This window comes from Streptomyces sp. NPDC054883 (assembly GCF_053610645.1).
In genome coordinates this window covers 1-50,385 of record NZ_JBSGYT010000058.1, presented here as the reverse complement: position 1 = coordinate 50,385, position 50,385 = coordinate 1, and the positions used below count along the sequence as shown (strand labels likewise).

At 72.5% G+C, this 50,385-nt stretch carries 46 protein-coding genes, 1 tRNA gene and 3 pseudogenes; 24 read left to right on the top strand and 26 right to left on the bottom strand.

Annotation, left to right across the window (positions count from 1 at the left end):
- Positions 1 to 54: 54 nt before the first annotated feature.
- Positions 55 to 744, bottom strand: coding sequence for a DUF5324 family protein (locus ACWGH1_RS30925; RefSeq protein ID WP_453409203.1), 690 nt, complete (start codon positions 742 to 744; stop codon positions 55 to 57).
- A gap of 175 nt (positions 745 to 919) precedes the next feature.
- Between ACWGH1_RS30925 and ACWGH1_RS30920 the strand changes: the two genes are divergently transcribed.
- A complete protein-coding gene (locus ACWGH1_RS30920) occupies positions 920 to 1,447 on the top strand; it encodes a peptidylprolyl isomerase (protein WP_453355890.1) in 528 nt (175 codons plus the stop codon).
- A 118-nt stretch (positions 1,448 to 1,565) separates the two neighbouring features.
- A complete protein-coding gene (locus ACWGH1_RS30915; protein ID WP_453355891.1) occupies positions 1,566 to 2,447 on the top strand; it encodes a rhomboid family intramembrane serine protease in 882 nt (293 codons plus the stop codon).
- Between the two features lie 129 nt (positions 2,448 to 2,576).
- On the opposite strand, the gene crgA is transcribed toward ACWGH1_RS30915, so the two are convergent.
- Entirely contained in the window at positions 2,577 to 2,831 is a 255-nt protein-coding gene (gene crgA / locus ACWGH1_RS30910; RefSeq protein ID WP_190185596.1) for a cell division protein CrgA, read from the bottom strand.
- A 91-nt stretch (positions 2,832 to 2,922) separates the two neighbouring features.
- Between crgA and ACWGH1_RS30905 the strand changes: the two genes are divergently transcribed.
- From ACWGH1_RS30905 to ACWGH1_RS30880, 6 genes and pseudogenes are all read left to right on the top strand, one after another.
- On the top strand, positions 2,923 to 3,711 hold the full coding sequence (locus tag ACWGH1_RS30905) for a DUF881 domain-containing protein (RefSeq protein WP_453355892.1): 789 nt from the start codon (positions 2,923 to 2,925) through the stop codon (positions 3,709 to 3,711).
- Positions 3,668 to 4,420 carry a class E sortase gene (locus ACWGH1_RS30900; protein ID WP_453355893.1) on the top strand — a complete coding sequence of 251 codons (753 nt, stop codon included), beginning with the start codon at positions 3,668 to 3,670 and terminating at the stop codon, positions 4,418 to 4,420. Before ACWGH1_RS30905 ends, ACWGH1_RS30900 begins: the two co-directional genes overlap by 44 nt.
- A 90-nt stretch (positions 4,421 to 4,510) precedes the next feature.
- A complete protein-coding gene (locus ACWGH1_RS30895; protein WP_453355894.1) occupies positions 4,511 to 4,687 on the top strand; it encodes a hypothetical protein in 177 nt (58 codons plus the stop codon).
- A complete protein-coding gene (locus tag ACWGH1_RS30890) occupies positions 4,684 to 5,322 on the top strand; it encodes an aminodeoxychorismate/anthranilate synthase component II (RefSeq protein WP_453409200.1) in 639 nt (212 codons plus the stop codon). The genes ACWGH1_RS30895 and ACWGH1_RS30890 overlap by 4 nt, the downstream gene beginning before the upstream one ends.
- A 143-nt stretch (positions 5,323 to 5,465) precedes the next feature.
- Positions 5,466 to 6,143 (top strand): annotated as a pseudogene (locus ACWGH1_RS30885) (class E sortase); the annotation flags it as partial.
- 36 nt (positions 6,144 to 6,179) lie between these two features.
- Positions 6,180 to 6,908 (top strand): class E sortase, encoded by a 729-nt coding sequence (locus tag ACWGH1_RS30880; protein WP_453355117.1) that lies wholly within the window; start codon positions 6,180 to 6,182, stop codon positions 6,906 to 6,908.
- Positions 6,909 to 6,968: 60 nt separating this feature from the next.
- Here ACWGH1_RS30880 and pknB read toward each other — a convergent pair whose 3' ends face one another.
- The 6 genes from pknB to ACWGH1_RS30850 form a co-directional block, all read right to left on the bottom strand.
- Positions 6,969 to 9,002, bottom strand: coding sequence for a Stk1 family PASTA domain-containing Ser/Thr kinase (gene pknB, locus ACWGH1_RS30875; RefSeq protein WP_453353036.1), 2,034 nt, complete (start codon positions 9,000 to 9,002; stop codon positions 6,969 to 6,971).
- A gap of 155 nt (positions 9,003 to 9,157) precedes the next feature.
- Positions 9,158 to 10,618 (bottom strand): peptidoglycan D,D-transpeptidase FtsI family protein, encoded by a 1,461-nt coding sequence (locus tag ACWGH1_RS30870; RefSeq protein ID WP_453353037.1) that lies wholly within the window; start codon positions 10,616 to 10,618, stop codon positions 9,158 to 9,160.
- Positions 10,615 to 12,039: an FtsW/RodA/SpoVE family cell cycle protein gene (locus ACWGH1_RS30865; RefSeq protein ID WP_453353038.1), complete on the bottom strand. Its 1,425-nt coding sequence runs from the start codon at positions 12,037 to 12,039 to the stop codon at positions 10,615 to 10,617. Before ACWGH1_RS30865 ends, ACWGH1_RS30870 begins: the two co-directional genes overlap by 4 nt.
- Before the next feature lie 31 nt (positions 12,040 to 12,070).
- Positions 12,071 to 13,537, bottom strand: coding sequence for a PP2C family protein-serine/threonine phosphatase (locus ACWGH1_RS30860; RefSeq protein WP_453353039.1), 1,467 nt, complete (start codon positions 13,535 to 13,537; stop codon positions 12,071 to 12,073).
- Between the two features lie 144 nt (positions 13,538 to 13,681).
- Positions 13,682 to 14,182 carry an FHA domain-containing protein FhaB/FipA gene (locus ACWGH1_RS30855; RefSeq protein WP_453353040.1) on the bottom strand — a complete coding sequence of 167 codons (501 nt, stop codon included), beginning with the start codon at positions 14,180 to 14,182 and terminating at the stop codon, positions 13,682 to 13,684.
- 10 nt (positions 14,183 to 14,192) lie between these two features.
- Positions 14,193 to 15,020, bottom strand: coding sequence for an FhaA domain-containing protein (locus tag ACWGH1_RS30850; protein WP_453353041.1), 828 nt, complete (start codon positions 15,018 to 15,020; stop codon positions 14,193 to 14,195).
- 292 nt (positions 15,021 to 15,312) lie between these two features.
- Here ACWGH1_RS30850 and ACWGH1_RS30845 point away from each other — a divergent pair.
- From ACWGH1_RS30845 to ACWGH1_RS30820, 6 genes are all read left to right on the top strand, one after another.
- A tRNA-Leu gene (locus tag ACWGH1_RS30845) sits at positions 15,313 to 15,395 on the top strand.
- Between the two features lie 854 nt (positions 15,396 to 16,249).
- Positions 16,250 to 17,914 (top strand): sensor histidine kinase, encoded by a 1,665-nt coding sequence (locus ACWGH1_RS30840; protein WP_453353044.1) that lies wholly within the window; start codon positions 16,250 to 16,252, stop codon positions 17,912 to 17,914.
- Between the two features lie 8 nt (positions 17,915 to 17,922).
- Positions 17,923 to 18,582, top strand: coding sequence for a response regulator transcription factor (locus tag ACWGH1_RS30835; protein WP_453353042.1), 660 nt, complete (start codon positions 17,923 to 17,925; stop codon positions 18,580 to 18,582).
- A 67-nt stretch (positions 18,583 to 18,649) separates the two neighbouring features.
- Positions 18,650 to 20,086, top strand: a complete 1,437-nt coding sequence (locus ACWGH1_RS30830) for a DUF2252 domain-containing protein (protein WP_453353043.1) — start codon at positions 18,650 to 18,652, stop codon at positions 20,084 to 20,086.
- A gap of 158 nt (positions 20,087 to 20,244) precedes the next feature.
- Complete coding sequence (locus tag ACWGH1_RS30825) at positions 20,245 to 21,078, top strand: J domain-containing protein (RefSeq protein ID WP_453409199.1); 834 nt, start codon at positions 20,245 to 20,247, stop codon at positions 21,076 to 21,078.
- 111 nt (positions 21,079 to 21,189) lie between these two features.
- Positions 21,190 to 21,534 (top strand): rhodanese-like domain-containing protein, encoded by a 345-nt coding sequence (locus tag ACWGH1_RS30820; RefSeq protein WP_136210263.1) that lies wholly within the window; start codon positions 21,190 to 21,192, stop codon positions 21,532 to 21,534.
- 50 nt (positions 21,535 to 21,584) lie between these two features.
- On the opposite strand, the gene ACWGH1_RS30815 is transcribed toward ACWGH1_RS30820, so the two are convergent.
- From ACWGH1_RS30815 to paaA, 6 genes are all read right to left on the bottom strand, one after another.
- A complete protein-coding gene (locus ACWGH1_RS30815) occupies positions 21,585 to 22,727 on the bottom strand; it encodes an acyl-CoA dehydrogenase family protein (protein ID WP_453352184.1) in 1,143 nt (380 codons plus the stop codon).
- 161 nt (positions 22,728 to 22,888) lie between these two features.
- The gene (locus ACWGH1_RS30810) at positions 22,889 to 24,022 is read right to left on the bottom strand and encodes a 2Fe-2S iron-sulfur cluster-binding protein (protein ID WP_453352183.1); all 1,134 of its coding nucleotides are present in this window, start codon (positions 24,020 to 24,022) and stop codon (positions 22,889 to 22,891) included.
- The gene (gene paaD, locus ACWGH1_RS30805; RefSeq protein WP_453352182.1) at positions 24,023 to 24,553 is read right to left on the bottom strand and encodes a 1,2-phenylacetyl-CoA epoxidase subunit PaaD; all 531 of its coding nucleotides are present in this window, start codon (positions 24,551 to 24,553) and stop codon (positions 24,023 to 24,025) included.
- The gene (gene paaC / locus ACWGH1_RS30800) at positions 24,547 to 25,272 is read right to left on the bottom strand and encodes a 1,2-phenylacetyl-CoA epoxidase subunit PaaC (RefSeq protein ID WP_453352188.1); all 726 of its coding nucleotides are present in this window, start codon (positions 25,270 to 25,272) and stop codon (positions 24,547 to 24,549) included. Before paaC ends, paaD begins: the two co-directional genes overlap by 7 nt.
- 44 nt (positions 25,273 to 25,316) lie before the next feature.
- Complete coding sequence (paaB, locus tag ACWGH1_RS30795) at positions 25,317 to 25,601, bottom strand: 1,2-phenylacetyl-CoA epoxidase subunit PaaB (RefSeq protein ID WP_136210255.1); 285 nt, start codon at positions 25,599 to 25,601, stop codon at positions 25,317 to 25,319.
- A complete protein-coding gene (paaA, locus tag ACWGH1_RS30790; RefSeq protein WP_453352181.1) occupies positions 25,598 to 26,695 on the bottom strand; it encodes a 1,2-phenylacetyl-CoA epoxidase subunit PaaA in 1,098 nt (365 codons plus the stop codon). The genes paaB and paaA overlap by 4 nt, the downstream gene beginning before the upstream one ends.
- A 135-nt stretch (positions 26,696 to 26,830) precedes the next feature.
- Here paaA and ACWGH1_RS30785 point away from each other — a divergent pair, with 135 nt between their 5' ends.
- The 3 genes from ACWGH1_RS30785 (at position 26,831) to ACWGH1_RS30775 (ending at position 29,555) form a co-directional block, all read left to right on the top strand.
- Positions 26,831 to 27,505, top strand: a complete 675-nt coding sequence (locus tag ACWGH1_RS30785) for a DUF5819 family protein (RefSeq protein ID WP_453352180.1) — start codon at positions 26,831 to 26,833, stop codon at positions 27,503 to 27,505.
- Entirely contained in the window at positions 27,502 to 28,653 is a 1,152-nt protein-coding gene (locus tag ACWGH1_RS30780) for an HTTM domain-containing protein (protein WP_453409202.1), read from the top strand. Before ACWGH1_RS30785 ends, ACWGH1_RS30780 begins: the two co-directional genes overlap by 4 nt.
- 140 nt (positions 28,654 to 28,793) lie before the next feature.
- Positions 28,794 to 29,555 (top strand): TrmH family RNA methyltransferase, encoded by a 762-nt coding sequence (locus ACWGH1_RS30775; RefSeq protein WP_453352178.1) that lies wholly within the window; start codon positions 28,794 to 28,796, stop codon positions 29,553 to 29,555.
- Positions 29,556 to 29,565: 10 nt separating this feature from the next.
- Here the strand turns inward: ACWGH1_RS30775 and paaN are convergent, their stop codons facing one another.
- A complete protein-coding gene (paaN, locus tag ACWGH1_RS30770) occupies positions 29,566 to 31,248 on the bottom strand; it encodes a phenylacetic acid degradation protein PaaN (protein ID WP_453352177.1) in 1,683 nt (560 codons plus the stop codon).
- A 191-nt stretch (positions 31,249 to 31,439) separates the two neighbouring features.
- On the opposite strand from paaN, the gene ACWGH1_RS30765 reads away from it, so the two are divergent.
- The 3 genes from ACWGH1_RS30765 to ACWGH1_RS30755 all read left to right on the top strand — a co-directional run bounded on the left by ACWGH1_RS30765 (position 31,440) and on the right by ACWGH1_RS30755 (position 34,619).
- Positions 31,440 to 32,996: a 3-hydroxyacyl-CoA dehydrogenase gene (locus ACWGH1_RS30765; RefSeq protein ID WP_453352176.1), complete on the top strand. Its 1,557-nt coding sequence runs from the start codon at positions 31,440 to 31,442 to the stop codon at positions 32,994 to 32,996.
- Entirely contained in the window at positions 32,993 to 33,583 is a 591-nt protein-coding gene (locus ACWGH1_RS30760; RefSeq protein ID WP_453352175.1) for a TetR/AcrR family transcriptional regulator, read from the top strand. Before ACWGH1_RS30765 ends, ACWGH1_RS30760 begins: the two co-directional genes overlap by 4 nt.
- Positions 33,584 to 33,662: 79 nt before the next feature.
- A complete protein-coding gene (locus ACWGH1_RS30755) occupies positions 33,663 to 34,619 on the top strand; it encodes an alpha/beta hydrolase (RefSeq protein WP_453352174.1) in 957 nt (318 codons plus the stop codon).
- On the opposite strand, the gene ACWGH1_RS30750 is transcribed toward ACWGH1_RS30755, so the two are convergent.
- Complete coding sequence (locus ACWGH1_RS30750) at positions 34,591 to 35,232, bottom strand: Lrp/AsnC family transcriptional regulator (protein WP_453352173.1); 642 nt, start codon at positions 35,230 to 35,232, stop codon at positions 34,591 to 34,593. The two genes, ACWGH1_RS30755 and ACWGH1_RS30750, sit on opposite strands and share 29 nt — an antisense overlap.
- Positions 35,233 to 35,409: 177 nt before the next feature.
- On the opposite strand from ACWGH1_RS30750, the gene pdhA reads away from it, so the two are divergent.
- Genes pdhA through ACWGH1_RS30735 form a run of 3 tightly spaced genes read left to right on the top strand, consistent with a single transcriptional unit; the run spans position 35,410 to position 38,839 of the window.
- Positions 35,410 to 36,543, top strand: coding sequence for a pyruvate dehydrogenase (acetyl-transferring) E1 component subunit alpha (gene pdhA, locus ACWGH1_RS30745; protein WP_453352187.1), 1,134 nt, complete (start codon positions 35,410 to 35,412; stop codon positions 36,541 to 36,543).
- Positions 36,543 to 37,553 (top strand): alpha-ketoacid dehydrogenase subunit beta, encoded by a 1,011-nt coding sequence (locus tag ACWGH1_RS30740; RefSeq protein WP_453352172.1) that lies wholly within the window; start codon positions 36,543 to 36,545, stop codon positions 37,551 to 37,553. The genes pdhA and ACWGH1_RS30740 overlap by 1 nt, the downstream gene beginning before the upstream one ends.
- Positions 37,553 to 38,839 (top strand): dihydrolipoamide acetyltransferase family protein, encoded by a 1,287-nt coding sequence (locus tag ACWGH1_RS30735; RefSeq protein WP_453352186.1) that lies wholly within the window; start codon positions 37,553 to 37,555, stop codon positions 38,837 to 38,839. Before ACWGH1_RS30740 ends, ACWGH1_RS30735 begins: the two co-directional genes overlap by 1 nt.
- A gap of 333 nt (positions 38,840 to 39,172) precedes the next feature.
- Here the strand turns inward: ACWGH1_RS30735 and ACWGH1_RS30730 are convergent.
- Positions 39,173 to 39,499, bottom strand: a pseudogene (locus ACWGH1_RS30730) (FAD-dependent monooxygenase); the annotation flags it as partial.
- On the opposite strand from ACWGH1_RS30730, the pseudogene ACWGH1_RS30725 reads away from it, so the two are divergent.
- Positions 39,462 to 39,659: pseudogene (locus tag ACWGH1_RS30725) on the top strand (hypothetical protein); the annotation flags it as partial. The pseudogenes ACWGH1_RS30730 and ACWGH1_RS30725 sit on opposite strands and share 38 nt — an antisense overlap.
- A gap of 182 nt (positions 39,660 to 39,841) precedes the next feature.
- Here the strand turns inward: ACWGH1_RS30725 and ACWGH1_RS30720 are convergent.
- The 9 genes from ACWGH1_RS30720 to ACWGH1_RS30680 form a co-directional block, all read right to left on the bottom strand.
- Positions 39,842 to 40,819: an NAD(P)H-quinone oxidoreductase gene (locus ACWGH1_RS30720; protein ID WP_453356018.1), complete on the bottom strand. Its 978-nt coding sequence runs from the start codon at positions 40,817 to 40,819 to the stop codon at positions 39,842 to 39,844.
- Positions 40,820 to 40,911: 92 nt separating this feature from the next.
- Positions 40,912 to 42,000 carry a potassium channel family protein gene (locus tag ACWGH1_RS30715; RefSeq protein WP_453356019.1) on the bottom strand — a complete coding sequence of 363 codons (1,089 nt, stop codon included), beginning with the start codon at positions 41,998 to 42,000 and terminating at the stop codon, positions 40,912 to 40,914.
- Positions 41,988 to 43,334, bottom strand: a complete 1,347-nt coding sequence (locus tag ACWGH1_RS30710; protein WP_453356020.1) for a molybdopterin molybdotransferase MoeA — start codon at positions 43,332 to 43,334, stop codon at positions 41,988 to 41,990. Before ACWGH1_RS30710 ends, ACWGH1_RS30715 begins: the two co-directional genes overlap by 13 nt.
- Positions 43,331 to 44,194: an NTP transferase domain-containing protein gene (locus tag ACWGH1_RS30705; RefSeq protein WP_453356021.1), complete on the bottom strand. Its 864-nt coding sequence runs from the start codon at positions 44,192 to 44,194 to the stop codon at positions 43,331 to 43,333. The genes ACWGH1_RS30710 and ACWGH1_RS30705 overlap by 4 nt, the downstream gene beginning before the upstream one ends.
- A gap of 308 nt (positions 44,195 to 44,502) precedes the next feature.
- Positions 44,503 to 45,042: a bacterial proteasome activator family protein gene (locus ACWGH1_RS30700; RefSeq protein WP_453409198.1), complete on the bottom strand. Its 540-nt coding sequence runs from the start codon at positions 45,040 to 45,042 to the stop codon at positions 44,503 to 44,505.
- A gap of 103 nt (positions 45,043 to 45,145) precedes the next feature.
- Positions 45,146 to 47,884, bottom strand: coding sequence for an FtsX-like permease family protein (locus ACWGH1_RS30695; protein ID WP_453409201.1), 2,739 nt, complete (start codon positions 47,882 to 47,884; stop codon positions 45,146 to 45,148).
- A 131-nt stretch (positions 47,885 to 48,015) separates the two neighbouring features.
- Positions 48,016 to 48,759 (bottom strand): ABC transporter ATP-binding protein, encoded by a 744-nt coding sequence (locus tag ACWGH1_RS30690; RefSeq protein WP_453356073.1) that lies wholly within the window; start codon positions 48,757 to 48,759, stop codon positions 48,016 to 48,018.
- 24 nt (positions 48,760 to 48,783) lie between these two features.
- On the bottom strand, positions 48,784 to 49,443 hold the full coding sequence (locus tag ACWGH1_RS30685; protein ID WP_453356072.1) for a PadR family transcriptional regulator: 660 nt from the start codon (positions 49,441 to 49,443) through the stop codon (positions 48,784 to 48,786).
- A gap of 116 nt (positions 49,444 to 49,559) precedes the next feature.
- The gene (locus tag ACWGH1_RS30680; protein ID WP_453356071.1) at positions 49,560 to 50,117 is read right to left on the bottom strand and encodes a hypothetical protein; all 558 of its coding nucleotides are present in this window, start codon (positions 50,115 to 50,117) and stop codon (positions 49,560 to 49,562) included.
- Between the last annotated feature and the right edge of the window lie 268 nt (positions 50,118 to 50,385).

Below are 50,385 nucleotides of genomic sequence, written 5' to 3'. Positions count from 1 at the left end.
GGCCCGGATCCACCGGATCCGGGCCCCTCCACCGTGCCTTGCGCGTGCCTTCGGTTACGGCTGCGCGTCGCCGTTCGGGTCCGCCTCGTTCTCCTTCGCCGCCAGTTCGTCTTCGAAGCTCGCCGGTTCGGCGCCGCGCCCCGACAGTTCGGTGGCGGCAGGCGGCTCCACCAGCCAGTCCGGGTTGGACTGCTGGTCCCACCACTTCCACACCACGAAGGCGGCGGCCGCCACCGCACCGACCACCGCGACGCCCTTGAGCAGCCGGCCCGCGCGGGCCCGCCGCTCGTGCTTGCGGACCAGCCGCTGCACCTCCTTGGCCGTCACCTGGCCGCGCAGCGCCGCGAAGGCCGCCGTGGACCGCGATGCGGCCTCCTCGGCCATCGGCTGAGCGGCAGCGAGGGCGCTTTCGATCCGGGGCTGCGTGTAGTCGGCTGCCTGACGCGCCGCACGGCGCGTCTGGTGCACGGCGGTCGTGGCGGCGCGGTCGACGGGCGGCGGCACGTGCGCCCGCGCGGCCTTCAGGCGCGGGTGCAGATGGCTGTCGTAGGTCGTACGGGCCTGGCGGGCGGCCTCCGACGCCGCGTACGAGACCTTCGGCGCCAGCCGCTCGTTCGCCTCGTGCGCGTAGTGCACAGCCGCGTCCTTGGCGGTTTCTGCGTACGGCGCCACCACTTCCGCTGCGTGCCGCATGCTCTCCCTGGCACTCTCGGCTGCCAGGCGCACGCTGTCCTTGCGGGTCACGGGATCCTCCTCCTCGGTGGCGGACACAGTTCACCTTTCCACCCTTTGTCGGATCATGCCTGTCCCCGCGCCAACGGGCATGCGAGACAAGGCATACGGGTGGAGGATTTTCCCGGGCCGTGCCGCACCGTGGGAGGATCGGACACCACAGTGAGCACGAGGAAGGCAGATCCCGTTGGCCGAGAAGCTCTACGCCACCTTGAAGACGAACCACGGCGACATCGAGATGGAGCTGCTGGCGAACTTCGCTCCGAAGACCGTACGGAACTTCGTGGAGCTGGCCACCGGCGAACGCGAGTGGACGAGGCCGACGGACGGTCAGAAGACCACCGACCCGCTGTACGACGGCACGGTCTTCCACCGCATCATCAGCGGTTTCATGATCCAGGGCGGCGACCCGCTCGGCAACGGCACCGGCGGCCCGGGATACCAGTTCGCCGACGAGTTCCACCCGGACCTGGCCTTCACCAAGCCGTACCTCGTGGCCATGGCCAACGCCGGCCCCGGCACCAACGGCTCCCAGTTCTTCATCACCGTCGCGCCCACCGCCTGGCTGACCCGCAAGCACACCATCTTCGGCGAGGTCACCGACAAGGCCAGTCAGAAGATCGTGGACGAGATCGCGGCCCTGCCCACCAACCCGCGCACCGAGCGGCCGCAGGACGACGTGATCATCCGGACCGTGGTCGTCGAGAAGCGCTGAGCCCCCGCGGCGCCGTACCGGGAACCTTTCCGCCCCGCCCGTGCGTACTCGGTACGTACCGTGACCGGACCGGTGGGGCGGCGTCCCGCGCCGGTCCCGCCGTAAACCGAGGGGACCGATGGACACCGACCGTCTGCCGGGCTGTTACCGCCACCCGGACCGCGACACGGGGATTCGCTGCGTCCGCTGCGAGCGCCCGATCTGCCCCGAGTGCATGATCAGCGCCTCGGTCGGCTTCCAGTGCCCCGAGTGCGTCCGCGAGGGCTCCGGCGCGGCCCACCGACCCGCCGCGAACGCGCCGCGAACCCTGGCCGGCGGTGTGGTCGCCGCCGATCCGCACCTGGTCACCAAGATCCTCATCGGGCTCAACGTCGCGGTCTTCCTCGTCGCGCAGCTGGTGCCCGGGCTGCCCGTACGGCTGGAGCTGCTCGGCCGCTACGTGGAGTACTACGGAGCCCCCCTGGAGGGGGTGTCCACCGGCGAGTACCACCGTCTGCTGACCTCGGTGTTCCTGCATACCGAGTGGTGGCACCTGATCGGCAACATGATCGGCCTGTGGGTGCTCGGCGGTCCGCTGGAGGCCGCCCTGGGCCGGGTCCGCTACCTCGCCGTGTACCTGCTGTCGGGCCTGGGCGGGAGCGTCCTCGTCTATCTGCTGACCGCCCCGAACACGGCGACCCTCGGTGCTTCGGGCGCCGTCTTCGGCCTGCTCGGCTCCACGGCCGTCATCGCGCGGCGGATGCGGTACGAGATGCGCCCCGTGATCATCATGGTCGCCCTGATGCTGGGGCTGACCTTCGTACAGGTCGGCGGCGTCAGCGTGTCCTGGCAGGCGCACGTGGGCGGCCTGGTCACCGGTGCGCTGGTCACGCTGGGGCTGCTTCTGCCCGTCTCCGGCAGGAAGCGGGCCCTCGTCCAGTGGGGGAGCTGCGCGGCCGTGTTCCTGCTGGCAGTCCTGCTGATCATGGTCAGAACGGCCGGGCTGTCCGCGCTCACCTGATCACACCAGCGTCAACTCTCCACAGAGTTATCCACAGATCTTCTGCCTTTTCCTCAGGTGTGGATGACGCTGTGGATAACTCATGGGGAGAGCTTCCGTCGGCGGTGGAACTGCGCTATGCGGGCCGGGCTACTTCCACTGCGTGGAGACGCCGAACCCCGCCGCGATGAAGCCGAAACCGACCACGATGTTCCAATTGCCCAGTGATTCGATGGGCAGCTGGGTGTCGGTCACATAGAAGACGACGATCCAGGCCAGGCCGATCAGGAAGAACGCCAGCATGACCGGGGCGACCCAGCTGCGGTTCGTCAACCTGATCGCCTGCGGCTGCCGCGTAGGCGGCGGCGTGTAGTCGTCCTTCTTGCGGATACGTGACTTCGGCACGAGGGGCTCTCCTGTCGATGCGCTGGGGACCTTGCCTGCCCCGGGCGTCCGTTAGCGTAGTGGACCTGTGGCGTTGAAGGAGAAGGGTACGTTGAGCGATTCCGACGACTCCTCCGCGGGTCCCCGCCGCCGGCTCCGGCCGGTCCGGCTGCTGACCGCCGCCGTTTTCGCCCTCGCGGGCCTCATCTTCGTCACCAGTTTCAACACGTCCAAGGGTACGAACATCCGCACGGACGCCTCGCTCCTCAAGCTCTCCGACCTGATCCACGAACGCAGCCAGAACAATGCGGAGCTGGAACAGACCACCGCTGCCGTACGCGGTCAGGTGGACGCCCTCGCCGAACGCGACGACGGCAGCAGCAAGGCCGAGGACGCCAAGCTGGCCGCCCTGCGTGCCGCCTCCGGCACGGAGGAGATCTCCGGCAAGGGCCTCACGGTCACGCTCAACGACGCTCCGCCGAACGCCACGCCCCGCATCCCCAACGTGCCCGACCCCCAGCCCAACGACCTGGTCATCCACCAGCAGGACCTCCAGGCCGTGGTGAACGCGCTGTGGCAGGGTGGCGCCACCGGCATCCAGATCATGGACCAGCGCCTGATCTCCACCAGCGCCGTGCGCTGCGTCGGCAACACCCTGATCCTCCAGGGCCGGGTCTATTCGCCCCCCTACAAGGTCTCCGCGGTCGGCGACCCGGGCGCGTTGCGCAAGGCGCTGGCGGCCTCCCCGGCCCTGCAGAACTACCAGCTGTACGTCACCGCCTACGGTCTCGGCTGGAAAGTGGACGAGCACAAGGCGCTGACACTGCCCGGCTACTCCGGCACAGTGGACCTCCACTATGCGAAGCCGGTGGAACCCGCCACGTCCACGCCCACGCCCTGACGTCGTACTGCGCCTGCTGGTACGGACGTTCAGCGAACTGTGTCTGACGGCCGGGACGCTGATCGTGCTGTTCGTGGCGTACTTGCTGCTGTGGACGGGGGTCCGGGCCGACCGTGCCATGGACGGCGAGGTGGCCCGGCTGCACGAGAGCTGGGCGGCCCCCGAGCCGCCCGCGGAGCACGCCGCACCCGCGCCGACCGCCCCCGCCGCACCCGCGCCGACCACCCGGCCGCCGCTGGCCGACGGGCAGGCGTTCGCCGAGATGTACGTCCCCCGCTTCGGTGCGGACTGGAACAAGCCGGTGCTGGAAGGAACCGGCCCGGAGCCGCTGAAGCGGGGCCTCGGCCACTACCCGGGGTCGGCCCGCCCCGGGGAGAGCGGGAACGTCGCGGTGGCCGGGCACCGGCGGACGTACGGGGACCCGTTCAAGGACGTGCCGGAGCTGCGCCCCGGGGACGCCGTGATCATCAAGGACGCCGCGGCCTGGTACACGTACACCGTCCGGGCCGAGCCGCTGCGCATCCTGCCCACCGAGACCGGGGTGGTCGATCCGGTGCCGCGGCGCTCGCCCTTCGCCACCCCGGGCCACTACCTGACCCTGACCACCTGCGAGCCGGAGTGGGGCCACAGCCACCGCCTGGTGGTGTGGGCGGAGCTCACGGAAACCCGCCCGGCCGCCCAGGGGCCGCCGGAGGGATTGCCGAGGTGACCCCCCTCTCACGGCCGCTGGCTTTAGTCTGTTGCGGTACCGCTCCCGCGGTGCGTGGGAGGAACGTGGAACGAGAGGGGAGCCGGCGCGATGTACGGCTGGATCTGGCGGCACCTGCCCGGCACCGCATGGGTACGCGCACTGATCTCGCTCGCACTGGTCCTGGCGGTGGTGTTCGTGCTGTTCCAGTACGTCTTCCCGTGGGCCGAGCCGCTCCTCCCGTTCAACGACGTGACGGTGGACGAGGGATCGGGAGCTGCTCCGTGAGCGCGCGCATTCTGGTTGTCGACAACTACGACAGCTTTGTCTTCAATCTGGTCCAGTACCTCTACCAGCTCGGCGCCGAGTGCGAGGTGCTGCGCAACGACGAGGTGGAGCTCGCCCACGCCCAGGACGGTTTCGACGGCGTACTGCTCTCCCCCGGCCCGGGCACCCCGGAGGAGGCCGGCGTCTGCGTCGACATGGTGCGGCACTGCGCCGGGACGGGCGTCCCGGTCTTCGGCGTCTGCCTCGGGATGCAGTCGATGGCCGTCGCCTACGGGGGCGTCGTGGGCCGGGCGCCGGAGCTGCTGCACGGCAAGACCTCGCCGGTGGTGCACGAAGGGCTCGGCGTGTTCGCCGGGCTGCCGTCGCCGTTCACCGCGACCCGCTACCACTCGCTCGCGGCGGAGCCCGGGACCCTGCCCGACGCGCTGGAGGTCACCGCGCGCACCGAGGACGGGATCATCATGGGGCTCCGGCACCGGGAGCACGACGTCGAGGGCGTGCAGTTCCACCCCGAGTCCGTGCTGACGCAGTGGGGCCACCGGATGCTCGCGAACTGGCTGGTGCGCTGCGGTGACGCCGGAGCCGTCGAGCGGTCGGTGGGCCTGGCCCCGGTGGTGGGCAAGGCCGTCGCGTGACAGCCGTCGCGCCGTCCGCCCCCACGGGGGGCCGGGCCGCGCGGCGCAGGGCGGCACAGGAGGCCGCGAAGCGTACGCACGCGCGGGCGCGCAAGGGGGGCGGCGGCCGTCGCCGCAGGCGTCCGCGCCAGGGCGGCCCGCTGGTGGTGCTGAGCCGGGCCTTCGGGGAGCTGTTCATCACCGTCGGGGTGGTGATGCTGCTGTTCGTCACCTACCAGCTCTGGTACACCAACGTGCTGGCGGAGCGGACGGCGGACGGGGCCGCCGGCTCGCTCCGGCAGAACTGGGAGCGGGCCCCCGGCGGGTCGGCCGCGCCGCCCGTGGCGGCCTTCGAGCCCGGCCAGGGCTTCGCGATCCTGTACATCCCGAAACTGGACGTGAAGGTGCCGGTGGCGGAGGGCGTCAGCAAGACGCAGGTGCTCGACAAGGGGATGGTCGGGCACTACGGCGAGGGGCCGCTGAAGACGGCGATGCCGTCCGACGCGCAGGGCAACTTCGCGCTGGCCGGCCACCGGAACACCCACGGGGAACCGTTCCGCTTCATCAACCGGCTGGTCCCGGGCGACCCGATCGTGGTGGAGACGCGGGACGCGTACTACACCTACGAGATGACCTCCGCGCTGCCGCAGACCCCACCGGCCAACGTGTCGGTGATCAAGCCGGTTCCCCAGGGCTCCGGATTCACCGGCCCCGGCCGGTACATCACGCTGACCACCTGCACGCCCGAGTTCACCAGCACCTACCGGATGATCGTATGGGGCAGGATGACCGGGGAACGCCCCCGCAGCCAGGGCGCCCCGCCCGCGCTGAAGAGCCCGTAAGCCGACCGTACGTACGCCACAGAGGACGAATCCGCAGTGTCTCGTGCCCGCCGCCGTTCCGCACCGCCGCCCCGGAGCCGCAGTGTGCTCGCCGGGTTCCTGAGCCTGCTGGGCGAGCTCCTGATCACCGTTGGCCTGGTCCTGGGCCTGTTCGTCGCGTACTCCCTGTGGTGGACGAACGTGCTCGCGGACCGGCAGGCGTCGGCGCGCGGCGACGAGGTCCGCCGGCAGTGGCAGACCGCCCCGGGGACGAACGCGCCCGAGGCGCCGGGGGCGCTGGACACCCGGGGCGGCATCGGGTTCCTGCACGTACCGGCGATGGACAACGGCGAGGTGCTGGTCAAGCCGGGCACGTCGCCGGAGGTGCTCAACGACGGGGTCGCCGGGTACTACACGGAGCCGGTGAAGGCGGCGCTGCCGTGGGAGGAGAAGGGCAACTTCACGCTGGCGGCGCACCGCGACGGGCACGGGGCGAAGTTCCACGACATCGACAAGGTGAAGACCGGCGACGCGGTCGTCTTCGAGACGCGTGACACCTGGTACGTGTACAAGGTCTTCGCCGAGCTGCGCCAGACCTCGAAGTACGACGTGGACGTGATCAACCCGGTCCCCAAGGAGTCGGGCAAGACGGCCCCGGGCCGCTACATCACGCTGACGACTTGCACGCCCGTGTACACCTCGAAGTACCGGTACGTGGTGTGGGGCGAGCTGGTGCGCACGGAGAAGGTGGACGCCGAGCGCACCCCGCCCGCGGAACTGCGCTGACGGGAACGGCCCGGCCCGCCCCGGAGCGGGGAGGGCCGGGCCGGGTCCGGGGCGCCGGGGTCAGCGGCGCGTGCCGCCGGTGAGGCCGCCGAAGAAGCCGCCGCCGTCCTGACCCTTGACGGTGCGGACGTTGATCACCGTGCCGGCGGGCTGCGGCGTGCCGACCGCCGGGTTCGAGTCGAGGACCACCGCGTTGTCGTCCGTCGGACCGGCGAGGACCGAGCCGAAGACCAGGCCGCTCGCCTGGAGGGTCAGCTTGGCCTGAGCCACGGTCTGACCGGTCAGCGGCGGCACCGCCGTCGGCGTCGCCGCTGCGGCCTTGGCGATGCTGACGTTGACCGCCGTGCCCTTGGCGAGCTCCTGGCCCGGCGCGTACTGCTGCGCCACGATCGTCTTCGGCGCCGGCGTGGTGCCGGCGGGAGGATCGACCTCGGTGACGCTGCCGAGCTTGAGCTTGGCGTCGGAGAGCAGCTTGGCAGCCACGTCCTGGGTCTTGCCGGTGAGGTCCGGGACGGTGCCCTTCGCGATCTCCTTCGAGACGGTCAGGGTGACGACCGAGCCCTTCTCCGCCTCGACGCCGGACTTCGGGTCCTGGTCCAGGACGATGCCGGGCGACTGGTCGGACTCCACGAGCTTCTTCTCGACCTGGAAGTTCTTCGCCTTCAGCGCGGATTCGGCCGCCTCGTACTTCAGCCTGAGCACGTCGATGACCGCGACCTTGGGCGCGCCCGAGGAGATCTTCACCTTGACCGGGGAGTTCTTGTCGGCCTTGGTGTCGGGAGCCGGGCTCTGCTGGCAGACGCGGCCCTTGGGCTGGTCGTCGCAGGGCATCTCGCCGTCCTGGACCACCGAGAGGCCGACGTTCTTGCCCCGGTCCTGGGCCGTGGCCAGGGTCTCGCCGATCAGCTTCGGGACGGAGGGCCGGTTGTCGGCCCCGCCGGTGAAGATGGTGCGGCCGATGAGGATGGCGCCGACCAGGACGAGGACGGCGGCGACGGCCAGCAGGACCGTCGAGGCGCGGCTCTTCTTCTGCGGCCGGCGGCCGTGGCCGCCTTGGTCGTAACCCCCGTGGCCCTGGTCCCCGTACCCGTAGCCGCCGTCGCCGGGGACCGTCGGGGGCATCATCGAGGTCTGGCCGGGATCGGGGCTGCGCAGGGCGGTGGTGGGCGCGTCGTAGCCCTGGTGGCCGTAGCCGTGGCCCTGGTCGCCGTAGCCGTACCCGGCGGCGCCCATGGCGGCGGTCGCGGCGACGGGCTGGCCGTCGAGGCAGGCCTCGATGTCGGCGCGCATCTCGTCGGCGGACTGGTAGCGGTAGTCGGGGTCCTTGACCAGCGCCTTGAGGACGATGGCGTCCATCACCGGCGTGATCTCGGGGTCGAAGTTCGACGGCGGCTGCGGTTCCTCGCGCACGTGCTGGTAGGCGACGGCGACCGGGGAGTCGCCCACGAACGGCGGCCGGACGCAGAGGAGCTCGTAGAGCAGGCAGCCGGCGGAGTAGAGGTCGGAGCGCGCGTCGACCTGTTCGCCCTTGGCCTGCTCCGGGGAGAGGTACTGGGCGGTGCCGATCACGGCGGCGGTCTGCGTCATGGTCATGCCGGAGTCGCCCATGGCGCGGGCGATGCCGAAGTCCATGACCTTGACCTGGCCGGTGCGGGTCAGCATCACGTTGGCGGGCTTGATGTCGCGGTGCACGATGCCGGCGCGGTGCGAGTACTCGAGCGCCTGGAGGATGCCGATGGTCATTTCCAGGGTGCGCTCGGGCAGCAGCTTGCGGCCGGAGTGCAGCAGCTCGCGCAGGGTGGACCCGTCGACGTACTCCATCACGATGTACGGGATGGAGATGTTGTCTACGTAGTCCTCGCCGGTGTCGTAGACGGCGACGATCGCCGGGTGGTTGAGCGACGCGGCCGACTGGGCCTCGCGGCGGAACCGGGCCTGGAAGGACGGGTCGCGGGCGAGGTCGGCGCGCAGGGTCTTGACGGCGACGGTACGGCCGAGCCGGGTGTCGTGACCGAGGTAGACCTCGGCCATGCCACCACGGCCGAGCACGTGGCTCAGCTCGTACCGGCCGCCGAGGCGACGCGGCTCTTCCATAACTTGCAGCCCTCTCCGTCAGTCCCGACCGCACCGGTGTGTGGTCCGGCGGTGTGCTGTTCGCGCAAAGGCTACCGGCCGATCGGAGGTGATCGTCTCGTGACCACAGGCTGATACGAGACCGGTACCGAGCGCTCGGATCCTGTCTCCGCTTCTCATCCCTTGCTCTTCACGACGGCTTCCATGACCGCCTTGGCGACCGGCGCCGCCAGGCCGCCGCCGGTGATGTCCTCGCGGTCGGCGGCGCTGTCCTCGATGACGACGGCGACGGCGACGGGGGAGGAACCGTCCGGGAGCTTGGCGTAGGAGATGAACCAGGCGTAGGGGCGCTTGGCGTTCTTCTCGCCGTGCTGGGCGGTACCGGTCTTGCCGCCGACCGTCACGCCCTTGATCTTGGCCGGGGTGCCGGTGCCGTTCTCGACGACGTTGACCATCATCTGCTGGACCTTCTGCGCGTTGGCGGCGGAGAGGGGCCGGCTCATCTCCTGCGGCTCGTGCTTCTCGATCACGTCCAGGTTGGGCGCGGTCAGCTGGTCGACCATGAAGGGCTTCATCAGCTTGCCGTCGTTGGCAATGGCCGCGGTGACCATGGCCATCTGGAGCGGAGTGGCGGCGGTGTTGAACTGGCCGATGGAGCTCTGCGCGTTGCCGTCCCGGCCCATGGTCTTGTCGTAGACGCTGGCGAAGGCGCGGACGGGGGTGTCGATGGTGCTGTTGAACCCGAACTTCTGGGCCATGTCGACCATCTTGTCGCGGCCGACCTTGTCGCCCATGTTCGCGAAGACCGAGTTGCAGGAGACCCGCAGCGCGTTGTTCAGGCTCGACTTCTCGCAGCCGCTGGCGTGGTTGACCATCGGGGTCTTGGTGCCCGGCAGGATGTACGGCTCGGGGGTGTCCGTCGCCGCGTCGATGTCCGTGACGACGCCGTTCTCCAGCGCCGCGGCAGCCGTGACGACCTTGAAGGTGGAGCCCGGCGGGTAGGTCTCGCGCAGGGCGCGGTTGACGAGGTTCTTGTCCTCGCTGTCGTTGAGCTCGCGCCAGGCCTTGCCGTCGTCCTTGGAGAACCCGGCGAACTTGGACGGGTCGTAGGACGGCGTGCTGACCAGGGCCAGGATGGCGCCGGTCCGCGGGTCGATCGCCGCGACGGCGCCCTTCTTGGTGCCGAGCTGCTGGTAGGCGGCCTTCTGGGCGGCGGCGTTCAGCGTGGTGACCACGTTGCCGCCCTGCTTCTTCTCGCCGGTGAACATGCCGATGGTGCGGTCGAAGAAGAGCCGGTCGTCGTTGCCGGTGAGGATGCCGTCGTCGATGTTCTCCAGCTGCGTGGAGCCGAAGGCCTGCGAGGCGTAACCGGTGACGGGCGCCCACAAGGGGCCGTCGAGGTACGTCCGCTTGAACTTGAAGTCGCTGCCGTCGGTGACCGCGGAGCCGGTGACGGGCTGGCCCTCGACGATGATGTTGCCGCGCTCGGTGGCGTACTGGGCGATCTGGACCCGGCGGTTCTCCTTGCGGGTGCTGAGTTCCTCGGCCTGGACGTACTGCAGCCAGTTCGTACGGATCAGCAGCGCGAGGACGAGCAGCCCGCAGAACAGCGAGATGCGGCGCAGGGGCTTGTTCATGACGGGCGGACCACCTGGGTCATCTCGGAGTCGGGGGACGGGGCGGGGGCCGGGGCCGGGCGGCGGGCGGTGTCGCTGATCCGGATGAGGATGGCGATGAGCACCCAGTTCGCGAGGACGGAGGAACCGCCCGAGGCGAGGAAGGGCATGGTCATGCCGGTGAGGGGGATGAGGCCCATGACTCCGCCGGCGACGACGAAGATCTGCAGCGAGAACGCGCCGGAGAGGCCGATGGCGAAGAGCTTGCCGAACGGGTCGCGGGCGGCGAGGGCGGTGCGGACGCCGCGTTCGATGATCAGGCCGTAGAGCAGGAGGAAGGCCATGACGCCGGAGAGGCCGAGTTCCTCGCCGACGGTGGAGAAGATGAAGTCGGAGTTGGCGGCGAAGCCGATCAGGTCGGAGTTGCCCTGACCCCAGCCGGTGCCGAGGACCCCGCCGGAACCGAAGCTCATGATCGACTGGCCGACCTGCTCGCAGGCGCCGGACTTGCTGTAGCAGGCGAACGGGTCGAGCCAGGCGGTGACGCGGACCTTGACGTGGCTGGCGGTGGTGCCGACGACGACAGCGCCGCCGACCGACATGAGCAGGCCGATCACGATCCAGCTGGTGCGCTCGGTGGCCACGTACAGCATGATCACGAACATGCCGAAGAAGAGCAGCGAGGTGCCGAGGTCGTTCTCGAAGACCAGGACGAGCAGGCTCATCGCCCAGATCATCAGGATCGGACCGAGGTCACGGCCGCGCGGCAGGTAGAGCCCCATGAACCGGCGGCTGGCCAGGGCCAGGGCGTCGCGCTTCACCATCAGGTAGCCGGCGAAGAAGATCGCGATCACGATCTTGGCGAACTCGCCGGGCTGGATGGAGAAGCCGCCGACGCTGATCCAGATCTTGGCGCCGAAGACGTCGGCGCCCAGGCCCGGGACGACGGGCAGGATCAGCAGGACCAGGGCGGCGGCCATGGAGATGTAGGTGAACCGCTGGAGCACGCGGTGGTCCTTGAGGACCAGCAGCACCACCGCGAACAGGGCGAGGGCGAGCGCCGTGTACATCATCTGGCGCGGGGCGGACTCGGTGAACGCGCCGAACTGGCGCTTGGCGAGGTTCTGCAGCCGCTCGGACTGGTCGAGCCGGTAGATGATCACGAGCCCGAGCCCGTTGAGCAGCGTGGCGATCGGCAGCAGCAACGGGTCGGCGTACTTGGCGTAGCGGCGCACGACGAGGTGCGCGAGGCCGGCGAGCACGCCGAGGCCGAGCCCGTAGGTGAGCATGCCCGGGGGCAGCTTCCCGTGGACCGACAGGCCTACGTTGGCGTAGGCGAAGATCGGGATGACCACGGCGAACGCGAGCAGCAGGAGCTCGGTGTTCCGCCGGCTCGGCAGCTCGATCGCGCCGATGGTGGTCGTGTTGGTGACAACGCTCATGGTGTGGCAGGCCCCCTGTGCCCGCGTGTGGCTACGGCTTTTCGCACTGGGCGGCCAGCTGCTGCTCCGCGGGAGTCAGGCTGGGGCCGGGTGTCGGGCTGTTCTGTGCCTCGGCGGCGCGGCGGGCTTCGTCCTTCTTGCAGGCGGACACCTGGGCGCCGAGCTCGTCGATCTTCTTGCGGGCTCCGTCGAGGCTGCCTTCGCCGATGGTGCCCTCGACCTGCTTGCGCTTGAAGGACGGCAGGTACTTCAGTTCGATGTCGGGGTGGTCCGTCTCAACCTGCGAGAGGTGGATCCAGGCGAGGTTCTGGCTGATGCCGCGGTACAGCGCTACGTGATCGTCCTTGACGCCCACGTAGAACTGGGTCTGGGTCCAGCGGTGCCCGGCGTACACGCCGCCGCCGACCACACCCGCGACCAGCAGCAGGATCAGGGTCCGGGTGGTCCACCTGCGCCCTTTGCCACGGCGCCTGCGGGGCTTGTCGTACGTGTCCTCGTAGCCGGACTCGGAGTCGTACGCGCTGTTGTCGGGGTCGCCGAAGCTGCCGTACCCACCGCCGCCCTGGCCCTGGTCGGGGTATCCGTAGCCGGGGTGGTCGCCGCTGCCGGGCGGGCCGAAGGCCCCCGCCGGCGGGGCGGCCGGGCGGCCGAGCCCGGAGGCGCGGCCGGCCGGGGTCTGCATGGCGTTGCCGTCGAAGAGCTGGTGCTGGTTCTCGGCGACCGCGCCGACGACCACCGGGGTGTCGTTCAGCTGGGCGGCGAGGGTGTCGCCGCTGTCGGTGTCGAGGACGTCGGCCACGATGCAGGTGATGTTGTCCGGGCCGCCGCCGCGCAGGGCGAGCTGGATCAGTGACTGCACGGTCTCGTGCGGGCCGTGGTAGTCGGCGAGGGTCTCCTCCAGGGTCTGGTGGGAGACGACGCCGGAGAGTCCGTCGGAGCAGATGAGGTAGCGGTCACCGGGCCGGACCTCGCGGATGGACAGGTCCGGTTCGACGATGTCGCCGCTGCCGAGGGCCCGCATCAGCAGCGAGCGCTGCGGGTGGGTGGTGGCTTCCTCTTCCGTGATGCGGCCCTCGTCGACGAGGCGCTGCACCCAGGTGTGGTCCTGGGTGATCTGCGTGAGGACGCCGTCGCGCAGGAGGTAGGCACGGGAGTCGCCGACGTGGACGAGGCCGAGGCGCTGGCCGGTCCACAGGAGGGCGGTCAGGGTGGTGCCCATGCCCTCGAGCTGGGGGTCCTCCTCGACCATGGCGCGCAACTGGTCGTTGGCCCGCTGCACGGCGACGCTGAGGGCGGTGAGGATGTCGGAGCCCGGGACGTCGTCGTCGAGCTGCACGAGGGTGGAGATCACCTCGGAGCTGGCGACTTCTCCGGCGGCCTGGCCGCCCATGCCGTCGGCGATCGCGAGGAGGCGGGGGCCGGCGTAACCGGAGTCCTCGTTGCCCTCGCGGATCATGCCCTTGTGCGATCCGGCGGCGAACCGCAGGGACAGACTCATGCGCACCTGCCCTGTCGACGCTGCGTCCGGGTACAACCGGTCTCGAGCCACACTGCCCACCCTCCGGTCGGGAGCGCGCTCGGGTCCGTGTCCCCGTTGGGACGGACCGCCGCGGCTCGCTCGCTCCGCTCGCTCATTCTCGTACTACTTCCGCAGCTCGATGACGGTCTTGCCGATGCGGATCGGGGCGCCCGGCGGGATGGGCGTCGGGGTGGTCAGCCGGGTCCGGTCGAGATAGGTGCCGTTGGTGGACCCGAGATCCTCGACGATCCACTGGCCGTCGGTATCGGGGTAGATCCTGGCATGGCGGCTGGACGCGTAGTCGTCGTCCAGCACGATCGTGGAGTCGTGGGCGCGGCCCAGGGTGATCGTCTGCCCGGACAGGGCGACCGTGGTGCCCGTGAGGGTGCCCTCGGACACGACGAGTTTGGTGGGCGCCCCACGACGCTGCCGCTGCTGCGGGGGCGCGCTGGCGCGCCCCGTCTGCTGCGGGGCACCGCTTGCGCCGCCGCCGCGGCGGGAGCCGCGTTGCGTGACTCTCGTTCCGAAGAGGTCGCTGCGGATGACCTGAACGGCCACGATGACGAACAGCCACAGAACGGCCAGGAAACCCAACCGCATGACCGTCAGGGTCAGCTCTGACATTGCCCCCGCTTCACCCTTCGGCTTGCCGGTAAATGATGGTGGTGCTGCCCACGACGATCCGCGAGCCGTCGCGGAGCGTAGCGCGGGTGGTGTGCTGCCCGTCCACCACGATGCCGTTGGTGGACCCGAGATCCTGGATCGTCGGGGGCGTTCCGGTCCGGATCTCACAGTGCCGGCGCGATACGCCGGGGTCGTCGATCCGCACATCGGCCTCGGTGCTTCGGCCGAGTACGAGCGTGGGGCGCGAGATCTGGTGGCGGGTGCCGTTGATCTCGATCCAGCGGCGCGTGCTGCCCGGGGCGCCCGGGCCCGGACCGGGGGCGCCACCGGGGCCGCCCCTGCGCGCTGCGGGGCCGCCGGGCGGCGGCGTGCTCGGCATGGGCGGGGCGGCGACCGGGGGGTACCCGTAGCCACCCTGCTGCGGAGCCTGGGCCTGCCCCTGGGGGGCGCCCTGCTGGGAGGTGCTGGAGGCGAGGGTGCGACTGCGGACGCGGTAGAGACCGGTGTCCAGGTCGTCGGCCTTCTCCAGGTGCACCTTGATCGGGCCCATGAAGCTGTAGCGCTGCTGCTTGGCGTAGTCGCGGACGAGGCCCGCGAGCTCGTCGCCGAGCTGACCGGAGTAGGGGCTCAGGCGGTCGTAGTCGCCGGTGCTGAGCTCCACGATGAAGTCGTTGGGTACGACGGTCCGCTCGCGGTTCCAGATGGTGGCGTTGTTGTCGCACTCGCGCTGGAGGGCGCCGGCGATCTCCACCGGCTGGACTTCGGACTTGAAGACCTTGGCGAAGGTGCCGTTCACCAGACCTTCGAGTCGCTGCTCGAACCGCTTCAGAACTCCCATGGGGCACCTCCTCCGTCGTTGTCGCCCTGTACTGCTTACTGATCGTATCCACGCGTGGCGGATTCGGGTGGTTCCCCTCCGGTCCCGTGCGCAGGAGTGTTGGTCCTCACAGGGATCGTAGGGGCGCTCCAGGGACAGTGTCCCGCACCGGGAGCGGAGTGCGGGAGGGGACCGTCGTGACGGTGGTGGCGGGGGGACGGAAAGCGATGTGATTCCACCCCGTCCGACGTGCTAATGTTTCGACGTCGCCAGGGGAACGGCCCGAAAGGGAAGAGCCACTGGGGAGCTGCTCGGGCGAGTGGCGGAACGGCAGACGCGCTGGCTTCAGGTGCCAGTGTCCTTCGGGACGTGGGGGTTCAAATCCCCCCTCGCCCACTGAGGACGCCGATGAAACGGTGTTCTTGGCAACGACGAAACGGTCGTCATCGCGAAAGCGGTGGCGGCCGTTTTGCTTTGCCCTGAGGGTGCATGGGCCGGCGTGCGAGTGACCGTCTTTCGCGAGCGCGGTGCTGAGGCCGTGTCAGGCGCGTGTGCGCCGGTGACGTACGTCATGACCGGACCCGTGGGCTGTGCCCGGAAGCCGGTGACATCCGTCCCCCTGGACCGCCGGCCGCGGTGTGGCTGGCGACCCTGCTGTGGGTCGGGTGCGCGCTCGTGCTCTGCGCCGGGGTCTGCGCGATGACCGCCCGTACGCCGCACCTGCTGGAGGGCGGGGTGCTGCGGCTGCGGACCGGGCCCTTTCGCGGGCTGGGCCTGCCGCTGTCGCAGGTGGCGGAGGTGCGGGCCGAACACGGGCTGACGGTCGGGCACGGGCTGCGGAGGTCGCCGGACGACGGAGAAGCGGTGGCGTGCTCCGTCAGCAGTGCCACCACCGTGGTCCTCGTCCTGGCGGTGCCAGTGGCGGTGCGGCGCCGTCATGGCCCGCCGGGTCCGGTTCGGCGCCGATCGGCCGGCCGAGGCCGCACGGCTGATCAGGGAGGCGGCGCGGCGGGCCGGCGAGGGGTCAGAGGGTCGCCTGCCAGGGCTGCTTCGGCCGTGAACTTCCCGGCCCCGCCTGGGAACGCACCGACCGTGCCGACGCCCTGCGCAAGGAAGCGGGTGTCCCCGAGGCCCGCCCGCCGTCCCCGCACTCCTGCCCGGCGACTTTCGTCGCGCGACGTGCGACGAAAGAGGGCGGCCGACGGCGTGCCCGGATGTCTAGGGTCGGGCGCGTGGATGCGACGGTGAGGATGCGAGCGGGCCGGGACTGGTTGAAGGGTCCCGAGCCGTGGACCCGGCGCACCCTGGCGGTGGACCTGGCGCTCGTCGGAGTGCTGGTGGTGCTCGGGCTCGGTGTGGAGGAACTCGACCACGGCTCCGAGCAGCGGATGCTGGCCGGCGCGGTCGCCGTGGCGCTGCTCGTGCTGCTGCGGCGACGGCTGCCGGTGGCGACCCTGGTCGTGGCGGCGGCCTTGTCCCCGTTCCTGCCCGGAACCCTGCTGGTCACGAGTCTGCTGGGCTGGTCGGCGGGGCGCCGGATCGTCGGCGTGGGACGGGCGCTGGCTGCCTTCACGGTGGCTTTCGTCGCCGAGGTCGGACTGAGCGTGGTGGAGCAGGGGTCGTACATGCGGCCGCTGCTGGTGATCGTCTTCTCGGCGCTGATGTTCCTGGCGACCACGGTGATGCCGGGCCTGGCCAGCCGTTACTGGTCCCAGCGCCGCACCCTGCTGCGGGCCCTCCAAGAGCGCAACGGGCAGCTGATGCGCGAGCGGGCCATGGTCGCCGGCCAGGCCCGGCTGCGGGAACGGCAGCGGATCGCCCAGGACATGCACGACAGTCTCGGCCACCAGCTGGCGCTGATCTCCGTTCACACGGGTGCGCTGGAAGTGGATCCGAAGCTCACCGACCACCAGCGCGAGGCGGTGGGCGTGCTGCGGCAGGCCTCCGTCGCGGCGATGCACGAGCTGCGCGAGGTCGTCGGGATCCTCCGCGACGGGGTCGAGGCCCCGGTGCCGGCCGAAGAGGCGGCGCAGCCCGCGGCGCGCGGGGTGGCGGGCATCGCCGGGATCGTGGAGGCGGCCCGGAGCGTCGGCACCGACGTACGGCTGACCACCTCGGGGCAGCCGAGGCCGTTGGCCGCGGCCTGTGACCACGCGGCCTACCGGATCGTGCAGGAGGCGCTGACGAATGCCTACAAGCACGCCCCCGGCGCCCGGATCGCGGTGGAGCTGCGGTACGAGGACGACTCGCTGGTGGTGGAGATCGCCAACGGTCCGGCGGCCGGCGCGGGCGACGCCGAAGTGGTGTCGGGCGGACAGGGGCTGACCGGGCTGCGGGAGCGCGCCCGGCTGGTCGGCGGGATGGTGTACGCGGGCGCGGCCGAGGGTGGCGGGTTCCGGGTGGCCGGTGTGCTGCCGTACGGGGCGGAGCCGGCGGGGGCGGAGGAGGTGGCCGACGACTTCGGCCAGCAGGCACGGCCGCCGGTGTTGCAGGGCCCGCCGCCGATGGACTGGGCGGCGGTCGACCGCGAGCTGGAGGTGCCCGGGCGTACCCGTACCGGGGGCGTCGCTCTGGGATGCGGGATCGCGTTCGCGGCGGTGGTGCTGCTGGTGATCGTCATCGGGGCGGGGCTGGCGCTGGTGGTGAGTTCGGCGACGGACGTGATGATCAGCCGTGCCGACTTCGACGCCGTGCGCGTGGGTGAGCCGGAGAAGGCGGTCCGCGACCGGTTGCCGGACGGGGGAAGCATCCTGACCTCGGGTATGGAGCGGAAGGGGCCGCCGCGGCCGGAAGGCACCGACTGTCTGGTGCTCCTGTCCGAGGAGGACTCCCAACTGGCCACCGATACGGTTTTCCGGTTCTGCTTCAAGGACGGCAAGCTCGTCGACAAGCAGGAGTACGAGGTCGAACAGTAGGAGCGCGGGTGACAGCCAGAGTGATCCGAGTGGTGATCGCTGATGACGAGCCGCTGATCCGGGCCGGGATCAGGATGATCCTGACCTCGGCGCCGGACATCGAGGTCGTCGCCGAGGCGGCGAACGGCCGGGAGGCGGTGGAGCTGGCCCGCGCCCACGTCCCGAACGTGTTGCTGCTGGACATCCAGATGCCGGTGATGGACGGGCTGACGGCCCTCAGTGAGCTGGGCCGTGCGGTTCCCGACGTGCGGGCGCTGGTCCTGACCACCTTCGGCGAGAAGGAGAACGTACTGCGGGCACTGAGCCAGGGCGGTGCGGGATTCCTGCTCAAGGACTCGGCACCGGGCGAGCTGATCGGCGCGGTCCGGGCGGCGGCGGCCGGGGACGCGTACCTCTCGCCCGGGGCGGCCCGGCACGTGGTCGACCAGCTGGCGTCGGGGCGGGCCGCCGGGCGCGGCGAGGCGGCCAGGCGGTTGGTCGCGGAGCTGAGCGAGCGCGAACGGGGGGTGCTGGCCCTCCTGGGCGAGGGACTGTCCAATGCGGACGCCGGCCGGCGGCTGCACATGAGCGAGGCGACGGTGAAGACGTACGTGAGCCGGATCCTGGCCAAGCTGGAGTGCGAGAACCGGGTCCAGGCCGCCCTGCTGGCCAGGGACGCCGGGCTGTAGATACGGTCAGGCCGAATCATTGATGTTGGCCGATGAGTACGGCAGTTACGGGTGGGGGGCGGCACGCATGGTGGCGGTACCGGCGGAGCAGACAGTGTCAGCGGAACCGGCGACGGGAGCCGGGCGGATACCGCGGGTCGCCGGGTTCGCGCCGCGGGTCGTGGCGGGCTCGGCCAAGGAGACCGGAAGGGCGCTGCGGGCCCGCGTACCGCGCTCGGCACACGCTCGGTTCGAGGCTCCGGCCGGACGGCCGGACGCCGTCCGCTCGGTCGAGGCGTCCAACGTCGGGCGGGTCGCGGAACTCACCCCGATCCGAGTGGGCCGGATGGCCGCGAACCCCTTCGCGTTCCTGCGCGGCGCGGCCGGCCTGATGGCGCACGACCTGTCCGGCGGCCCGGTGACCGGCGTCGGCGCGCAGATCTGCGGTGACGCGCACGCGGCGAACTTCGGCCTCTACGGGGACGCGCGCGGTCGGCTCGTCATCGACCTGAACGACTTCGACGAGACCGTGTTCGGTCCCTGGGAGTGGGACGTGAAGCGGCTGGCGACCTCGCTGGTGCTGGCCGGCCGGGTGGCGGGGGCGGCCGAGGACACCTGCCGGGCGGCCGCGCTCGATGCCGTCGGCGCCTACCGGCGGACCATGCGGCTGCTGGCCAAGCTGCCCGCGCTCGACGCGTGGAACGCCATCGCGGACGAGGAACTGGTCTCGCACACCGATGCCCGGGACCTGCTGGGCACGCTGGAACGGGTCTCGGAGAAGGCCCGCAACAACACCTCGGCCCGGTTCGCCGCCAAGTCGACGGAGGCCTGCCCCGACGGGTTCCGCCGCTTCGTGGACGCGCTCCCCGTGCTGCGGCGGGTCGGCGACGACGAGGCGGCCGCCGTGGCGGCCTCGCTGGGCCCGTACCTCAACACCCTGCAGGGCGACCGGCTGCCGCTGCTGGCCCGGTACGCCATCCATGACGTGGCGTTCCGCGTGGTGGGCACCGGCAGCGTCGGTACCCGCTCGTACGTGGTGCTGCTGCTGGACCACCGCGGGGAGCCGCTCGTGCTCCAGGTGAAGGAGGCCCGGCCTTCGGTGCTGCTGCCGCACCTGCCCGCGCTGGGCTTCCACGCGCCGGAGGAGGAGCACGAGGGCCGCCGGGTGGTGGCCGGGCAGCAGCGGATGCAGGTGGTCTCGGACATCCTGCTGGGCTGGACCACCGTGGAGGGGCGGCCCTACCAGGTCCGCCAGTTCCGCAACCGCAAGGGCAGTGTGGACCCGGCGGCGCTCGCCCCCGAGCAGATCGACGACTACGGACGGATGACCGGCGCCCTGCTGGCCCGGGCCCACGCGCACAGCGCCGATCCACGGGTGCTCGCGGGGTACTGCGGCAAGAACGAGGAGCTGGACGAGGCGATGGCCGACTTCGCCGTGGCCTACGCGGACCGCAGCGAGGCCGACCACGCCTACTTGGTGGCGGCGGTCCGGTCGGGCCGGATCGCGGCCGAGTTCGGCGTCTGAGCCGGCCGGCCCCTTCCCGAGGCGGCCGCCGGTCGGCGGCGGCCGGCGGGGCCGGACACCGATCGGTGTTTCACGTGAAACACCGATCGCACACCGGTGCCGTGTTTCACGTGAAACACGAAACCTCCACCGGGGCGGACGGGCCTTAGGCTGGCCGGGTGAGCGAGCACACGGAGCAGACAGTCCCCCAAGAGCCCGCCGACTCCGGCGACGAGCGGCCCGAGGCCCGGCTCGACCGGGCGGTGCGGGCCGCCGAGCAGGCGCTGATCGAATTCGAGATCGCGGTGGAGACCTTCCGGGTGGAGGTGGAGAACTTCTCCAGGCTGCACCACCAGAAGCTCGGCCCGATGTACTCGCGGCTCGACGAGCTGGACGCGCTGATCGCGGAGGCGAAAGCGGCGCGCACCGGCGACCCCGAGGACCTGCGGCGGGCCCGTGACGCGCGGTCCCTGGTGATGCCGATGCCCGGGGTCGACGAGCTGTTTCACGACTGGATGGACTCCGACGGGATCTCCGACGACGCCGCCGCGATGCTCACCGACCGTACGGTGCGGCCGCCGGAGCGGGTGCGTCCGCCGGAGGAGGTACGCCGGCTGTACCGGGAGCTGGTGCGCAAGGCGCATCCGGACCTCGCCCAGGACGAGGCCGAGCGGACGCGGCGCGACGCGTTCATCGCCCGGGTCAACGCGGCCTACGGGCGGGGGGAGGAAGCCCTCCTGCGCGAGCTGGCCGAGGAGTGGGCGGCGGGTCCGGCGCCGGAGGCGGCCCGCCCGAGCGAGAGCGAGGAGCTCTACGCCCGGCTGGAGTGGCTGGCTCGGCGCAAGGAGCTCCTGGCGGCGGTGGCCCGGGAGCTGGAGGAGAGCGCGATCGGGTCGATGCTGCGGATGGCCCCCGACGACCCGGACCGGCTGCTGGAGGAGATCGCGGAGCAACTGCTGGCCCAGGTCTCCGAGCGCGAGTCGGAGCTGGCGGGTCTGACCGCGCAGCAGTGAGGGGCGGGGCAGCGCGGCGAATTGCCGGGTGGGCGGGTGCCCGCCTCGGATTCGACGGGATCCGGACCGGTATAGGTTGGGATCCGGATCTGTGACGAGAGAAGGCGACGTATGAACTTCGGACCGCTTCCCTCGGTGGGTGCCGCCGAGGTGCCCTCCGAAGGCTTTGTCCTCGACGTCCGGGAGGACGACGAATGGGCGGCCGGGCATGTCGAGGGCGCACTGCACATCCCCATGAGCGACTTCGTGGCCCGCTTCGGCGAGCTCACCGAGGCCATTGAGGACGGCGGCCGGGTACACGTGATGTGCCGGGTGGGCGGGCGTTCCGCGCAGGTCACCCAGTACCTCGTGCGTCAGGGCATCGACGCGGTGAACATCGACGGCGGTATGCAGGCCTGGGACGGCGCCCGGCGCCCGATGGTCAGCGAGAGCGGCAACCCGCCCTTCGTGCTGTAAGCCGCGGCCGGCCGCGGCGGACCCGCCGAGACGGACCGGCCCGGGGTGGGTCAGCCGAGCGGGTGGGCCGCCAGCAGGTCGCCCAGCGCCTCCTCGTACGCGGCGGCCGGCCCGAGCTGGAGTTCCAGCTGCTTGGCCCAGGCGTGGTAGCGGTGCAGTGCGTAGTCGGTGTCGGCGCCGAAGCCGCCGTGCAGGTGCTGGGCGGTCTGCACGACCCGGCGTACGCCCTCGGAGGCCCAGATCTTGGCCACCGCGACATCACCGGCGACCGGCAGCGGGCCCCCCGCTCCCGCTGCCGCGCTCTCCAGCCGCCAGGCCGCCTGCCAGAGGGTGACCTCCATCGCCCGCAGGTCGATGTACCGGTCCGCTGCCTGCACGGCGACGGCCTGGAAGGTGGCGACGGGGAAACCGAACTGCTCCCGCTTGCCGGTGTACTGGCTGGTCATGCCCAGGACGGCCTCGCCGAGGCCGAGCGCGAGGGCGCAGGTGCCGGTCGCCAGCAGCCGGTGGAGCAGCTCCCATGCCTCCGGGGCGTCGATGACGTACGTGCCGGGCACCCGGGCGCCGTCCAGGGTGAGGTGGGCGAGCCGCTCCCCACTGGTGGAGTACTGGTCCGCGAAGGCCAGCCCCTCGGTGACACGGGGGACCAGTGCGAGGACCGCCGTCCCTTCCCCGGTGTGGGCGGGTACGGCGATCCAGTCGGCGCTCCGCGCCCAGGGGACGGAGGTCTGTACCCCGTTCAGCACCCAGCCCGCGCCGTCGGGGCGGGCGGTGACGGCGAGTTCGGCCGGATCGTGGCCGGTGCGGCCGTGGGCCGCGGCGGTGAGGACGAGCGCCCCGCGCCCGGCTCCGGGGAGCAGGGTGGCAGCCAGTTCCCGGCTGCCGTGGGCCTGGACCGCCATGGCGGTGGCGCAGTGCTCCAGCAGCGGTATCCGGGCCAGCACCTTCGCAGCCTCGCGCAGCACCAGGCAGAGGGCGATGGCGTCGAGCCCGGCCCCGCCGTGTTCCTCGGCGAGGACCAGGCTCAGCAGGTCGGACCCGGCGAGACGGGCCCACAACGGCCGGTCGAAGTCGTCGGCCACCGCTCCCGGGGTGAGCGCGGGGCTCGGGACGCTGTCGGGCGAGACACCCGCGAACACGGCCTTGGCCGCTTCGACGGCGGCCTGCTGCTCCTCGGTGAAGGTGAAGTCCACTGCCTGTCCTCCCGGGTGTCCACCGGACCGTGTCGGTTCGAAGCGGTGCTCGGATCTGACGGAGCGTCAAGATAGAGCAGCCGCTGCGAAAAGCACAGCCTTCGCAGGCTCCCCGCTCATCAAAAGGGCCGGCCTGTGGGCATCCTCCGGGAGGGCCCCGGTCAGCGGTCGAAATCGATCTCCACTTCCTCCGTCACCGCGTGGGACTGGCAGGCGAGCACGAAACCGGCCTCCGTCTCCTCCTCCTCCAGCGCGAAGTTGCGCTCCATCCGCACCTCGCCCGACACGAGGAACGCCCGGCAGGTCCCGCAGACCCCGCCCTTGCAGGCGTACGGAGCGTCCGCGCGGTTGCGCAGGACGGCGTCCAGCAGGGACTCCCCGTCCTGGACCGGCCAGGTGCCCGATCGGCCGTCGAGGCGGGCGGTGACCCGGCCCCGGGAGGCGGCCGCCGAGGGAGCCCGCCCGATGGCCGGCGGGGCGGTGTCCTCGACGTGGAAGATCTCCTCGTGCACCCGCGTCCGAACGACCCCCAGGGCGTGCAGCGCCCGCTCCGCTCCCTGCACCAGCCCGTACGGGCCGCACAGGAACCAGCCCGTCACCTCCGCGACGGGCAGCAGCGCCGGCAGCAGGGCGGTCAGCCGCTGCTCGTCCAGCCGACCGGAGGGCAGCCCGGCCTCCTGCTCCTCCCGGGACAGCACGGTGACGAGCTGGAACCGGTCGGGATAGCGGTCCTTGAGGTCGGCGACCTCTTCGAGGAACATCGTCGAAGCCGCCGTACGGTCACTGCGCACCAGGCAGAAGCGGGCATCGGGACGGGCTGCCAGCAGGGAGGCGGCGATCGACAGCACCGGGGTGATCCCGCTGCCGCCGACGACCGCCGCGTAGTGCGCGGCGGGGGGTGCCGCGGCCGGGTCCAGGACGAACCGTCCGGCCGGGACCATCACGTCCAGGACGTCCCCGGCGGCGATCTCCTTGTGCGCGAACGTGGAGAACTCGCCGCCCTCCACGAGCCGTACTCCGACCCGCAGCAGTGCGGGGCCGGTCTCGCCCGGGGCCGGGGAGCAGATCGAGTAGGTGCGGCGGACCTCGGATCCTCCGGGGGTGCTGCGGCGCAGTGTCAGGTGCTGGCCGGGCGCGTGCCGGTACTCGGCCCGCAGTTCCTGCGGGACCCCCAGGGTCAGGGCCACGGAGTCGTCGGTGAGCCGGTCGACCGCCGCCACAGTGAGGGAGTGGAAGGCGCCGTGGCGCGCGGGACGCGGCGATCCCGGCGTGGGCGACGGCGGCGGCACGGCCATTTACAGCTCCTTGAAGTGGTCGAACGGTTCACGGCAGGCGACGCAGCGGCGCAGCGCCTTGCACGCGGTGGAGGAGAACCGGCTGAGCAGTTCGGTGTCGGTCGATCCGCAGTTCGGGCAGCGGACCGACAGCGTGAGCGGGACCGGGCCGTCCGCGGCGTGCGGGCGGGGCGGGGCGATGCCGAACTCGGCGAGCTTGCGCCGGCCTTCGGCGCTGATGTCGTCGGTGGACCAGGCCGGGGCCAGAACCGTGGTCACCCGCACCTCGGGGATGCCGTGTCCGGTCAGGATCCGCCGGATGTCGGCGGACATGGCCTCGATCGCCGGGCAGCCGGTGTAGGTGGGGGTGAGCAGGACCTCGGCGTGGCCGTCCTCGTGCATCCGCACACCGCGCATGACACCGAGCTCGGCGAGGGTGAGGACGGGCAGCTCCGGGTCGGGGACGGAGCCGGCGAGCTCGGCCAGCTCCGCCTCCAGGCGGGTCGTCCCGGCGGCGCTCGTACCCGGGCCGGGGGCGGCGTCGGTCACCATGACGCCCCCGGATGGCTGCGGTGCAGGTGCTGCATCTCAGCGAGCATCAGGCCGAACGGCTCGGTGTGCAGCCCCTGCCGGCCGGCCCCGGCGGCCCAGGCGCCCGTGCGCGGTCCTTCGGGCACGGTGAGCCCGGCGCGCTCCAGGACCGCGCCGAGCGCGACCAGCCAGCGCTCCTCCAGAGCGGCCCACTCGACTCCTTCGAGCCCGTCCACCGGCTGGAACATCTCGCCGGTGTACTTCCACAGCGCGTCCAGCGCGGCCCGGATCCGGGCGCTGCTCTCCTGCGTGCCGTCGCCGAGCCGGAGCGTCCACTGCTCGGCGTGGTCGCGGTGGTACGCGGTCTCCTTGACGGCCTTGGCCGCCAGGGGGGCGAACGGACCGTCGCCGACGGCCAGTTCCGCGTACAGCTCGTGCTGGTAGAGCGAGAAGTAGAGCTGCCGGGCGATGGTGTGGGCGAAATCGCCGTTGGGCTGTTCCACCAGCTGCATGTTGCGGAAGGAGCGTTCCTCGCGGAGGAACGCCAGCTCGTCCTCGTCACCGGTCATGGACAGCAGCAGGCGGGCCTGGCCGAGCAGGTCGAGGGCGATGTTGGCCAGGGCCACCTCCTCCTCCAGGACGGGCGCGTGGCCCGCCCATTCTCCGAGGCGGTGCGAGAGGACCAGCGCGTCGTCCCCGAGGGCGAGGGCGGCCGCCCGGATGGCCTCGGTGCCGGTCACATCGCCGGTGACAGCGCCGGGCGCACGGGTGTTCGCAGGGCTGTTCACAGGTGGCGCACCCCCTCGGGGATCTCGTAGAAGGTGGGGTGCCGGTACGGCTTGTCGGCGGCCGGAGCGAAGAACGGGTCCCGCTCGTCCGGCGAGGAGGCGGTGATCTCGGTGGAGGGCACCACCCAGATCGAAACGCCTTCGCTCCGCCGCGTGTAGAGGTCACGGGCGTTGCGCAGGGCCATCTCCGCGTCCGGGGCGTGCAGGCTTCCCGCGTGCGTGTGCGAGAGGCCGCGCCGCGAGCGGACGAACACCTCCCACAGCGGCCAGTTCTGCGTCATGCCGGGGTCTCCTCGTGGTTCGTCGCCGGGGGCCCGGCGTGTTCTGCGGTGGTGCCGTCCGCCGGGCGGCCGGCCTGCCGCGCCGCCTGCTTCGCCGCGTACGCCGAGGCCGCGTCCCGTACCCAGGCGCCTTCCTCGTGGGCCGTGCGCCGCTGGCTGAGGCGCTGTTCGTTGCACGGGCCGTTGCCCTTGAGCACGTCCCAGAACTCGGCCCAGTCGATCGCGCCGAAGTCGTAGTGCCCGCGCTCCTCGTTCCACTTGAGGTCCGGGTCGGGCAGGCTCAGCCCCAGCGACTCGGCCTGGGGCACGGCGATGTCCACGAAGCGCTGGCGCAGGTCGTCGTTCGAGTGGCGCTTGATCCGCCAGGCCATCGACTGAGCCGAATGCGCCGACTCGCCGTCCGGCGGGCCGAACATCATCAGCGACGGCCACCACCACCGGTCGACTGCGTCCTGGGCCATGGCGTGCTGGGCTTCGGTGCCCTTCGACAGGGCCAGGAGCAGCTCGTACCCCTGGCGCTGGTGGAAGGACTCCTCCTTGCAGATGCGGACCATGGCGCGCGCGTACGGACCGTACGAACAGCGGCAGATCGGCACCTGGTTGGTGATCGCGGCCCCGTCCACGAGCCAGCCGATCGCACCGACATCGGCCCAGGTCAGGGTCGGGTAGTTGAAGATCGAGGAGTACTTCTGCTTCCCCGAGTGGAGCTTGTCGAGCAGCTCGTCACGACTGGTGCCGAGGGTCTCGGCTGCGCTGTACAGGTAGAGGCCGTGGCCCGCCTCGTCCTGGACCTTGGCCATCAGGATCGCCTTGCGGCGCAGCGAGGGCGCGCGGGTGATCCAGTTGGCCTCGGGCTGCATGCCGATGATCTCGGAGTGGGCGTGCTGGGCCATCTGGCGAACCAGGGAGGCGCGGTATTCGTCGGGCATCCAGTCCCGGGGCTCGACGCGCTCGTCCGCCGCCACGGCGGCGTCGAACGCGGCGGCGAGCTGCGCGCCGAGATCGCCGATCTCACCCTCGGCGCCGGCTCCCGCCTGCGCGGGGCCCGCGCCCAGCCCTGCTTCCTGCCCAGATTCCGGGGTCACTGTGACCATCCCGGCCCCCTGTCAGAGTCTGCTTTCCGCCCGACCGACCGATCGTTCGGTTCATCCTCTTCAATGGTGAGACGACGGCCCGTAGGGTGTCAACCTCTGTGGGCAACCCTGTGGACGCCGGACGATCGGGACGCGATGGATTCGAACGAGCGAAAGCTCGCGGAACAGGCCGCTCCGGCGCCCGTCACGGCGCCGCGCTCCCCTGGAATCGCCGGTCTGTCCGCCCCGTGCCGAGTCCTCGCCGCGATCGCCCTGGGGGCGATCGCCGTGGCGGCCTGCGCGCACCTGGCGTTCGTCTTCCTGCACGTCGCACCGTCCAACACGGTGAGCAAGCGGCACGCGGCGACAGTGGACGGCTGGATCTACCCCGAGTTCGAACAGAACTGGAAGCTCTTCGCCCCCAACCCGCTCCAGCAGAACATCGCGGTCCAGGTACGGGCGCAGCTGCGGACGGCGGACGGCAGGCTGACCACCAGCGAATGGCGCGACCTGTCCGCCGAGGACGGTGCGGCCATCCGGCACGGCCTGCTGCCGAGCCACACCCGGCAGAACGAGCTCCGGCGGGCCTGGGACTTCTTCACCGGCTCCCACGACGACGACAACAAGCCGAACGGCGAGCGCGGCGAGCTGTCGGAGGCGTACCTGCGGCGGATCGCCCTGGACCGGCTGGCGGCGTGGCAGCGGGGCGGCGACCGCATCGTACGGATCCAGCTGCGCTCGGCGACGGCGGCGGTCGTGGCGCCGGAGTGGAGCCAGGAACACACCGACACCCAGAGGTACTACCGGGAGCTGCCGTGGTGGACGGTCTGAGCCGGGCGCGGGCCGCCGCCGGCCGGGGGCTGGCGAGGGTCACCGGGGAGGCGCTGGGCCCCTACCAGAGCGCGGTCGTCCGGATCGGCTTCGCCGGGACGTGGCTCTTCTTCCTGCTGCGCGAGTTCCCGAACCGGCACGAGCTGTACGGGCCGGACGGGCCCTGGAGCTGGACCCTGGCGAAACGGCTGATCGCCTCGAACCACGCGTTCACGGTGCTGATGTGGTCGGACGCGACGTGGTGGTTCGAGACCGTCTACGTCGTTTCCGTACTGGCGAGCGCACTGCTGGTGCTGGGCTGGCGGACGCGGGCGACGTCCGTGGTGTTCATGGTGGGGGTGCTCTCGCTCCAGAACCGCAGTGTGTTCATGGGGGACGGCGGGGACAACGTCATCCACCTGATGGCGATCTACCTGGTGCTCACGCGGTGCGCCCGGGTGTGGTCGCTGGACGCGCGGCGGGCGGGGCGGGGCGGGGGAGGCCCGTGGGGACCGGTGCTGTGGGGCGGGCTGGGGGCGGTGTTCGCGTACGGGGCGCTGGCCGGGCGGTTCGGCGCGCTCTGGGCGGCGGTGTTCGGGGCGCTGTGGGTGACGGCGGGGGTGTGGTGGCTGGCCGGGCGGTACGCCCCCGAGGGGGAGGGGCGGGCGCTCCTGGACGTCCTGGCGAACCTGCTGCACAACGCGGGGATGCTGGTGATCATGGCGGAGGTGTGCCTGATCTACGCGACGGCGGGCTGGTACAAGATCCAGGGGTCGAGGTGGCAGGACGGGACGGCGCTGTACTACCCGCTGCGGCTGGACTACTTCACTCCGTGGCCCGGGCTGTCGGCGCTGCTGGCGGGGAGCGGAACGGTGGTGATGCTGCTGACCTACGGGACGGTGGCGGTGCAGGTCGCGTTTCCGTTCACGCTGTTCAACCGGCGGATCAAGAACGTGCTGCTGGGGCTGATGATGCTGGAGCACGTCGGGATCGCGGTGGTGCTCGGGTTGCCGTTCTTCTCGTTGGCGATGATCGCGGCGGATGCGGTGTTCTTGCCGACGGGGTTCTTGGTGTGGGTGGGGGCCCTGGGGGTCGCGCGGTGGCGGCGCGGGCCGGCTCGGGAGGCCGGGACGGTGGCGGTGGCCGAGGCCGGCGCGGTGGGTCGCTGACGGTGCGGGTGCCCTGCGGGTCGTCCGCCGGGGCTCCGCGCCGCAAACTCCCCCAGCTACCGCTGGGGGTACCCCCACGGGGGCTGAACGGGTCCGACGGGGCTGAACCCCGCGCGGGGGCGGGCCGTAGGGTCGGCGGTATGAGTGAGCAGCGTGGTGGGGGCGATGAGGTCGGACGGGCGTGGCGGGAGGCCGTCGGGCGGGAGGACCTCGTACTCCTCGACGGGTTCCACGCGCTGAAGCACGCCTTGCGCTTCGGCGCCGATGTCCGGGCCGTCGTCGCCGACGACCCCGACGCGGTGCGGGCGCTCGCCGCCGAACTCGCCCCGGACGTGGAGGCGCAGGTGGTGCGGCTGACCGGCCGGGCGGAGCTGCGCGCGCTGCTGGACCGCGTACACCCCACCCGGGTCGCCGCCCTCGCGGTCAGGCCCGACGCCGCCGAGGGGCGGGTCCGGCTGGAGCGGCTGCCCCGGCCCGCACCCGTGGTCGTACTGGACAACCCCCGCAACCTCGGCAACGTCGGTGCCGTCGTGCGTCTCGCCGCCGGCTTCGGCGCCACCGGCGTCGTCACCCGCGGCGACCTCGACCCCTGGCACCCCAACGTGGTCCGCGCCGGAGCCGGCCTGCACTACGCCACCACCGTCGCCAGGGTGGAGCTCGACACCCTGCCCCCCGGGCCGGTGTACGCGCTCGACCCGGAGGGTGAGGACATCCGTGCCCTCACCCTCCCCGACGACGCCCTGCTCGCCTTCGGCTCCGAACGCCACGGCATCTCGCCCGAGCTGCGCGCCCGCGCCGACCACCTGGTGTCCCTGCCGATGCGGCCGCAGGTGTCCAGCTACAACCTGGCCACCAGCGTGGCCATGACCCTCTTCCACTGGGGAGGGCCACGGCCCGCCTAGATCCGCCCGGTCAGCCTTGGCGGCGGACCTCCACCACGCGGAAGCGGTTCGCGACGAACGCGCCGTCGCACAGTGCCGCGTTGGCCGCCGGGTTGCCGCCCGAGCCGTGGAAGTCGGAGAACGCCGCGGTCTGGTTCACGAAGACACCGCCGGTCAGGTTGAGCGACAACTGCGCCGACTCCTCCAGGCAGACCTCCTCGACGGCCCGCTCGGTGTCCGGGGACGTCGTGTACGCGCCGACCGTCATCGCGCCCTTCTCCCGGACGGTGCGCCGCAGCAGCTCCAGCGCGTCCGCCGTGGAGTCGACCGCCACCGCGAACGACACCGGGCCGAAGCATTCCGACAGGTACGGCGCGGAGTCGTCCGGCTTGGAGCCGTCCAGCTTCACCAGCACCGGGGTGCGGACCACTGCGTCCGGGAACTCCGGGTTCGCCACCTCCCGCGAGGCCAGCGCGACCTCGCCCAGGCCGGCCGCCGCCTCCAGCCGGGCCTTCACGTCCGGGTTGACCAGCGCGCCGAGCAGGGCGTTGGCCCGGGCGTCATCGCCGAGCAGGCCGCCGACGGAGGCCGCCAGGTCGGCGACGACCTCGTCGTACGACTTGTGGCCGGCATCCGTCTCGATGCCGTCCCGGGGGATCAGCAGGTTCTGCGGGGTGGTGCACATCTGCCCGCTGTACAGGGACAGCGAGAACGCGAGGTTCGACAGCATGCCCTTGTAGTTGTCGGTGGAGTCCACGACGACGGTGTTGACGCCCGCCTTCTCCGTGTACACCTGCGCCTGGCGGGCGTTGGTCTCCAGCCACTCGCCGAAGGACGTCGACCCGGTGTAGTCGATCAGCTTGATCTCGGGGCGCAGCGCGAGCGTCTTGGCGATGCCCTCGCCCGGACGCTCGACGGCCAGCGCGACCAGGTTCGGGTCGAAGCCGGCCTCGGCGAGGACCTCGCGCGCCACCCGCACCGTCAGCGCCAGCGGGAGCACGGCGCGCGGGTGCGGCTTGACCAGGACCGGGTTGCCCGTGGCCAGGGAGGCGAAGAGCCCCGGGTAGCCGTTCCAGGTCGGGAAGGTGTTGCAGCCGATCATCAGCGAGATGCCGCGGGGCACGGCGGTGAAGGTCTTGCCGAGCTCCAGCGGGTCCTTCTTGCCCTGCGGCTTCGACCAGTCCGCCTGCGCCGGGACACGGGTCTGCTCCTCGTAGGCGTACGCGATCGCCTCCAGACCGCGGTCCTGGGCGTGCGGGCCGCCCGCCTGGAACGCCATCATGAAGGCCTGGCCGCTGGTGTGCATGACCGCGTGCGCGAACTCGTGGGTCCGGGCGGAGATCCGGGACAGGATCTCGATGCAGACCAGCGCGCGGGTCTCGGGGCCCGCGTCGCGCCAGGCGCCCATGCCGGCCCGCATCGCGGGCAGCAGCACGTCCGGGTCGGCGTGCGGGTACTCGACACCGAGATCCAGGCCGTACGGGGACACCTCCCCGCCGGTCCAGCCGTCGGTGCCGGGCTGCCCGAGGTCGAACCGGGTGCCACGGACGGCCTCGAACGCCGCGAGGCCGTCGGCCGGGGCGGTCTCCCCGTAGGCCTTGGGGTGCTCGGGATGCGGGGACCAGTACGCGCGGCTGCGGATGGCCGCGAGCGCCTGGTCCAGGGTGGACCGGTGCTTGTCGGACAGCTGGGGGACGGTGAGCTCGGCGGCCATCAGGGACCAACTCCTCGTTGAGCCGGGCGGGATCAGGCTGGTTCACACGATCACCGGAGTGCGGATCGGGGGAACCGGATCGGGCAAGGGCGGGTGAAGAAGAGCAGACTGGAGTTAGAGTAACCGAACGATCGGTCGGGACAAGAGGGCCCGGCAGGCCTGTGGATAAGTCCGTGCGGGAGGATCGGGTCATGACAGCAATCGAGCGGTCCCGCACAGTGGCGGTCATCGGCGCCGGCACCATGGGGCAGGGGATCGCCCAGGTCGCCCTCCTCGCAGGTCACCGCGTGCTGATCCACGACATCGACGCCGACGCGGCCCGCGCCGGCGTCGCCCAGGTCCGCGACCGCGTCGAGCGGCTGTCCGCGAAGGGCCGGCTGGACCGGGCCGCCGCCGACGAGGCGAACGGCCGGATCAATGCGGCCCAGGCGCTCTCCGAGCTGGCGGACGCCGCTCTCGTCATCGAGGCGGTCGTCGAGGACGCCACCGTCAAGCGCGGACTCTTCGCCGCACTCGAAGGGGTGGTTTCGCCGGACACCCTGCTGGCGACCAACACCTCGTCCCTCTCCGTCACCGAGCTCGCCGCCGGCCTCGCCCACCCCGGCCGCTTCCTCGGCCTGCACTTCTTCAACCCGGCCCCGCTGCTCCCGCTCGTCGAGGTCGTCAGCGGGTTCGCGACCGGCCCGGCCGCCGCCGAGCGCGCATACGAGACCGTCCTGGGCTGGGGCAAGACGCCGGTCCGCTGCGCCGATACGCCCGGCTTCATCGTCAACCGGATCGCCCGCCCCTTCTACGCCGAGGCCTTCGCGGTGTACGAAGAGCAGGGCGCGGACCCGGCCACCATCGACGCCGTGCTCCGCGAGAGCGCCGGCTTCAAGATGGGCCCGTTCGAGCTGACCGACCTGATCGGCCAGGACGTCAACGAGGCCGTCACCCGCTCCGTCTGGGACTCCTTCTTCCGCAGCCCCAAGTTCACCCCCTCGCTCGCGCAGCGCCGGCTCGTCCAGTCCGGCCGCCTCGGCCGCAAGTCGGGGCACGGCTGGTTCCCGTACGGCCCGGACGCCCCGCTCCCGCAGCCGCACACCGCCGGTCCCGAGGAGGCCCCGGCCAAGGTCACCGTCGTCGGTGACCTGGGCCCGGCGGCCGCTCTGGTCGACCTGCTGGAGGAGGCGGGGATCGCGGTCACGGCCACCGGGCACGGCGGTCCTTACATCCAGCTGCCCGGCGAGGGCCAGCTCGTGCTCGCGGACGGCAAGACCTCGGTCGAGTTCGCGGACGTCGTCTACTTCGACCTCGCGCTCGACTACCGCGCCGCCGGCCGCATCGCGCTCGCCGCCGGCCCGGACACCAGCGAGCGCACCCTCGCGGAGGCCGTCGGCCTCTTCCAGAAGCTCGGCAAGAACGTCTCCGTCATCGGCGACGTGCCCGGCATGATCGTCGCCCGGACCGTCGCGATGCTGATCGACCTGACCGCCGACGCCGTCGCCCGGGGCGTGGCCACCGCCGAGGACATCGACACGGCGATGCGGCTCGGCGTCAACTACCCGCTGGGCCCGTCCGCGTGGCACGAGCGCCTCGGCCGCGACTGGGCGTACGACCTGCTGCACCACCTCGACGAGCGCTGCCCGGGCGGCCGGTACGCGCCCTCCCTCGCGCTGTTCAAACTCGGCTACGCGGAGGACGACGAAGGGTTCGAGGACGAGCGCGAGGCCGCCGGCCGGGACGACGCCCGGGGGGCCGCCCAGTGACCACCGCCCGGCGTGACACGTACACCCCCGAGACGCTGCTCTCGGTGGCGGTCCAGGTCTTCAACGAGCGGGGCTACGACGGCACCTCGATGGAACACCTCTCCAAGGCCGCGGGCATCTCCAAGTCATCGATCTACCATCACGTCGCGGGCAAGGAGGAGCTGCTCAGGCGGGCGGTCAGCCGCGCCCTCGACGGCCTCTTCGCGGTCCTCGAAGAGCCGGGCGCGCTGCGCGGCCGCGCCGTGGAGCGGGTCGAGTACGTCACCCGGCGCACGGTGGAGGTGCTGCTGGCCGAACTGCCGTACGTGACGCTGCTGCTGCGCGTCCGGGGCAACACGCGCACCGAGCGCTGGGCGCTGGAGCGCCGCCGCGAGTTCGACCACGCGGTGGCCGACCTCCTGAAGGCCGCCGCGGCCGAGGGCGACCTGCGCGCGGACGTCGACAGCAGGCTCGCCACCCGTCTGCTGTTCGGCATGGTGAACTCCCTCGTCGAGTGGTACCGCCCGTACCCCGGCGCCGACCACTCACAGCTCGCGGACGCCGTCGTCCACATGGCCTTCGGCGGACTGCGCACGAGCACCGCCTGAACGGCCGCCGTCCGGGCCCGGCCACCTGAACGGCTCCGCCCGTGCGGCGGCCGCCGCACGCCGCGGTGACGATGGCGGCATGGCCCTGGACCCGGACATCGCCGCCCTCATGCACCGCTTCGGCGCCGACGGGCCGCCGCCCGTCCCGCTGCCGGACGTGGCGGAGAGGCGGGCCCGCGACCGGCGGCTCTCGCCGGCCGTCGCCCCCGCGCCGCCGATCGCCGTGGGCTCCGTGGCGGACGACACCCTCGCCGGGGTCCCCGTACGGATCTACCGCCCGCGGCCCGCGGGCCCCGCACCCGCCGTCGTCTTCTGCCACGGCGGCGGCTTCGTCGCCGGCGACCTGGACACCCACGACGCGCTCGGCCGCCGCCTGTGCCGGGACGTGGCGGCGGTCGTGGTCGCCGTCGGCTACCGGCTCGCGCCCGAGCACCCCTTCCCGGCCGCCTACGAGGACTGCCTCGCCGTCGCCCGGGACGTCGTCGGCCATCCCGAGCGCTTCGGCGGCGGCAGCGGCGTGTTCGCGCTCGCCGGGGACGGCGCGGGCGCCAACCTCGCCGCGGCCGTGGCCCTGGCCCTGCGCGACTCGGGCACACCGGTCGCCGGGCAGCTGCTGGCGTACCCGGTGACCGACCTCACCGGCCGCGGCGGCTACCCGTCGATGGCGGAGAACGCCACCGGTTACGGGCTGACCGCCGCCGAGATCGAGGACGACATCCTGCTCTACGCCGGGAACGACCCGGCGACCGCCGCCGACGGCCGCGCCTCGCCGCTGCTCGCCGAGGACCACCGGGCGCTGGCACCGGCGGTGATCGGCGTCGGCGAGTTCGACCCGCTGCGGGACCAGGCACTGGCCTACGCCCGGGTCCTGGCGGACGCCGGGGTTCCGGTGTCGTCGCACCGGTACCCCGGGCTCGTCCACGGCTTCCTGGACTACGCCGCCCACGTGCCCGCGGCGGACGCCGCGACCGCGGAACTCCTCGGCGAGCTGCGCGCACTCCTACGGCCTACGGCTGCTCCTCGGCGAGCGGGGTGAGGGTGGTACCGCCGGGCGGGCCCGGGTCCAGCAGGTCCGTTTCCTCGAACACCAGCAGCGTGCGGGTGGAGAGCACCTCCGGGATCGACTGGAGGCGGGTGAGGACCAGCTCGCGCAGGGTCCGGTTGTCCGGGGTGTGCACCAGCAGGAGCACGTCGAAGTCGCCGCTCACGAGGGCGATGTGAGCCGCGCCGGGCAGCTCGCGCAGCTTCTCGCGCACCGTACGCCACGAATTCTGGACGATCTTCAGTGTGATGTACGCCGATGCGCCCTGACCTGCGCGTTCGTGGTTCACCCGGGCCGTGAAGCCCTGGATCACGCCGTCGTCGATCAGCCGGTTGATCCGCGCATAGGCGTTGGCGCGGGACACGTGGACCTGTTCCGCGACGGACCGTATCGACGTCCGGCCGTCCGCCTGGAGCAGCCGCAGGATCGAGCGGTCGATCGGGTCCAGCGGCCGGGGCGGGACGGGCGCCGCGGCGGCGGAGCCGGGCGGCGGTCCGGAAGGAGCGGGCGGTGCGGGCGGTGCCGGTGGTGCCGCCCTGGTGCCTCCGGGCGGGACCGGTGCGGATCCCCCGGCGGAGCCCGCCGCGGCCATTTGTTCATCCGGCATTGCCCACTGCCTCCCTCTCCTGGACGTCCTGCACCCATCCCAGGGCCCCGGCGCCACTTTGTCCACAGCCTGGAGGCGCCTGTAGCCAAATTGCGCAGACAACCGAACAATCGGTAGGTGAGGCGCCTCACACCCGGGGCTCTCCTGCCCGCTTCCTACGAGGAGGTGTACGCCGCCATGACGGTCCAAGAGCTGCCCGGTGCCGGGGCGTCCCACCGTTCGACCCCGCCGCCCGCCTGGAGGCCGCGTACGGACGCCGCCCCGCTGCTCCCGGACCCCGAGCCCTACCGGGTGCTGGGCACCGCTGCGGCGGACAAGCTCGATGCCGAGCTGATGCGCCGCTACTACGCCGAGCTGGTGCGCGGACGCCGCTACAACGCCCAGGCCACCGCGCTCACCCGGCAGGGGCGGCTCGCCGTCTACCCGTCGACCGTCGGCCAGGAGGCCTGCGAGATCGCCGCCGCGCTGGTCCTCGAGGACCGCGACTGGCTCTTCCCCAGCTACCGGGACACCCTGGCGGCCGTGGCGCGCGGTCTGGACCCCGTACAGGCGCTGACCCTGCTGCGCGGCGACTGGCACACCGGCTACGACCCGCGCGAGCACCGGATCGCCCCGCTGAGCACCCCGCTCGCCACCCAGCTGCCGCACGCGGTGGGGCTGGCGCACGCGGCCCGGCTGCGCGGGGACGACGTGGTCGCGCTCGCCATGGTCGGCGACGGCGGTACCAGCGAGGGCGACTTCCACGAAGCGCTGAACTTCGCCGCGGTGTGGCAGGCCCCGGTGGTCTTCCTGGTCCAGAACAACGGCTTCGCGATATCCGTCCCGCTCGCCAAGCAGACCGCCGCCCCGACCCTGGCCCACAAGGCCGTCGGGTACGGGATGCCCGGCCGGCTGGTCGACGGCAACGACATCGCCGCGATGCACGAGGTGCTGACCGGGGCGGTCGACCGGGCGCGCTCGGGCGGCGGTCCGACGCTGATCGAGGCGGTCACGTACCGGATCGAGGCGCACACCAACGCCGATGACGCGACCCGCTACCGCACGGATTCCGAGGTGGAGGCCTGGAAGGCGCACGACCCGGTGGAGCTGCTGGAGCGCGAGCTGACCTCGCGCGGGCTGCTGGACGCGGAGGGCATACAGGTGGCCAAGGACGCGGCCGAGGCGATGGCAGCGGCCCTGCGGGACGCGATGAACGCCGAGCCGGTGCTCGACCCGATGGACCTCTTCGCGCACGTCTACGCGGAGCAGACCGGGCGGCTGCGCGAGCAGGCGGAGCTGCTGCGCGCCGAGCTGGAAGCGGAGAACGAGTGATGGCGACGGTGGCGGTGAAGCCGGAGACGAAGCCGGCGACCATGGCGCAGGCCCTCGGCAGGGCGATGCGCGACGCGATGGCCGAGGACCCGACGGTCCACGTGATGGGCGAGGACGTCGGCACGCTCGGCGGGGTCTTCCGGATCACGGACGGTCTGGCGAAGGAGTTCGGCGAGGACCGCTGTACGGACACCCCGCTCGCGGAGGCCGGAATCCTGGGCGCCGCGGTGGGCATGGCCATGTACGGGCTGCGGCCGGTCGTGGAGATGCAGTTCGACGCGTTCGCGTACCCGGCCTTCGAGCAGCTCATCTCGCACGTGGCGAAGATGCGCAACCGTACGCGCGGCGCGATGCCGCTGCCGATCACCATCCGCGTGCCGTACGGCGGCGGGATCGGCGGGGTGGAGCACCACAGCGACTCCTCCGAGGCGTACTACGTGGCGACGCCCGGGCTGACCGTGGTCACCCCGGCGACCGTCGAGGACGCGTACGGGCTGCTGCGCGCGTCGATCGCGAGCGACGACCCGGTGGTCTTCCTGGAGCCGAAGCGGCTGTACTGGTCGAAGGCGCCATGGTCACCCGAGGCTCCGGCGGAGGTTCCGGGCATCGGCAAGGCGCTGGTGCGGCGGGCGGGCACGAGCGCGACGCTGATCACCTACGGGCCGTCGCTGCCGGTGTGCCTGGAGGCCGCCGAGGCGGCGCGCGAGGAGGGCTGGGACCTGGAGGTCGTGGACCTGCGCTCGCTGGTCCCGTTCGACGAGGAGACGGTCGTCGCCTCGGTACGCCGGACAGGACGCGCGGTGGTGGTCCACGAAGCCGGGGGCTTCGGCGGGCCGGGCGCGGAGATCGCCGCTCGGGTGACGGAGCGGTGCTTCCACCACCTGGAGGCGCCGGTGCTGCGGGTGACGGGGTTCGACATCCCGTATCCGCCGCCGATGCTGGAGAAGCACCACCTGCCGGGCGTGGACCGGATCCTGGACACCGTGGGACGCCTGCAATGGGAGAACTGATGCCGCAGGTGATGGAGTTCAAGCTGCCCGACCTCGGGGAGGGGCTGACCGAGGCGGAGATCGTGCGCTGGCTGGTGGCGGTCGGCGACGTCGTCGAGATCGACCAGCCGGTGGTCGAGGTCGAGACGGCGAAGGCGATGGTGGAGGTGCCGTGCCCGTACGGGGGCGTGGTCACCGCCCGGTTCGGGGAGGAGGGGACCGAACTGCCGGTCGGCGCACCGCTGATCACGGTGGCGGTGGGTCCCGTGGAGCCGTCGCAGGCGGCGGAGTCCAAGGAGTCGGCGGGTTCGGGGAACGTGCTGGTCGGGTACGGCACGGACCACTCGCGGCCGGCGCGCAGGCGGCGGGTCCGGCCGGGTGTGGCTTCGGCCCCGGCTGCTGCCGCGGTGGCCGTTGCTCCGGCTGTGGCTCCGGTTGTGGCGGGGCCGGTTCCGGTGATCTCGCCGCTCGTGCGGAAGCTGGCCCGGGACAACGGGGTCGACTTGCGGGCGCTGCGCGGGTCGGGCCCCGAGGGACTGATCCTGCGGGCGGACGTGGAGGCAGTGCTGCGGGCGGAGGCCGCGCAGGCACCGGTGGCCGCACCGGTGGCCGCGCCGGCGGGTGAGCGGATTCCGCTCAAGGGGCTGCGGGGGGCGGTGGCGGAGAAGCTGTCGCGGAGCCGCCGCGAAATCCCGGAGGCCACCTGCTGGGTGGACGCGGACGCCACCGAACTGATGGCGGCCCGGGCGGCGATGAACGCCGTGGGCGGCCCCAAGATCTCGGTGCTGGCGCTGCTGGCCCGGATCTGCACGGCCGCACTCGCGAAGTACCCGGAGCTCAACTCCACGGTGGACCTGGCGGCGAAGGAGATCGTCCGGCTCCCGGCCGTGCACCTCGGCTTCGCCGCGCAGACCGATCGGGGTCTGATGGTTCCGGTGGTGCGGGACGCCCAGACGCGCAGTCCGGAGTCCCTGTCGGCGGAGTTCGCCCGGCTCACGGAGCTGGCGCGGGCCGGGAAGCTGGCGCCTTCGGACCTCACGGGCGGGACGTTCACCCTGAACAACTACGGGGTGTTCGGGGTCGACGGCTCCACGCCGATCATCAACCACCCGGAGGCGGCCATGCTGGGAGTGGGCCGGATCATCCCGAAGCCGTGGGTCCACCGGGGCGAGCTGGCGGTGCGGCAGGTGGTCCAGCTGTCGCTGACCTTCGACCACCGGGTCTGCGACGGCGGCACGGCGGGGGGCTTCCTGCGGTACGTGGCGGACTGCGTGGAATCCCCGGCGGTGCTGCTGCGCTCGCTGTAGCCGAGCGGGTTCCGCTCCGCCGACCCGGACCCACCCGAGCAGGCCCACGGCCCGGCCGGGCACGGGTGGCCTCGGTGCGCAGGTCCGTGGGCTCGGCCGGGACGGCGCTGCCCGGGCGGGGCGGCGTCCGGCCCGGCGGGGTGCCCGTGGCCCGTTGTCCGGGCCGGGGGCGGCCCTGCAAGCCGCCCTGGGGATCTCGGCCCCGCCCGCTCCCCGTCTCCTGGGGCTCCGCACCAGCCCCGGTGGACGAATGCCGCTGCGCGTAGACCCCAGGCCTGTCCTCTGCCCGTCTCCTGCGCTCCGCCGCCCTTCTGTGGGCCGGCGCGGTCCGGGGAGGTGGGGCGGGGTCCAGGTGGTGGGGCGCAGGAGCATGCGGACGGTGACCGCCGAGGGGGTCAGGCACCGGGCCGCGGTGCGGAGGGGGACGGCCCGGGGATGGCGCAGCCGGTGGCCGAGGCGGCCCGCGCGGCGGGCCGCCCGCGCCACCCCGTCGGCCCGCGGCCGACGGACGGTGTCGTACCGGGTCAGGGCAGCGGCCACGTCCGGTCCGGCGGCCAGTTCCGCGGCCGGCGTCACCGCGTCCTCCAGCGCCTGGCACGCCCCCTGCCCCAGGTTCGGCGTCATGGCGTGCGCCGCGTCGCCGAGCGGCGCCACCCGCCCGCCGACGCGCACGCCCGCCGAACTCGCCGACGGCCTCGCCGCCCTGACGGCGGCCCGGCTCGCGCCGGGCGAAGGCCGCCGGCGCTCCCTGGCCCGCCATGCCTGCGCCCTGGAGAGCGTCCGGGACCCCGAGTTGCGCGAGATCCTCGTGCCGCGCGAGAACGCCGGGCGGGACGTCGTAAGGGCCTTCCTCGCGGCCCACGGCGTGCCGACCCCAAAGCCCGCACCCTGGCCCTGCCGGCCTCGGTGGACGGGCTCGTGCTCGACCAGTCGCCGAAGGACGGCGAGGTGTCCCGCGACGCCCTGGAAGGGCTCGTGGCGGCCGCCCTCAGATGACCGGCTTCACACGGTCAGCAGCAGCTTGCCGACATGCGCGCTGGACTCCATCACCCGGTGCGCCTCGGCCGCCTCCGCCATCGGATACGCGGCGTGCACCACCGGCCGGACCCGGCCCGTCGACACGAGCGGCCAGACGTGCTCGCGCACCGCCGCGACGATCGCGGCCTTCTCCTCCAGCGGCCGTGACCGCAGCGAGGTCGCGGTGACCGCCGCCCGCTTGGCCATCAGTGCGCCCAGGTTCAGCTCCGCCTTCACCCCGCCCTGCAGCCCGATCACCGCGAGCCGGCCGTTCACGGCCAGCGCGTCCAGGTTCCGCGCGAGGTACTTCGCACCCACGATGTCCAGGATCACGTCCGCCCCGGCCCCGTCCGTCACGGCCCGCAGCTCTTCCACGAAGTCCTGCTCGCGGTAGTCGATCAGGATGTCGGCGCCCAGTTCCGCACAGCGCGCCAGTTTCTCCTTGCCGCCCGCCGTCACCGCCACCCGGGCGCCCACCGCCTTGCCCAGCTGGATCGCCATCGTGCCGATGCCGCTGGACCCGCCGTGCACCAGCAGGGTCTCGCCGGGACGCAGCCCGGCGACCATGAACACGTTCGACCACACCGTGGTCACGACCTCCGGCAGTGCGGCCGCCGTCACCAGGTCCACCCCCGCCGGCACCGGCAGCAACTGCCCCGCGGGAACCGCGACGCGCTCCGCGTAGCCCCCGCCGGCCAGCAGCGCGCACACCTCGTCGCCCACCGACCAGCCGGACACGCCCTGCCCGACCGCGACGATCCGTCCGGAACACTCCAGACCGGGATAACGGGAAGCACCGGGCGGCGGGTCGTAGAAGCCCTGCCGCTGGAGGACGTCGGCACGGTTCACGGCGCTCGCCGCGACCTCGACGAGTACCTCGCCCTGGCCTGCCACCGGATCGGGTACTTCGGCCCACACCAGGGCCTCGGGTCCGCCGGGCTGCTCGATGGTGATCGCATGCATGGCCCGGAGGCTACGCGACCCGCGCCCCGACCGCACCGGTGACGGCCCTCCCCCGGCCACGCGGCGCGCTGCCCCGCCGACCCGCCCTGCGGCTACCCGACCGGCCCCGGCGCCGCCGCCGGACCGGCACGGACGATGGTGATCAGACGGTCCGTCGACTGGAGCGGACTCGCGTGCGGGTCGTCGTAGCCGAGCAGCCGGTGCCCCCGCAGCACGCTCACCACCAGGTCCTCCGTCTCCCGCACGCCCTTGCCGACCTCGGGCCTGGTGACGGGCCGTTCCACCAGGTCCAGGCCGCTGCCCTGCTGGATCAGGTCCTCCATCACGGTTCCCGCGCTCGGGCTGAGCACCGACAGGCCCAGCAGCCGTCCGGCCGCACTCGCGCTCGTGATCACCGCGTCCGCGCCCGACTGCCGCAGCAGCGGCGCGTTCTCCTCTTCCCGCACCGCGGCGACGATCTTCGCGCCACGATTGAGCTGGCGCGCCGTCAGCGTCACCAGCACCGCCGTATCGTCGCGCTGCGTGGCGATGACGATCTGCCTGGCCCTGGGCAGTTCGGCCCGCAGCAGTACGTCCGAGCGGGTGGCATCGCCGACGACACCCGTGAAACCCTCGGCCGCCGCCACGTCGATCACCTTGGCGCTCGGATCGACGATCACGATCTGGTCCTTGCGCAGGCCGGTGGCCAGCAGTGTCTGGAGGGCCGACCGGCCCTTCGTGCCGAACCCGACGACGACCGTGTGGTCACGCACGTTCTTCCTCCAGCGGTTCAGCCGCCACTCTTCCCGGGTCCGCTCCGTCAGGACCTCCAGGGTGGTCCCGACCAGGATGATCAGGAACAGCACGCGCAACGGCGTGATCAGCAAGACGTTGGTCAGCCGTGCACTGGCGCTGTACGGGACGATATCGCCGTAGCCGGTCGTCGAGAGCGTCACGGTCGCGTAGTAGACGCAGTCGAGGAAGTCGACCGTCTCGTTGGCGTTGTCGTGATAACCGTCACGGTCGAGCCACACGATCAGCACCGTCAGGCACATCACGAAGAAGGCCACCAGCAGCCGCCGCGCCACCTGCCGCAACGGCTTCTGAACGACGCGCTTGGGCAGGGTGACCTGCCGCGCCACGAGCGCCTCGTCCGCACGCCGGGCCATCGCGTCCTGGCCGGGCTGTTTCACGTGAAACATCCTCCCGAGGCCCAGGGCAGGTCGAGCATTTCCAGCTCCTGCCCCGACCGCGCGCCGTGCGGCGGTACGACTGCCAGCGCGTCGGCGGCCGCCACACCGCGGAGCATCGCCGGGCCGTGGTACCGCAACGGCACCGCGTGTTCCTCGGTCAGGAGTACCGGCACGAGCCGGGTGTCGTAGGGGTGGCCGGGTACGTCCCCCTCGACCGGAACCGCGTACCGCGGGCGCCGGCGCCGGCCCGCGAGCGCGCGCAGCAGCGGTTCGGCCAGCGTCAGCAGCCCGGACACCGCGGCCAGCGGATTGCCGGGCAACCCCACCACGTGGCGGCCGTCGACGCGGTCGCCGATCCGGGCCAGCAGCATCGGATGCCCGGGGCGTACTGCGACCCCGTCGATGAGCAGCTCCGCCCCGGCCCGGCTCAGCACGGGGTGGACGTGGTCGACGGGGCCCGAGGCGGTGCCGCCCGTCGTGACGATCAGATCGGCGGTGGACGTGGTGACGGCCTCGAACAGGGCCTCGGCTCCGGCCGGGTCGTCGCCGAGCAGTCGCGTGCCGGTGACTTCGGCGCCGAGCCGACCGAGCCAGGGGCCCAGCATGGGACTGAGGGCGTCGCGGACGAGGCCGTCGTGGGGGCGCCCCTCGGTGAGCAACTCATCGCCCAACACCAGGACTTCGACCGTGGGCCGGGGCCGGGTCTCCAGCTCGTCGTACCCGGCGGCGGCGGCCAGGCCGAGCAGGGCCGGGGTGACCAGCGAGCCGGCCGGCAGCAGCAACTCCCCCGAGCGGCACTCCTGACCGCGCGGCCGGATGTCCTGGCCGGTGACGACGGACCGCTGCGCGTACAACTGGCCGCCGTCCTCGCGGGCGTGCTCGCTGCGGATCACGGCGGTGGTGTCCGCGGGGATCCGGGCGCCGGTGGCGATCGGCACGGCCTCGCCGTCGGCGAGGGGCTCGGGCCGGTCGGAGCCTGCCAGTATCCCGACGCCGGGCCGGACGGACCAGGGGCCGGGACCGGCAACGGCCCAGCCGTCCATGGCGGAGGTGTCGAACGAGGGCAGGTCCGTGAGCGCTTCGAGGGGCGCGGCCAGCACCTCGCCGAGGGTGTCGGCGAGCGGGAGCCGATGGCTGCGGGCGCGCACGCCCGAGCCGGCCCGAACGGCGGTTTCCCTGGCCCGGAGCCAGGGCGTGGCGCGGTGGCCCCCGGCGGCACGGAGCGGGTCGGACGCGTCGAGGGGGCCGGAAGCGCCGGGAGCGCCCGGCGACTGCGGTGAGGGATCGCGGCTGACCAGGGCGAGGGCCTCGTCCAGGGCGCGGTCGGCGTCGGTGCGGGTCATCCGGTGCCGTCTTCCGTACCGGCCGCGGGGGCCTCCTCGGCCCAGCGCAGGGCCAGGGCGGCCGCCTTGCGGGACGCTTCGGCGACGGCCTGGGCGGGGTCCGCCCCGGTCGTCTCGGCGCGGGCCGCGGCGTAGCCCACGAGGAAGGTGGTCAGCGGGGCCGCGGGCCGGTCGACGCCGTGGGCGGCGTCACGGGCGAGGTCGAGGAGGGCCTTGGTGTCGACGGGGACGTCGATGCCCAGCTCGTTCTTGACGGCGGTGATCCATTGCTCCAGCACGGTCCCATGCTCTCTGATCCGGGCGCGGGCCGTCGCGAGATCGTCCCAGGTGTCGCAGTCGAAGGAGGCGAGTGGCGCAGCGCCGGTGACGGTGGTCAGGTCCAGTCCGGCGGTGACGGCGCGCAGCGGGAGTCCGCTGAGGGTGCCGTTTTCGGTGGCCACCAGGGCGATTTCCCGGCGCAGGGGCTCGGTGCGGTAGGCGGCGACGAGGGGCTGGTCGCGGCCGTCGGGGTCGCGGAGCATGACCCCGTCGGGGCCGGGCGCGTCGAGCAGGGCGCGGACGGTGTCCCGGTCCAGGAAGGGCAGGTCGGCGGAGAGTACGAGGACCCGCGCGGCCGAGGTGTGGCGCAGCCCGGCATCGAGCGCGGCCAGGGGGCCGCCGCCGGGCGGGTCCTCGCGGGTCCAGCGGACGGGGCGGGTGGTGGGGCGGCGGTCGCCGACGACGACGGTGGTGCCGGCGTCGGGGCAGGCGTCGAGGACGCGGTCGAGGAGGGTGCGGCCGCCGACGTGCAGGCCGGGCTTGTCGGCCCCGCCGAGTCGCTGCGCGGCGCCGCCGGCGAGGACGATCGCGTCGTAGCTCATGCCGATGAGTATGCAGGGGGTGTGTTGCGGGCGCGTTCCGCCCTGTGCCGGGGCCCTGCCGGGTGGGCGTGCGTTACCGACCGGGGCTTCGCCCCGGGGCCTGCGCCTCAAACGGCGGCGGGGCGGGTTTCGTCCCCGTGTCGGGGGTGCGGGTCACTGATCGGGGCTTCGCCCCGGGCCCTGCGCCTCAAACGGCGGCGGGGCTGGGTGGGGCCCCGCGCCTTGAGCTCCCCCAGCTGCCGCCGGCGGTGCGCCCACGGGGCTGGGGCGGGTGTGTGGGGCGGCCGGGAGGGCGCCCCACACCGGGGTTACAGGTACGGGCCCGAGCGGATGGCGCCGTGGGGGCCCTCCTCGTCGTCCTCGTGGGACCCGCCCGCAGGGAGGGCGCGGCGCATCTGTTCGAGCTGGGCCCGCGCCGCCATCTGCTGCGCGAACAGGGCCGTCTGGATCCCGTGGAAGAGGCCCTCCAGCCAGCCCACCAACTGCGCCTGCGCGATCCGCAGTTCGGCCTCCGACGGAATCGCCTCCTCCGTGAACGGCAGGGAAAGGCGCTCCAGTTCCTCGACCAGCTCCGGGGCGAGGCCGTCTTCCAGTTCCTTCACCGACGCGGCATGGATGTCCTTGAGCCGGACCCGGCTCGCCTCGTCGAGGGGTGCGGCGCGCACCTCTTCCAGGAGTTGCTTGATCATGCTGCCGATCCGCATGACCTTGGCGGGCTGTTCGACCATCTCCGTCACCGGAACCTCGCGCGACTCGTCATCGGCGCCGCCGACCGCCGACCCGTCTTGTCCCACGATCAGAACGTTCGGGGGGCTGTCCTGCGACCGTTCACTCCTCGGCATCTCCATGCCGATATTCTCTCGCACACCTCCGTACGCACACGATGTGCCCCCGCACAGGCGTGATCCACCCTGTGCGAGGGCTCGTAATCAAACGGTGAGCATCACGCGGTCAGCCCGTCGCGCGCCGCGCCAGCGCGCCGCTCGACTTCGTTACCAGCGCCGCAAGTACCGCCGCACCGAGCGGGACCAGGATCAGCAGTCCCCCGAGCGTCTCCCACGGCACGGCGAACGGCACGAAGACGGCCTCGTCGGCCCCGGAGCGGGAGATCAGCCCCTCCGCGGCCCGCCGCTCGGTCAGCCGCAGCCCCGCCGCCGGCAGCAGCCCGGCGGCGGTGCCGAGGGCGACGCCCATCAGGGCCACCACCCCGCACTGGAACCCGCTCAGCGTTCGCCGCACCCGCGGCGGGGCCCCTACGGCGGCCAGCGTCTTGAGGTCGGCCTCGGCATCAGCCTGCGCCAGTCCGGTGGCGATGCCGGCCGCACCGACGGTGACCAGGCCCGCGAAGATCGTCAGAGCGAGGATCTCCAGGCTGTCCCGCCCCTGGAAGCCCTCCTCGATCTTGACGGGGGCATCGATGCCGATCCGGTCGATCTGACCTGCCAGCGCCTGGCGTTGCGTGCTCGTGGGCTTCTCGGCGAGGGTGAAGTAGGTGCCGAACGGGGCCGTGCCCAGGCCCGCCGCCTTCACCGCGCCGGGGGGCAGGACCACTTCGATCCCGTAGCCGGTGACCGTGTCGGGAGCCTGGTAGACCGGGAAGACCTTGTCGACGCCCTTCGGCTCGTCCCCGGGCCCCGGCAGCCCCCGGCCGTCCTCCGTGATCACCCTGAGGGTGACCGTGCCGGCCTTGAAGTTGCGCCGGTCGAAGGAGACGGCCTGCCCCGACTTCAGCGCGGCGACCGCGCCGGGGTCGCTGACGCCCAGCACCGTCAGCAGCTTCTCGTCGGCCACGACCGTCTCGCGCGGCTGCACGTACTGCCGCTCCTTGCAGCGCCAGTCCCGGCGCAGGGCGCGCACCTGGTCCCGGCTGAAGTCGGAGGCCCCGTTCTTCGACTCGTAGAGCGGACAGCGGTTCTCCTGCGGCTTGATGATCTCCAGCCGCCCGCAGCCCGGCTCGGTGGAGTACGAATCGCAGGACGGTTTGCCGACCACCACCCGGTCCACGTCGGCCCGCACCGCCAGGGAGAACTCCTTCGCGAGGGCTTGACGGGCGGCGGGCACGTCCTTGTACCTGTCGTCCTCCTGGTTCGTCAGCATTCCCGCGTCGGCGGGCAGCGAGGCCACGTACTCGTGCCGGGCCTGGAGCTCCGTGCTGTGCTGGTAGGTGGCCACGGCCACGGTGCCGGCCACGGCGGCCAGTACCGCCGCCACCGCCGGAGCGGTACGCCCGCGGTTGCGGACGGCGTCCCGCAGCGCGAGCCGCGGCGACAGCGGCAGCCACCGCCCCGCCCGCCCGAACAGGCCGACCAGCGTCGGGGTCAGGGCGACGACGCCCAGCTCGGCCAGGGCGCTGCCGCCGGCCACCACCAGCGTGCCCGTCTGCGACACGGCCCCGTACAGCGCGAGCGCCGCGCCCGACGCGACGCCGACGAGCCCGATGACGGGCAGGATCCGGTTGGCGCGCCGGACCCCGCGACGGCCCGTCAGCGAGGCCAGCACGGTCTGCCGGGACGCGGTGACGGCGGGGACGACCGCGGCGAGCAGCCCGGTCAGTACGGCGACCAGTGCGACGGCGAGGAGTTCCAGGGGGCGGACCTCGAACCCGCCCCAGCGCAGCCCGAGGTACTCCTCCAGCACCGGCCGCAGGCCCAGGGTGAGAGCCACGCCGAGGGCGGTGCCGATGACGGCGGACGCCGCGCCGATGACGAGGCCGCCGGACAGGACGATGGCCCGGATGTGCCGGCGGTCTCCGCCGTTGGCGCCGACGAGGCCGAGCTGGCGGGCCGACCGCCGGGCGCCGACCGCGAAGGCCGGACCGGCCAACAGGCAGATCTCCAGCATGGCGAGGCCCACGACGGTTGCCAGAACGGTCAGTTCGACCGCCCTGATCGACCCTCCTTGGTAGTCGTCGGCCCTTCCCTGCTCACGCAGTTGCGCGTACAGCGGGACTTCGGAGTCGGCCGGGGGGTGCAGGTTGACGGCGCGCGAGAGGACGAGGAGCCCCTTGGTGTTGGCCGCCCGCACCATGTTCCACGTGAAACCATCACCGCCGACCTTGACGAGGAAGTTGTCGTTGACGCTCAGCCCCTGGGCGCCGGCCCGGGTCAGCGCCTGGTCCAGCGGGGCGAGCAGGGTCCGGGGCGGTGCGGTGATCTGCACCGCCTTCAGGGAGGACGGAAGCTCGTACGCGCCCACGATCCGGTAGGACCGGGCCGCACCACGGGGTGTCAGCTCGGAGCCGACGAAGAAGCCTGACTCCTTGAGGAAGGAGTCGGTGGCGATGACCTCGCCCGCCGCCGCGGGCAGCCGGCCCCGCTTGAGGGTGAACATCCCCGCCACCAGCGGACTGGCCGTGTCCACCTCGCGCAGCTCGGTGTCGAGCAGCCCGTGCGTGGTGCGGACCTTCGCGCTGACGTGGCTGTCCTGCACGCTCTGGGCACCCGGCGGCAGCGTGGACGGGACCGGCACGTGCTCCAGCTTCGCCTTCGAGGAGTCGTAGTCGCGGAACCCGCCGACGGGCTCGTACCGGTCGCCCGACGGGTTCTGGTAGACGGCCGAGCCGAAGGAGGTGTCGCTCAGCCTCGCGTCGGCCGCGCCGAGCTGCCGGGACAGCGTCTGTTCGGTGGAGAGTTCGGAGCTGCGCCAGGTGAGGTCCACGGCGCTCACGCCGAGGATCGGCAGGGCGATCATCGCCAGGACGAGTGCGCTGCGCCCCTTGGCGCGCCAGGCGTCACGGCGGGCGATGCGGACCGCCGCGACCCACGAGTGGTACCAGGACGAGGGGAAGGACGGGGATCCGTGCGACGAGCGGGACGACGTGCTCACAGGCCGGCCGCCCGCCCGGAGAGCAGGGAGTCGGCCCCGCTGCGCAGGGTCTCGTCGACGACGGTGCCGTCACGCAGGAACACGACCCGGTCGGCCCAGGCGGCGAACCGCGGCTCGTGCGTGACCAGGATCCCGGCCGCACCCGCGTCGCAGCGCGAGCGCAGCAAGGCGAGTACGGACTCACCGGTCTCGGAGTCGAGTGCGCCGGTGGGCTCGTCGGCCAGGACCAGGCGCCGGTCCCCGACCAGGGCGCGGGCGATGGCCACGCGCTGCTGCTGGCCGCCGGACATCTCGTCGGGGAATCGGTCGGCCAGCTGTCCGAGGTTCATCTCCTCCAGCGCGGCCAGGGCGGAGGCGCGCGCCTTGCGGGCGGAGACCCCGTCGAGTTCGCGGGGCAGCGCCACGTTCTCGGCGGCGGTGAGGGCGGGGATCAGGTTGTAGTCCTGGAAGACGTAGCCGATGCTGCGCCGGCGCAGCGCGGCCAACTGCTTGCGGCTCGCGGTGGTGAGGTCGGTGCCCTCGACGATGACGCGTCCGGAGCTGGGGGTGTCCAGCCCCCCGGCGAGGGTGAGCAGCGTGGACTTGCCGGAGCCGGAGGGGCCCATGACGGCGACGAGTTCACCGGGATGGACGGCCAGGTCGATTCCGCGCAGGGCGTGTACCTCGGTGGCGCCGCTGCCGTGCGTACGGACGAGTTTCTCCAACTGGAGTACGGGGCGCTGCGTGTGCTGGTCGGGCATGTGGGTCCCCCCTGGGACGGTGGTTCAGTGCCGCCGCGTGGGTGCGGTGCGGGGCGCGTCGGTGGTCGCGGCGGCGACGGGGCCGCTCGCGGGGGTGGTGGGCGGCGGTGGCGCTGGTTCTGCGGCTCCGCTGTCAGCCGAGTGGGAGAGCCGTATGAGCCGGGCTTCACAGTGGTCGAGCCAGCGGGCTTCGGCCTCGGTCTGGAAGATCAGCTGTTCCAGGACCAGCAGCCAGGCCAGGTCGTCGCGTTCGCGGGTCTTGCCGCTCTCGATCGCGGTGAGGGCCTGGGCTTTGAGCCGGGTGTAGTCCTGCATCGCCTGGATGGTGGCGTGCCGCTGCGACTGGATGACCGCGCGGATGTCGACGCCGGGCGCGCCGACGGCCATGGCGAGCTTGATGGACAGCTCGTCACGCGGTGGGTTGGTGCGGTCGACGGGGCGCTCGTACCACTCGCGCAGTTCGGCGCGCCCGGTGTCGGTGATGGCGTAGAGCGTGTGGCCGGCCGGGTCCTCGCCGCCGGGGGCGACGAGGCCGTCCCGCTCCAGGCGGGCGAGCGTCGTGTAGACCTGGCCGACGTTGAGCGGCCAGGTGGAGCCGGTGCGGGATTCGAACTCGGTACGCAGCTGAGAGCCGTACCGAGGACCCCTTTCGAGCAGGGCGAGGAGGCCGTGGCGGATGGACATACTCAGTATGTATACCGAGTATGCCCTGCCGGGCAACCCTCCGGAGTCGTACACCGCAAGGAGGACGGACCGCTTCCGAAGGCCGCACCGGCCGTTCCTGGGCGCCGCGCCGCCCGCTACGGACCGCGCCGCAGCCGCACGCCGATGAACCCCAGGCCCAGCCCCATCAGGGCGAGCCCGGTCCCCAGGGGCAGCATGTGCGCGGCCAGGTCGGCGGCCCGGTCGTTCGCTCCCGTGCCCAGCGCGTTGACCCCGGTGCCGGCGCTCGGTGCCCCGCTCGGAGCCGGGCTCGCCGCGGCGGAGCCCGCCGCGGACGGCACCGGGGACGGCCCACGGGTCGGCCCGCCCGTCGGCCCGCCGCTGGGCGCCGTGCCAGGGGGTACGGCCGGCGGACGCGCGGGCCGGTGCCGGGGCCGGGAGGCCACCATCGCCTCGGGGTCGGCGGGCTCGCCCACGGGCCGCCCGGGCCGCTCCCGCCCGACCCCCGCGGCACTGCCGGCCAGCTCCTCGTAAGCCTCTTGGGGTACGTCGGCCACCGCATCGGAGCTCGCGGAGGCGACTGGGACCCGGGCGGAGGCGGTGCCACTGCCCTGCGCGGGCGCGACGCCCAGCAGCGCGGCGGCGGCCAGCGCGGCCCAGGCCACCCACACCGGCGCGCGGAGGCGTTGAGTCACCGGGAAGCCCCTCCCGTCCGAGCGGCGCGGGCGGCGCGAGCGCGCGGGACGGCGATCGCTCGGGCCTGTACAGGGCTCACCCTCGCACGGTGGGGCAAAAGCGGCATCCCGGGCCGCCCATCGGGGTGGCCCGGGATGCCGGAGCGCCGCGGCGGTGGCCCGCGCCGGCGCGGGCCCCCGCACCCCCCGACAGGGGGGCGCCGGTGGGCCCGGTCACCGTGTACTCCAGGTGCTTAGTAACCCCCGTGCCCGCGGGGGGGGATTGGGC

Coding starts and splice junctions, on each gene's coding strand:
- ACWGH1_RS30900 (WP_453355893.1), top strand. CDS start 3,668: ATGCGAAGCCGGTGGAACCCGCCACGTCCACGCCCACGCCCTGACGTC.
- paaN (WP_453352177.1), bottom strand. CDS start 31,248: ATGGCCGCCGAGCTCACCGTCCCCCAGCTGTCCGACAAGCACCGGTCC.
- ACWGH1_RS30690 (WP_453356073.1), bottom strand. CDS start 48,759: ATGCCCGACCAGCACACGCAGCGCCCCGTACTCCAGTTGGAGAAACTC.
- ACWGH1_RS30710 (WP_453356020.1), bottom strand. CDS start 43,334: ATGACCCGCACCGACGCCGACCGCGCCCTGGACGAGGCCCTCGCCCTG.
- paaA (WP_453352181.1), bottom strand. CDS start 26,695: ATGGTCACAGTGACCCCGGAATCTGGGCAGGAAGCAGGGCTGGGCGCG.
- ACWGH1_RS30775 (WP_453352178.1), top strand. CDS start 28,794: ATGAGTGAGCAGCGTGGTGGGGGCGATGAGGTCGGACGGGCGTGGCGG.
- ACWGH1_RS30830 (WP_453353043.1), top strand. CDS start 18,650: ATGGTGGCGGTACCGGCGGAGCAGACAGTGTCAGCGGAACCGGCGACG.
- ACWGH1_RS30720 (WP_453356018.1), bottom strand. CDS start 40,819: ATGCATGCGATCACCATCGAGCAGCCCGGCGGACCCGAGGCCCTGGTG.
- ACWGH1_RS30735 (WP_453352186.1), top strand. CDS start 37,553: ATGCCGCAGGTGATGGAGTTCAAGCTGCCCGACCTCGGGGAGGGGCTG.
- ACWGH1_RS30850 (WP_453353041.1), bottom strand. CDS start 15,020: ATGGGAGTTCTGAAGCGGTTCGAGCAGCGACTCGAAGGTCTGGTGAAC.
- paaD (WP_453352182.1), bottom strand. CDS start 24,553: ATGGTGACCGACGCCGCCCCCGGCCCGGGTACGAGCGCCGCCGGGACG.
- ACWGH1_RS30700 (WP_453409198.1), bottom strand. CDS start 45,042: ATGGAGATGCCGAGGAGTGAACGGTCGCAGGACAGCCCCCCGAACGTT.
- ACWGH1_RS30870 (WP_453353037.1), bottom strand. CDS start 10,618: ATGAACAAGCCCCTGCGCCGCATCTCGCTGTTCTGCGGGCTGCTCGTC.
- ACWGH1_RS30695 (WP_453409201.1), bottom strand. CDS start 47,884: ATGATCGCCCTGCCGATCCTCGGCGTGAGCGCCGTGGACCTCACCTGG.
- ACWGH1_RS30715 (WP_453356019.1), bottom strand. CDS start 42,000: ATGTTTCACGTGAAACAGCCCGGCCAGGACGCGATGGCCCGGCGTGCG.
- ACWGH1_RS30860 (WP_453353039.1), bottom strand. CDS start 13,537: ATGAGTCTGTCCCTGCGGTTCGCCGCCGGATCGCACAAGGGCATGATC.
- ACWGH1_RS30810 (WP_453352183.1), bottom strand. CDS start 24,022: ATGGCCGTGCCGCCGCCGTCGCCCACGCCGGGATCGCCGCGTCCCGCG.
- pknB (WP_453353036.1), bottom strand. CDS start 9,002: ATGGAAGAGCCGCGTCGCCTCGGCGGCCGGTACGAGCTGAGCCACGTG.
- ACWGH1_RS30685 (WP_453356072.1), bottom strand. CDS start 49,443: ATGTCCATCCGCCACGGCCTCCTCGCCCTGCTCGAAAGGGGTCCTCGG.
- ACWGH1_RS30785 (WP_453352180.1), top strand. CDS start 26,831: ATGGATTCGAACGAGCGAAAGCTCGCGGAACAGGCCGCTCCGGCGCCC.
- ACWGH1_RS30865 (WP_453353038.1), bottom strand. CDS start 12,039: ATGAGCGTTGTCACCAACACGACCACCATCGGCGCGATCGAGCTGCCG.
- paaB (WP_136210255.1), bottom strand. CDS start 25,601: ATGACGCAGAACTGGCCGCTGTGGGAGGTGTTCGTCCGCTCGCGGCGC.
- ACWGH1_RS30820 (WP_136210263.1), top strand. CDS start 21,190: ATGAACTTCGGACCGCTTCCCTCGGTGGGTGCCGCCGAGGTGCCCTCC.
- ACWGH1_RS30915 (WP_453355891.1), top strand. CDS start 1,566: ATGGACACCGACCGTCTGCCGGGCTGTTACCGCCACCCGGACCGCGAC.
- ACWGH1_RS30765 (WP_453352176.1), top strand. CDS start 31,440: ATGACAGCAATCGAGCGGTCCCGCACAGTGGCGGTCATCGGCGCCGGC.
- ACWGH1_RS30750 (WP_453352173.1), bottom strand. CDS start 35,232: ATGCCGGATGAACAAATGGCCGCGGCGGGCTCCGCCGGGGGATCCGCA.
- ACWGH1_RS30840 (WP_453353044.1), top strand. CDS start 16,250: ATGCGAGCGGGCCGGGACTGGTTGAAGGGTCCCGAGCCGTGGACCCGG.
- ACWGH1_RS30755 (WP_453352174.1), top strand. CDS start 33,663: ATGGCCCTGGACCCGGACATCGCCGCCCTCATGCACCGCTTCGGCGCC.
- ACWGH1_RS30705 (WP_453356021.1), bottom strand. CDS start 44,194: ATGAGCTACGACGCGATCGTCCTCGCCGGCGGCGCCGCGCAGCGACTC.
- pdhA (WP_453352187.1), top strand. CDS start 35,410: ATGACGGTCCAAGAGCTGCCCGGTGCCGGGGCGTCCCACCGTTCGACC.
- ACWGH1_RS30895 (WP_453355894.1), top strand. CDS start 4,511: ATGTACGGCTGGATCTGGCGGCACCTGCCCGGCACCGCATGGGTACGC.
- ACWGH1_RS30855 (WP_453353040.1), bottom strand. CDS start 14,182: ATGTCAGAGCTGACCCTGACGGTCATGCGGTTGGGTTTCCTGGCCGTT.
- ACWGH1_RS30740 (WP_453352172.1), top strand. CDS start 36,543: ATGGCGACGGTGGCGGTGAAGCCGGAGACGAAGCCGGCGACCATGGCG.